The organism is Nocardia implantans (assembly GCF_035544775.1).
GTDB classification, from domain to species: Bacteria; Actinomycetota; Actinomycetes; order Mycobacteriales; family Mycobacteriaceae; genus Nocardia; species Nocardia implantans.
The window spans coordinates 518,133-575,103 of the sequence record NZ_JAYKYQ010000003.1 but is presented as its reverse complement, the minus strand read 5'-3'; the positions used below and the strand labels follow the sequence as shown (position 1 = coordinate 575,103).

Sequence of the window (56,971 nt, the reverse complement as noted above, 5' to 3'; positions counted from 1 at the left end):
AACGACAGCCCTTCGAAGGCGAACGGCAGGCCGAGCACGTCACCGTAGCGGCCCATCAGCCCCGGCCACAGCAGGCCCATCTCGAAGCTGAGCACCGTCCCGGAGACCGCGCCGATGGCGAACAGGATCGCCGATACCGTCGCCCACCGCTTGGCCAGCGCCGAGGCGACCGGGTCGGTGCGGACGATGCCGCGGCGATGCACGACGTAGATCATGGCGGGAAAGGCCACCCCGAAACAGGCGAGCACGATGTGCCAGCCCAGCGAGAACGCCATCTGCTGGCGCGCGGGAAGCAGACCGGGTGGCCCCTCCGCCGACGCCTGGGACAGCGCCGCGAGCGTGCTCGACACCATGGCAGCCCCTTCCTGCGGTCTCGGGAGCCGCATGCCTGCGCCGCACGTCGGCTCTCGAGCGGGGTATCCCCTTTGCGCCGCGCCAACCAGGGCGCCACCGGCGCTGCCGCCGCGGCGGAGCTGTCATGCGCCCGGACACGTGGGTGCCGGTCTCAGCCCGACGGGCGAAAGCGTGTCGAGTTCGCTCGTTCCGGTCACCTCACCAGGTGAGCACCGGTTTGACGACCGTGCCCGCCCGCTGCTCCGCGAGCGCGGCATTGATCTCGGTATGCGGATACCTCGTGATCAGCCGGTCGATGGGGAATCGTCCGGCGGCATGCAGCTCCAGCAGCTGGGGGATGAAAGTCGCGGGCACCGCGTCGCCTTCGAGGCAGCCGCGAATCGCTTTGCCGCCCAGGACGATATCCCGCAGATCGATCTCGGGGACCCCGGCACCCAGACCGACCGCGACCACGGTGCCTCCGATCGCCGATGCGGCGGCCGCGGTGGCGAGCACACGCGACGATCCCGTGGTGTCGATGGCGTGGGTGGCCCCGCCGTCGGTCAGCTTCCGGATCGCGGGCACGATGTCGTCTGCCGCGGGATCGAGGGCCGCGGTGGCGCCCAGTTCCAGCGCCAGTGCCCGTCGCGCCGGTGACGGTTCCACCACGACCAGCTCGGCGACCTCGCGCACCAGTGCCGCCAGCACACCCGCCATGCCGACCGCGCCCGCGCCGTAGACCGCCACGCGGGCGTCCCGGTCCGGCCGCAGCACATTGAGCACCGCCCCGGCTCCGGTGAGGAAACCGCAGCCCAGTGGGGCGAGGACGGCCGGATCGACCTCGGTGTCGACGACCACCGTGTTGTCGGCGGTGGTCAAGGCGTACGCGGCGAAGCTGGACTGACCGAAGAAACCGTCCCGCACCGGAGTGCCCGCGACGGTGACCCGAGCCGATCCGTCGGCCCGAGCGCCGAACTGATTGAGTTTCGCCGCTCGCAGGCAATACGCCGGGCGCTCCGCCCGGCAGTTGCGGCATGTTCCGCAGTGCCGGAAGGTCAACACCACCCGATCGCCTGGCCGCACGCCGGTCACCGCCGCGCCGACAACCTCCACCACGCCGGCGCCCTCGTGCCCGAGCAGGACCGGACGATCGGCGGCGCCCGCCGCCCGGGTGACCAGATCGGTGTGGCAGATGCCGGTGGCCTGGACCCGGACCAGGATCTCATCCGCACGCGGGCCGTCGATCTCGACCGCTTCGACGGTGAACGCAGCGGCGGGGTCGCGCGACAGCACGGCGGTGGTGGTCACCATCGCTCAGCTCCGCTCGAGCAGGAAATAGAAGTACTCGCCATCTGCCAGCACCAGTTCCGGCCTGCCGTTCATGATGCCCATCAGCGTGTTCTCATCGAGCCATTTGAAGTGGTCGAAGACCGGTCGCTTGTCGTAGACCATGGTGGCGGTCACCTCACCGCGGAACTCGATGTTCCACAGCGTCGCTTCCCCGCCGCCGCCGAGTTCGACGTTGGAGAACAGCGATCCGTCCTCGGCGCGGCAGATCAACGGCTTGGCGTCCAGCACGCTGTGGAACGTCTTGCCGTGCCAGCGGCTCGCCGACAGCGCTTTGCGCAGCGGATGCCGGGTGGGGAACGCCGCGCCCTTCCATTCGCCCAGGATGTCCTCGGCGCGCGCCACGGGCAGACCGGCCCACAGCGCATCCAGCTCCGCCGCCGTCACCCCGCCTTCCCGTGCGAGGAATTCTCGCCAGCCAGTCCCCACAGCGCCCATGACCATCCTCGTTTCCGATGCGGTTTCCAGAACCTTTTGGTTCGGCAACTGTATATCCGAACCAAAAGGTTCGGCAAGATAGGATGCCGGCCATGCGCGCAGCAGGTCAGGCCACCCGCGAACGAATACTCGTCGCGGCCAAAGCGGAGTTCGCCAGGTACGGCATCGCGGGAGCGCGCATCAATCGCATCGCCGACGCGGCCAAGGCCAGTAAGGACCGGCTATACGCGTATTTCGCGGGCAAGGACGAGTTGTACGCCGCGGTCACCGAGGAGTGGGTCGCCCAGACCACGGAGGAGACCGCCCTCGACGCCGCGGACCTGCCCGGTTACGTGGGCAGGCTCTTCGACCACTACATCGCCCATCCCGACAACGCCCGGTTGCAGGCGTGGGCCGAGATCGAGCAGACCCACATCGCCGCCGCCGAGGACGCCATCCGCCGGATCATCGCGGGGAAGCTCGCCGAGATCCGCCGCGGCCAGGAGCAGGGATTGATCACCGAGGCGTTCGCGCCCATCACCCTGATCGTCATGCTGACCGACCTCGCCCGCACCGCGGCCATGCACGCCACCCGCACCACCCAGCACAACATCACCGAACGCCGCGCCGCGACCGTTCTGGCCGCCCGGCGGCTGGTCAGCCCGGAGGCGTCCGCCGCCGAAGCCGGTCGTTAGCTCGCAGGGCTTGCCGAGCCGGCCCACCAGGTGGTGGGCTGGTGGCAGCGTTGCATCTCACGCCTCGATACCGCGCACAGTGTTCCCCCGAAGAAAGGCGGCGCAGCAGGTACTCGCCGGTGCACGGCCACCGGCCGGTAAGCCCCGAGACGACGACGGAGAAACGCATGGACGAGATCGATTGCACGCCGCGGCTCACGGCCTTCCCGCGCATCGACGATTACGGGTTCATCTCCGATTGCGAGGTCACCGCTCTGATCGCGCCCAGCGGAGCCATCGAGTGGATGTGCCTGCCGCGCATGGACTCCCCCAGCGTCTTCGCCGCGATACTCGATCGCTCCGCGGGTTCGTTCCGGTTCGCTCCCGCCGACTTCGTGGTGCCTACCGATCGCCGCTACATCCCGGGCACGATGGTCATGGAGACGAGCTGGCGCAGCGGCGAGGGCTGGGCGACGGTCCGTGACGTGCTGCTGGTCGGGCCGTGGCGGCACCAGAAACCCGGCCGCAGCGCGCACCGGCGGACGCCGACGGACTACGACGCCGAGCACATCCTGCTGCGCACGGTGCACTGCGAGACCGGCCAGATCCAGTTCGGGCTCGATTGCCAACCGGCCTTCGACTACGGCAGGCATCGCGCGCGATGGGAGTACCTCGGCAGTTATCACCTCGCGCAGGCCTGCGCCGACGGGATCGATCTGCAACTGACCTTGAGCACGGACATGCGCTTGGGGCTGGAGGGCACGCACGCGGTCGCCCGGACCCTGCTGAAGAAGGGCGACACCCGGTTCTGCGCGCTGGCCTGGGGCAGTCGGGACGCGCCCGGCGACGTCGCGGAGGCCGAAGAGCGACTGCTGCGCACGATCCACCACTGGCGGCACTGGCTGGCCGGCGGGCGATTCCCGGACCATCCGTGGACCGCGGAACTCACCCGCAGCGCCCTCACCCTCAAGGGATTGACCTTCGCCCCCACCGGCGCCGTCGCTGCCGCCGCCACCACCTCGCTACCGGAAACCCCTGGCGGGGAGCGCAATTGGGACTATCGCTATTCGTGGATCCGCGACTCCGCCTTCGCCCTGTGGGGCCTGTACACGCTGGGGTTCACCTGGGAGGCGAACGACTTCTTCTCCTACATCCTCGACCTGACCGAGGAAGCCGGGGACATGCAGATCGTCTACGGCATCGGCGGCGAGACCGACCTCGCCGAACAGACCCTTCCCCACCTGCGCGGCTACGACAACGCGGGCCCGGTGCGCATCGGTAACGAGGCGTACCGGCAGCGGCAGCACGATGTCTGGGGCGCGGCGCTGGACGCGGTCTATCTCTACGGCCGTCATCAAGATCAGATCGATGCGCGGGCATGGCCGCTGCTCGGCCGTGCGGTCAAGAGCGCCCTGACCTACTGGCGCGAGCCCGACCACGGCATCTGGGAGGTGCGCGGGCAGCCCCGGCACTTCACCTCGAGCAAGGTGATGTGCTGGGTCGCCGCCGACCGCGGCGCCCGGCTGGCCCGTATCCACCAGGACTTCGCCCGCGCGCACCGGTGGCAACAGGCCGCCGACGAGATCCACGCCGACATCTGCGCACACGCGGTCGATTCCCGGCGGGTGTTCACCCAGTACTACGGCAGCACGTCGCTGGACGCTTCGACCCTGCTCATCCCGCTCGTGCGTTTCCTGCCACCCGACGACGACCGGGTACGCAACACCGTGCTGGCCATCGCAGAGGAACTGACCGAAGACGGCCTCGTCTTGCGGTACCGCGTCGCGGAGACCGACGACGGATGCGCTGGTGAGGAAGGCGCTTTCACGATCTGCTCGTTCTGGCTGGTGTCGGCGCTGTCGGAGATCGGCGAGAAGAAGAAGGCCAAACAGTTGTGCGAGAAACTTCTCGGCTACGCCAGCCCGCTCGGCCTCTACGCCGAGGAGATCGATCCCCGCACCGGCAGGCACTGGGGCAACTATCCGCAGGCGTTCACCCACCTCGCCTTGATCAATGCCGTCATGCACGTCATCCAGGACGAGCAAGCGCTCCTGCGGCAGGCACTCGGCGGTGAATCGATCGCACCGCGGCTCGACGACGCACCGCTCACTCGCGGGTACATCCACCGCTGACCCGGCCGGTGAAATCCACTGCACCCCAATGGTGGGCGCCCTTTCGTGCCGCCGCGGAGGCGGACTCAGTACTATCGCCTTCGACTGTTAACAGGACTAAGGATTTCATTGAAGGGCTCGACGATGGCGATGCTCGGCATCGCCGCGACCGCGGCATTCGGCCTGACGGCCGCCCCCGCGACCGCTGATCCGGTGGCAGACAAGTCTCGCGTGGTCGACACCGAGGACGGCTGGCAGTTGCGGATCAGCAAGACCGCCGAAGACGTGCAGCGCGTGCCCAATCTGGCCGCGACGCCGTTCACCAGGGAAGGGTTCGTCACGCTGTCGGCGGCGGCCGACATCGCCGGCGAGGGCCGGGAGGCGGTGAACTCGGGGACGCTGCAGCTGGGATACCAGATCGGCTGCCAGGTGGACGTTTCCAACGGCCTGACCATGGGCCTGTCCGCCGCCATCGGCCCGAACGCCATGGTGACCGTCGCCCCGTCGCCCGGCCTCGCCGTCGGCGGCAGCGCGCTGGCCCTGCCGAGCATGTCGACGACCATCAAGCCGGGCACCATCAACAGCATCACGCTGGGGACCAAACCGCTTGCCGGGCCGCACGGCTCGATCTCCGTCGATCAGATCCAGATCAAGATCGATGCGTGTGCGGGCGCGGTGAGCCTGCGCTCGTTCGCGATCGTATCGATATCCACCGCGACGGCCGACAATTCCGTCGCGGTCTACGGTGATCCGATATGGCTGTGATCCCCGCGCCTGCGCTGCGACGCTGGCTGGCGCCGATCGGGGTGTCGGCCGCACTGATCATCGCCGCCCCCACCACCTGCGCCGAGCCGATCGTGCCGGTCGGACCGAGCTGCGGCGAGATACCCTCCCCCGCAACGGCTTGCGGCGACGACAAGCCCGCGACGCGCGGCGCGCCCGCCGCGCCACCTGCACTGCCGTTGCAAGTGCTCGCGCCCCCGCCCGGGAGGTCGGCTCCCAATACCGGCACACCCGCCGGTGCACTGGTTCCTCCCGCGCCGGGACCGGGCTCCGGCAAGCCGATCGTGCCGATCCGATAACGATCAGTCGGGGGCCGCTCGCCCCGCGAGCGGCCCATCGATTCCAGCGCGAGCAGTGATCGCCTCGGCGCGTGTGCTCGCATCAGCTCCTATCGTTCGCTTCCTCGCGCAGCGGCGCGATTCCACTGCCTGCGGCCCGCGACGGGAAGTCTCGGCCTCTAAGTCCACCCGCGCACCGGTATCGCGACAGGCGCATCGGCCGTCGCTGGAATCTGGATGAATTTATGTCTCATCACAGCGCATCACCGCAGTTCAGGGCCGGTTCCTCAGGGTGAATGGCGCGGGCGGCGAAGGACTTACGGCACCGGGTGCGGTCGATAATTTCGGTGCCCGACGGCTGGCCGACCCGCCAGCCGGGTGATTCGCCCGTTGATCACGCCCACCGAACAGGATTCAGCGCCGATGAGTTCCGAATTCCTTTGGTACATCCCGAATCAGGTCACGCCTGGACATCGCGGTGACACCGTCGTGGCCGATCACAACAGCCTGGACACCCTGACCGCCCAGGCGAAGGCACTCGAGGAACACGGCTGGCAGGGCGCTCTGCTCGGCACCGGGTGGGGCCGCCCGGACACCCTCACCGTCGCCACGGCTCTCGCCGCGAGGACCACGACGTTCGAGCCGCTGGTCGCCATCAGGCCGGGCTACTGGCGTCCGGCGAACTTCGCATCGGCGGCGGCGACCCTCGACCACCTCTCCGGCGGCCGGGTGCGGGTGAACATCGTGTCGGGCAAGGACGATCTCGCGGCCTATGGCGAGACCGAGAGCGATCAGGCCGAGCGTTACGCCCGCACCAAAGAGTTCCTGCAACTCGTCCGCCGGCTGTGGACGGAGGAGAACGTCACCTATCGGGGCCAGTACTACCAGGTCATCGATTCCACCGCGCTGCCGAGGATCGTCGCGCGCGGCGAGCGCCGCCATCCGAAGCTCTACTTCGGCGGTGCCTCGGAGGCCGCGGAGCGGGTGGCGGCGACCGAGGCCGATGTCCAGCTCTTCTGGGGCGAGCCCCTGTCGGGCGTCAGGGAACGGATCGAGCGCCTGCGGTCGCTGAGTGAGGAACTCGGCCGCGAGCACCCGCCACTGGAGTTCGGCCTGCGGGTCACCACCTTCGTCCGGGACACCACCGAGCAGGCCTGGGCGGAGGCGGAGGCGAAGGTCGCGGCGATGGCCGACCACCACCACGCGCCCGTGCCGAACCCGCATCGCCGAACGGCGGTGGGCCAGCAGCGATTGCTGGAGCTGGCCGCGCAGGGCGAGGTGCTCGACGACAACCTGTACACCACGCCGGGGAAGTTCGGCGGCGGTGGGGCAGGGACGACCTGGCTGGTCGGCTCCCCCGACGACGTCGCCAAATCGCTGCGCAAGTATCAGGACCTGGGCATCACGCATTTCGTGCTGTCCGACACCCCGTATCTGACCGAGATCGAGCGTCAAGGCAAGCAGCTGCTGCCGTTGCTGCGGGATTGAGACGGGCAGCGCGTGCGCTGCCCCTCCCGATCCGCGTGGCGCGGGCTCAGAGTTTCAGGCCGGTCCCGTGCACGCCGTGCTCGTCGATGAGGGCGAGTTCGTCGTCGGTGAGGGCGGGGAAGCTCAGCGCCGCGATGTTGTGATCGAGCTGCGCGGTGGAACTCGCGCCGATCAGCGCCGAGGTGACCTCCTGGCGCCGCAGCACCCATTGCAGCGCCAGCTGCGCGAGCGACTGGCCGCGCGCCTCGGCGATCTTGTTCAGCGCGGCGGTGCGCTGCCGGTAGGTCTCGTCGATGACATCCGGCGACAGAAAGCTGCTGTTCTGCGCCCGCGCCCCGTCGGGAATCGTCTCCAGGTACTTGTCGGTCAGCAGGCCCTGCGCCAGCGGCGAGTAGACGATCACGCCGAAGCCGTCCTCGCGGGCGGTCTCCAGCAGGCCGCCGCGCTCGGGGCTGCGGTCGTAGATCGAGTAGCGGGCCTGGTGGATCAACAGCGGAACGCCCGCCTGCCGGAGCAGCTCGGCGGCCTCGTGAGTGCGGTCGGGCGCGTAATTGGACAGGCCGATGTAGAGCGCCTTGCCCTGTTGCACGGCGCTGACCAGCGCGCCGACCGTCTCCTCCAACGGCGTGCTCGGATCCGGGCTGTGATGGTAGAAGATATCGACGTAGTCGGTGCCGAGGTCGCGCAGGCTGTGCTCGAGCGAGGTGAGGATCGACTTGCGCGAACCGCCCCGGAGATAGGGGCTCGGCCCGATGGGGTTGCCCGCCTTGGTCGAGAGGATGAGTTCGTCACGGTAGGGAGCGAGGTCCTTGCCGAGCACCGCGCCGAAGTTCTTCTGGGCGGCGCGATGCGGCGGTCCGTAGCGGTCGGCGTTATCGAAGTGCGTGATGCCGAGATCGAAAGCGCGCAGGATGATCTCGCGTTGCGTCGCGAACGGGTAATCGGTGCCGAACTTCTGCCACAAGCCGAACGAGAAGGCAGGAAGGTCGAGGCCGGAGTTACCGGTGCGGCGGTACGGGACTTTTTCGTACCGGTCCGCCGCGGCAGCATAGGTCGGATCGAAGGGGCCATAACTCATCTGTGCGTGTCTTCCTTTCGCTGCGTGATCACCGAGAGTGCACCACTTCGGCCCCTCCGGTGCGACCGGTCGGCTCACGCTGATCGAAACCCGTCGTGCCATGCCGACCCCCGCGTGCCGCGCCTCCCGCCGGACCGATCAGCCTCGGCTCTCCGCGCTCGAAGCTGTCGCACTCACCGGGGGCCGATCGTCCTTCCGTGCCGCCACGATGACAAGCGCCCCGGAAACGATTCCGACGAAGAATGGCGACGGCACGAGCAGGACACCGCCCAGCAAGCACCATGCCGCGAGGCCCCAGCCGATTACAGCGGGCACGGCCACCCCGCGTCCGGCGAGGTGCCAGATCAGCAGACCCAACAGCATCAACGGCACGGCGAAGCTGCCCGGGCCGGCCCAGAACGTCAGCTTGTTCTCCAAGGACTCCGCCGTCTGCACGATGTCTTCATCTCCGAGCGTGAGCGGGACGGCCGCCCATATACCGCGCTCGGCCCAGCCGGTGATGTTTCCCCAGGAGGAGAGTGCCAGCAGGATCAGGTGCCCTGCGCCCAGCACGAGCAGGATCGCACCGGACCAGCGGAGCAATCGCTTTCTGTCCTTCATCTCGTGACCTTTCCTGTTCCGACGAAGTTCCGGCGTCGTCACGGTTCCGCCGGGGCCCCTCACGCTGGGGTCGACGATCGCGAGGTCGACTTCCCGTATCGCGGCGCGACATTCGCTTTTATACGATTCCGTACAATTGATCTATACGGTAACGTACAGAATCAGTCCGATCAATGGAGGTGGCCAGATTCCTGCCGTGCCCCGCACCACCCGCGACCGCTGGATCGAGGCGGGTCTGGAAGCACTCGCCCGCGGTGGACCCGATGCCGTCCGCGTGGAGACGCTCGCCGCCCAGCTCGGCGTGACGAAGGGCGGGTTCTACGGCTACTTCGACGGCCGTCCCGCGCTGCTCACGGAAATGCTGGACGAGTGGGAACGCCGCTGCACGACAGCCGTCCTCGCCCAGGCCGAAGCCGAAGGCGGCGACGCCGCCGACCGGATCCGGCGCGCCGGACGATTGACCTTCACCGAGGACCTGCACCGCATCGATCTCGCGGTGCGCGCTTGGGCCCGCCACGACGAATCGGTGGCCACGCGCCTGCGGCGCATCGACAACGAGCGGATGACTTTCCTGCGCAAAATGTTCGGGGCCTTCATCACCGACCCCGACGAGGTCGAGGCACGCAGCACCCTGACCTTCGCCCTCGCGATCGGCCGTCACTTCATCGTCGCCGACCACCCCGGCTACACCACTCGCGAAGCCGTCGAACTCGCCGGAGAATACCTTCTGCGTCCGCCGCGCTGAACGCTGCGCACGTTCGGCAGGCCGGGCTTTCGCGTGAGAGCTCGGCCCCGTTCCGGGCCGCAGCACACCGGTCGCGCCGCCGTATTTCCCATCGATCGAGCTGATCTGAATCGTTGACACTCCGCGTGCGATGGCTAGCGTGTGCGCACATTCTCCGCCGTGGCCACGCGTTATTCCTTCCCGGTCCGTCGAGCCCGGTGACACAGCCCGTCTTCGGCCGTGCTCGCAGCCCCCGTTCGGTCCGTCGCAGAGCGGTTTCGGGCGTTGCACCGCACGATATTCGCGCATGGAGAGAAACGGGAGACGATGGCACCGAACCCACTGCATATCGGCGTCGCGCTCGACGGGGCGGGCTGGCATCCGGCCGCGTGGCGGGAGCCCAACTCCCGTCCTGCCGAACTGTTCGGCCCCGGCTACTGGACCGACCTGATCCGGACCGCGGAGCGGGCACTGCTCGATTTCGTGAGCATCGAAGACAGTCTGCGGATCCCCGGTGGAGGGCACGCACCGTCCGACGACGCCGTCGATCAGGTCAGGGCCAGGATCGACGCGCATCTGATCGCCGCACGGATCGCCCCGGTCACCCGGCGTATCGGTCTCATTCCGACCGTGACGACCACGCACACCGAGCCGTTCCACGTCTCCAAGTCGATCGCCACCCTCGACTACACCTCGGGTGGCCGGGCGGGTTGGCAAGCGCGGGTGTCCGGTACCGCCGAGGAGGCCGCCCACTTCGGACGCCGTGGGGTGCACGACCTGACTCCCGCCGAACTCGCCGAAGCCCTCGCCTCCGGCGTCTTCCCCGACCGGGTGCGCGATCTCTTCGACGAAGCCGCCGACGCCGTCGAGGTGGTGCGGCGGCTATGGGACAGCTGGGAGGACGACGCGGAGATCCGCGATGTGGCCACTCGCCGGTTCATCGATCGCGACAAACTGCACTACATCGACTTCGAGGGCCGCTTCTTCAGCGTCCGCGGGCCATCGATCACGCCGCGTCCGCCGCAAGGGCAGCCGGTGGTGGCGGCTCTTGCGCACGGCCCCTTGATCTACGAATTCACCGCCCGCGGTGCCGATCTGGTCTTCGTCACGCCCACCCGCGACGAGGGCCCCGGCCCGATCCTGAAACAAGTCGCGTCCGCCGCGGCGCGGGTGGGACGCGCCGGTGAGCCGCTGCGAGTCTATGCCGACATCACCGTTTTCCTCGATACCGACGAGCAGTCCGGTCCGCAGCGTCTGTCCCGGCTGAGCGAACTCGCGGGTGCCGAATTCGGTTCCGACGCCGCCGTCTTCGCGGGAAGCGCCGACGAGCTCGCCGATCTGCTCACCGACTGGAGCGAGCAGGGGGTCGACGGGTTCCGATTGCGGCCCGGCGTCGCGGTCGACGACTTGGCGGCAGTGGCCGACCGGCTCGTCCCCGCGCTGCAACGCCGCGGTGTGTTCCGCGCCGGCTACCCGGACGGCTCGCTGCGCGCGCTGCTCGGCCTGCCCACCGACGTCCCCAACCGCTACGCGACTGCCTGAGCGAGGTCACCATGAGCACCCCCCGTAAGCAGGTCATCCTTGGCGCCTACCTCGGCGGCGTCAACCATCACACCGCCTGGTGGCATCCCGAGGCGGGCAGCCAGATCGATTTCAGCAGTTTCGAGCACACCGCCCGCACCGCCGAACGCGGCAAGTTCGATTTCTTCTTCCTCGCCGAAGGGCTCGTCCTGCGCGAACGCGCGGGCCGGATCTTCGATCAGGACATCATCGGCCGCCCCGACACCTTCACCGTGCTGGCCTCGATCGCCGCGGTCACCGAGCATCTCGGGCTCGCGGGCACCATCAACGCCACCTTCAACGAGCCCTACGAACTGGCCAGGCAGTTCGCCAGCCTGGACCATCTCTCCGGCGGCCGCGCCGCGTGGAACGTCGTGACCTCGTTCGACGCCTTCACCGGCCAGAACTTCCGGCGCGGCGGATTCCTCGATCCCGCCGACCGCTATGCGCGCGCCGAGGAGACGCTGAACGCCGTTCGGGCGCTGTGGGATTCCTGGGACGCGGCCGACATCGTCGCCGACAAGGACTCCGGGCGGTTTCTGGCCAGGCCGGACGCCGGCGCTTTCGCCTTCCACGGCAGCCAGTTCGACATCTCCGGTCGCTTCACCGTGCCGCGCAGCCCTCAGGGCAGGCCGGTGATCCTCCAGGCGGGCGTGTCACCACAGGGACGCGCCTTCGCCGCGGCCAACGCCGATGCCATCTTCTCCCCGTACGGCAAATTGCCGGAGGCCGCGGACTTCTACCGCGACATCAAGTCGCGCGCTGTGGCGGCGGGGCGGGCCGCCGAGGACATCAAGATCCTGCCGTCGGCCAGTTTCGTGCTCGGCGACACCGAGGCCGAGGCGATCGAGAAATACCACGCCATCCGCGACGAGCAGGTCACCGGGCAGACCGCGCTGATTCTGCTGGAACAGATCTGGAACCGCGACCTGTCCGGCTACGACCCGGAAGGGCCGGTCCCCGACATCGATCCCGACCCCGACGCGCCGCCGATCATCCAGGGTCGCGCCTTCGTCCACCAGGACCGCTTCGCCACCGCCGAACGGCTGCGCCAGGTCGCGGAGACGAAGAAGCTCTCGCTGCGCGAGGTGGTGATCGACCAGTTCGAACGCGGCCCCCTGGTCGGAACCCCCGCGCAGGTCGCGGAGCAGATCGACGCTTTCGTGCAGAACGACGGCTCCGACGGTTTCATCCTCGGTTCCCACCTGGTGCCGTGGGGCCTGGACGAATTCGTCGACAAGGTGGTGCCGCTGTTACAGGATCGCGGTGCGCTGCGCACCGAGTACGCGGGGACCACCCTGCGCGACAATCTCGGCCTGCCGGATGTGCGCTCGGCGAAGGCGGTGCCGGCCGACGCCTGAGTTCGGCCGCGGTCGTCCGCACGTCCTATCGACCGGCGTCCGCTGCCGGGCCCACTGGCCCTCCCGGCAGCGGATGCCGGTCGATGCCTGTGTGGCGGGCGGCCGGGTGGCCTTGTTGTCGAGACGAGTCCGGCCGCGAAGCCGGGATCAGACAGGGCCGGAGATGAGTTCGAGCAGGGTCGCGAGAGCGTTCTCGAGGGTGGTGACGTAGGGGACCTCGGGCGGCAGCGCAACGGCGGACCAGCCCGGCCCGGCCACCAGCACCCGCACCGTCGGCTGCCGCACGGCCCGAAGGGTTTCCGGCGTGGCGCTCGGCGGCAACTGCGACCAGAGCACGAGCGAGCAATGCTCGTCGTAATGCGCCAAGGCGTCGCTCAGCGCCGGGTCGGGCACCGCCGCACCCAGCAGCACGGCGACGACGCCCTGCTCGGCCAGCGCGGCCCGCAACACCTCCAGGGGAAGCACATGGTTCTCCCCCGCCGTGCACGCCAGGAGGATCGGCGGCTGGCCGCGCGGCCGCCGGACCGGCGGGAACATCCGGTGCAACCCCGCGATCACCGCCCAGGACAACAGGTGTTCCACTTCGACCAGGCCGCCGCCATCGGCCTGCTCCGCGACGACGGTCGCGAAGGCCGGTCGGCACAAACCGTTCCACGTCGCCACCACACCGTCGCGCGCGAGCCGCGCCATGATCAGCGTGAGCGCGACATCGGGTTCGAGCCGGTCGGCGGCGACCAAGAGCGCGCTGCGGCCTTCCGACGCGCGCGCAGCCTGGGCGAGCGCCTGGCGCGCGGCTCCCGCCGGCGCCGCGCCCGCCGCGATGAAGTCGATCATGCGCCGCAGAGTCGCGATGTCGGATTCGCTGTAGCGGCGGTGCGCACCCCGCTGCCGGCGCGGCGGGCCGATCCCGTAGCGCTGGTTCCAGCTGCGCAGCGTGGCGACCGGAATGCCGAGCCGCCTCGCCACCGCGCCCACCGGGTATCGGCCGGACTCCTCGTCAACCATCGTCGGACCGCATCCGGCACACGAGTTCCACTCCTTCGAAAAAGTTCGAGCTGATGCATCGATTTTGCATCATTACTGGCGTAGCGTGAAGCCTGACAAGCCGAACTTCCCGAGGAGGACGCGCCATGAACGGACGCACTTTCACCCGATCACTCGGGCTGACGACCACCGTCGGCGCGGCATGGCTGGGCATGTGGTTCACCGCACCAGCCGCCACCGCCGCTCCGGCGGCGTGCCCCGCACCCGGCCCCGCCGCCACCCAGAGCGCCGACGGCACGGCATCGTGCGCGGCGCGCAGCGACACGGGAGGCGCTGCGGCCGCCTACGGCATCGAGGCGGCAGCCAGCGCAGACGCAGCTCCGAGCAGCCTTTCCCTGGCGATCGCGCAGGGCGGCGGCGTCGCCACCTCGAACTCGACGTTCCTGTCGGGTCCGGCCGCGGTAGCCGTCGGACCCGACGCGAGAGTCACGACCAGCGGCGTGCGCCCGGGACTGTCGATCGGCATCGCCGGCCCTGGCGCGACGGTCGCGGTCACCGGCGTCACCGCGCCGACCTGCGGCGGCGGATTCGGGTTCGCGGGCGATTTCCAGACAGGCCAGGCCTGCTTCTCGCCTCGATAATGCATCGTTATGTGCAGCATGTCAGACGTGCGGGTGGTTGCCCGAGGCGTGGAAGGAAAGCGCGAATGAACATCGTGTGGTCGGAATCGATAGTGCGCGAACCGGCCGGTGACCTGCCGGCCCTCGCGACCACCCCCATCTCGCTGTGGCGGGAGACGGTGCGGAAGGCGGTGCTCGCCGAGTTGGGCGATTTCGTCCCGCGAGCCTGCCCCGCGCCGCTTCGCCGCCTGGGCGCGGAGGACATTCTGCGGCAATACGCCATGGGCGGGAAGTGCCTGCGATCGACGTTCATGTACCTGGGCTGGCGGTGCGGCGCGCCGGACGACCCGGCGGCGCTGCGCGCGGCAGCCGGCCTGGAACTGCTGCACGCGTTCGCGCTGCTCCAAGACGACGTCATGGACCGGTCCGCGACGCGCCGCGGCGCACCGGCGGCGCATGTCCGGTTCGCCAGGGCCCACCGCGACATCGGGGCGCCCGGCTCCGCCGCCAGGTACGGCGAGTCCGCCGCGATCCTGCTCGGGGACATGTGTCTGGTGTGGGCCGAGCAGATGCTCCGGGAGAGCGGGCTCGCCGAATCCGCGCTCGCGCGGGCGTGGCCGCGCTACGACACCATGCGGGTGGAACTGGCGACCGGCCAATTCGCGGATCTGCTCAACGACGCGCGCACCGAGCCCGCGCTGGCCTCGGTGCTGGCGATCGCGCGGGTCAAGTCCGGCAACTACACGGTGCGATGCCCCTTGGAGATGGGGGCCGCGATGGCAGGCTGTCCCGCGACCGTCCTGGACGCGCTGGGCCGGTACGGCGCCGCGGTGGGCGAGGCCTTCCAGTTGCGGGACGACATACTCGGCATCTTCGGGTCGCAGGCCGTGACCGGCAAGCCCGCCGACGGCGACCTCGCGGAACGTACCGCGACCAGCGTGGTGGTCCTCGCGCGGGAGATGGCGACCCACTCGGCGCGGGCCGAATTGTCCTTCCTGCTGCATCGCCCCCGGCTGCGCCCCGTGGAGATCGACCGCGCCAGAACCCTGATCATCGAGTCCGGGGCGCCCGAGCGGATCGAGACGATGATCGCCGACTTGGTCGCCCGCGCGGTGGACGCCCTGAGCACCGCCGATCTCACCGCACCGCTGCGCGCCGCCTTGGCGCACATGGCCTTCGCCTGCACCGGACGCGTCGCATGACCAGGAGGTTGCACATGCGCATCGTCGAAGGAGCGACCGACCGGGTGGTGGTGGTCGGAGCCGGACTCGCGGGGTTGTCCGCGGCCGCGCATCTGGCGGGCCGCTCTCGCGAAGTGATCGTCGTGGAACGCGAAGCGGTACCGGGCGGCCGAGCCGGGTACGCCGATCCGGCGGGCTATCGCCTCGACACCGGCCCGACGGTTTTGACCATGCCCGAGATCGTCGACGATGTCTTCGCGGCCGCGGGCGCACGCACCGCCGACCACTTGCGGCTCGAGCCGGTGGAACCGGCGTATCGGGCGCATTTCGCCGGCGGGCGCACGCTCGAGGTGCACGCCGATGCCGAGCGCATGGAAGAGGAGATCCGCCGGTTCTGCGGCCCTGAGCAGGCGGACGGCTATCGCCGCCTGCGGCATTGGCTGACGCGCTTGTACCGAGTGGAGATGGACCGGTTCATCGCCGCGAATTTCGACTCACCGCTGTCCATGGTGACGCCGGCGCTCGCCCGGCTGATCGCCCTCGGTGGTTTCGGGCGATGGGATCGCGCCGTCGCGCGCTACATTCGCGACCCCGAACTGCGGCGGGTCTTCACGTTTCAATCGCTGTACGCGGGTGTGGCGCCCAGCCGGGCGCTCGCCGCCTATGCGGTCATCGCCTACATGGACACCATCGGCGGTGTGTTCTTCCCGCGCGGTGGGATGCGCGCGCTCCCGGCAGCGCTGGCCGACGCGGCGACCGGGGCCGGTGTCCGATTCCGCTACGGCGCCGCCGTGACCGCGCTGGAGCGCGCCGGTTCGCGGATCACCGCGGTGCACACCACGGACGGCGATCGCATCCCGTGCGACACGGTGGTGCTGACGACGGAGCTACACGAGACCTATCGCCTGGTCACGCGCACACCCCGGCGTCCGGCGCCGCTGACCGCCGCGCCGTCGGCGGTGATCGCCCATCTCGGCTGCGCGCCGACGATCGAGATGTCGCATCACAGCCTGCTGTTCGGCGGCGCGTGGGAGGAGTCGTTCCGCGACATCATCGTCCGCGGCCAGGTGATGCGCGATCCCTCGCTGCTGGTCACCCGGCCCACGGCTACCGACCCGTCGCTGGCGCCGGCGGGACGGGACCTGCTGTCCGTGCTCGCGCCGGCGCCGAACCTCGAGCGCGGCCGCATCGATTGGGATCGGTCGGGAACCGGCTATGCCGCGCGGATGCTGGAGGTCGCTCAGGATCGTCTCGGCGCACGATTCGGCGAAGTCGAGATCCTGCGCGTGGACACACCCGCCGACTGGGCGCGCCGGGGCATGCTCGCCGGGAGCCCGTTCGCGCTGGCGCACACGTTCTCCCAAACCGGTCCGTTCCGACCGGCCAACATGATTCGCGGCATCGACAATGTGGTCTTGGCCGGTGGCTCCACCGTGCCGGGAGTGGGAATCCCCCCGGTGCTGATCTCCGGCCGATTGGCCGCGGATCGCGTCACCGGCCCGCGCCCCGCGCGCCCGCGCCGCATCGTCTCCGCGCTCGCCACCAGCCGCATCGATGAACGACTGTGATGGGAATCCAGATGACCCGCACCGACCTCGACACCACGCGGCCCGGCGACGAGCGATTGCACCGGTCCTACCGGTACTGCCGCCGGCTCAACGCCAGCCACGGGAAGACCTTCTTCCTGGCGACCCGCCTGCTCGCGCCGGATCAGCGCCCCGCGGTACACGCCCTGTACGGATTCGCCCGCCGCGCCGACGACATCCTCGACGAGTTCGACCCGGGTCGCGATGTCACCGAACGCTCCCTGCGACTGGAGGCGCTCGCCGGGCATTTCCGCGACCGCGCCGCCGACGCCGACGCCGTTCTCCCCGCGGTGCTGGACACCGCCGATCGCTATCGCATACCCGCGGTGCTGTTCGACGCGTTCCTCGCATCGATGCGAATGGACCTGACCGTGACCGACTATCCCGATCGCGCCGCGCTCGACATTTACGTCTACGGGTCGGCCGAAGTGATCGGACTGCAATTGCTGCCGATCCTGGGCGCCGCTCGCGCCGAGGAGGCCGCGCCGTACGCCGCCGCGCTCGGCAAAGCGTTCCAACTGACCAACTTCCTGCGGGACATCGGCGAAGACCTGCTGCGCGACCGGGTGTATCTGCCCGCCGACGAACTCGCCGCCTTCGACGTCGACCGCGATCTCCTGCGCTGGTGCGCGGCCCGACGGCGCACCGAGCCCAGGGTACGCAGAGCCCTGGCAGCGCAAATCGCCCGCACCCGCGACATCTACCGCTTCGCGGACGCGGGAATCGCGCTGCTGCAACGCCGTTCGCGACCGTGCGTCACGACGGCGAAGACACTGTACTCGGAGATCCTCGACCGCATCGAGGCCAGCGACTACGCCGTCTTCGATCACCGCGCGACCGTGCCGAACCGGCGGCGAGCACGGGTCGGCGCGGCCGGACTGGTCCAGGCGTGGCGGGCGCGCCGACCGGATCGGTGATCGTCACGGCGACAGTGCCGCATCCCGCGCCGGAGGTCCGATGCCCAGCGCACCGCCCCTGCGCCGCAGGCGGATTCGTCATCCCGGGCGGCGCGGCTCGTCGTCAGTATCCTGATGTCGTGATTACGCTCAGAAAAGAAGACGGTGCCGCGGACCTCGCCGGTATCACGAAATTGAGTGTCGGAGTGAGCTGGGATCCGTCGTCCGGAACGAGCGGCGGCGCGCTCGGCTGGGCACGCCGCAAACGCGGTGTCGACCTCGATCTGATCGCCGTCCTCATGCAGGGCAACGATCCCGTGCGCTTCGCGGGACTCGATTCGCTCGACCCGTTGGGCAACGGCGCGGTCGCGCACACCGGCGACGAACAGACCGGCGCCGCCTCCGGCGACGACGAGACCATCCACGTCACCTTCGCCGACGTCCCCACCGCGATCGACGCCATCATCTTCGTGGCGGCCGCTTTCAAGAAGGGCTCCTCTTTCGACAAGGCGAACAACATCTCCTTCAAGATCTACGACGCCACCGGCGGAAACAGCCAGCAAGTCGCCGACATCTGGCCATCGCTGCTCGGCACCGACAACGCCAACGCGGTCGCTCGCGCCTTCCGCAACGGCGCTCAGTGGCAACTGGAAGTGCTCAATCGCCAAGGCAAGATCAAGCAGGGCGACATGCAAGCGCTGCTGCGCTTCGCCATGCAGTAGCGCCCGCTGTGCCACCCGACGCGGCCTGCGTCGGCCGACCGCGCACTCGCGTCTTCGAATCGCTGCGATACGCGGATTCCGGTCATCGGCGCAGGGCCCCCGGTTACTCTGGGCCAATGCGATCTCGGTTCCGTCGGTCCGTCCTGGCCGCGCTCGCCGCCGCGGCAACCACGCTGCTGCTCGCCGCGCAATCCGCGGCCACCCCGCAGATACAGCCGGTCGCGGGCCTACCTGCGCTGGGCGGCGACTTCCTGTGGGGCGTATCGACCTCCGGCTTCCAGTCCGAAGGCCATGCGCCCGACAGCAATTGGACGCGATACGTCGGCTCCACCCCCGGCTACGACGGGCTCGGCGATTCGGTCGACTTCTACGGCCGCTACGCTTCCGACATCCAGCTCGCGGCGGACCTCGGTGTCCAGGTGTTCCGGATCGGGATCGAGTGGGCCCGAGTGCAACCCGCGCCTGGGGTGTGGGACGAGGGCGCGTTCCGTTTCTACGACGCGGTCGTCTCCAGCGTCGAACAGGCCGGCATGCGACCGATGATCACGCTCGACCACTGGGTGTACCCCGGCTGGGCCGTCGACCGCGGGGGCTGGCGCAATCCGCGCATGGTCGACGATTGGCTGACCAATATGCGCGCCGTCGTCGACCGCTACGCGGCGCGCAACCCGTTGTGGGTCACCGTGAACGAGCCCGTCGCCTACATCATGCACGAGGTCCGCCGGGGCGCCGCGGACGCGGGCGAGATGCTCGACCGGGTCGCGCAGGCGCACAACGCCATCTACGACTACATCCACCAGAAGCAGCCGGGCGCACAGGTGACCAGCAACATGGGTTACGTCGCCGGTTCGGAGGCGCAGGTCAACGGCCCGCTGATGGACCGCATCGCCGATCGGCTCGACTACGTGGGCGTCGACTACTACTTCGCCTTCGACCCGGCGCAGTCGCTGCTCGAGTCGATCGTGCGCGCCAGCGGCTCGGCGATGCCGACACTGCCCGGGCCGCGCATCTGGGAACTGCCGTTGCGCACCGAGGGCATCTACTATGCGCTGCAGTATTATTCGCGCCGGTTGCCCGGTAAGCCGCTCTACGTCGTCGAGAACGGGATGCCGACCGAGGACGGCCGTCCGCGCGCCGACGGCTATCTGCGCGGTGATCACCTGCGCGACACCGTCTATTGGCTCCAGCGCGCCAAGGCCGACGGCATGAACGTCATGGGCTACAACTACTGGAGCCTCACCGACAACTACGAATGGGGAAGCTACACGCCCCGGTTCGGCCTCTACACCGTGGACGTCCGCACCGACCCCTCGCTCACCCGCCGCCCCACCGACGCCGTCGGCGCCTACACGCAGATCATCGCCGCGGGCGGAGTGCCCGACGGCTACCGTCCCACCCGCGGCCCGGCCCTGTGCGTGTTCGTCGATCCACCGGCCAGCTGCCTGACTCCGGTGTCGGAACGGTAGGCGCTGCCCGCGCCGGCCTGGTCACGGCGTGCGCCATTTCTCGTCGGTCAGCAGGGTGCTGGCCTGCGGGCCCATCAGGAGCATGCCGCCGTCCACCAGGTACGACGCCCCGGTGACATAGCCAGCCTCCGGCGAGGCGAGGAACGCGACCACGGCGGCGACTTCCTTCGCGTGCCCCGTTCGACCCAGCGGCACCCCGGGACGGGACTGCTCACGGGGATCGACGTCTTCCTGCCCGGTCATCGGCGTGGAGATCTCGCCCGGCGCCACCGAATTCACGGTGATGTCGTGTTCGGCGAGTTCCAGCGCCAGCACTTTCGTCAGTGCGCCGAGCCCCGCCTTTGCCGCGCAGTACGGTGCGGCGCCCACCCGGGGAACGTGCTCGTGCACGCTGGTGATGTTGATGATCCTGCCACCGGCACCGGCTGCGATCATGTGCGCCGCGGCGCGCTGGGAGCAGACGAACGCCCCGTCCAAGTCCACCGACAGCACGTGCCGCCAGGTGTCGAAGTCCATGTCCATCGCCTTCTGCGCCGAGCCGGTTCCGGCGCAGTTCACCAGCACGTCGAGGCCACCGAGTTCGCCGGCGAGTTCATCGATCACCGGACCGGCGGACGACGGGTCCGCCAAGTCGAGACGGCGCACCGCGGCGGTCCTGCCCTGGTCGCGTACCTGCGCGGCGGTGTCCTCCGCACCGCTGCGGTCGCTGTGGAACGTCAGCCCGACATCGGCGCCGCCCGCGGCGAGGGTGACGGCGATCGCGGCGCCGATACCGGAGTCTCCCCCGGTCACCACGGCTCGGCGCGGAGTTCCCGCTCGTTCTTCCGGAAGTGGAGCTGTAGTAGCCATGTCCCGCGACTACCCGGGCGGCCCCGGACCACACCCCGCTCATTGCCGCCCCGGACGTGACCATTTGCCCCACCTTCGCATCGCCGATCCGGCGTTACGCACTCGACCAGCCCGAACCCACATTCTTTCCCGGTGCGGGGGTACTCGCGCCGTGGGAAGGAGGTGGCCATGCCCGACGTACGCGACGACGATTCGGCGGTGCCGACGGCCGAGCAGTTCGCGCGGGCCGTCCTGCGCGCCGCCGCGAAGCCCGAACGCATCGCCTCGGTGGTGGAACTGGTCGTGGGCGACCGCATCGAGGCGGGACCGATCAGGGTGGGTCCGGCGCGGCTCGCGGTCGCGGCCGTGGAGGGACGTCCCGGGATCGTGCGTGCCGCCCCCTGCGAAGCCGACGGCTGGGATGTCGGCGTGGAGGTGCCGGTCATGCTCCGGCTGCGGATCAGCATGATCGGTGTCGTCGCCCGTTTCGCGGGCGCCGTCGCCGTTCGCCTGCGTTTCGCCTTGCTGCCGGAGGACGCGTGCACGCTGCTGGTGTACACCGAGGACGTGGGAACCGAACACGTCGACGTGGAGATTCTTCCGCTGGACCGGGCCGCCAAGGTGATCGATCGCTTCGGCGACGTCCGCGCCGTGGTGGCCGACCACATCGTCGCGTACCTGCGTGAGCTGCTCGCCAGCCAGGAGGTGCAACAGATCCGGCGCATCGACGTCGGCGAACTGATCGAGCGCGCGTGGGACAGCGGCCTGCTCATCCCGCCGCCCCTCTCCGGTCGCGACGGAACCGAGCGGCGCGGCGCATGAAGGTGGTGATCACCGGCGCGAGCGGCAACGTCGGGACGGCGTTGTTGCGGGCACTGCGTGCAGACGACTGCGAACTCGTCGGCATCGCCCGTCGCACACCGGACCGGACCAGGGAACCCTACGCGGGGGTCCGGTGGGTGTCCTGCGATATCGGCGCCGCCGACGCGGTCGAGACCCTGCGGGCCGCCTGTACGGGCGCCGACGTGCTCGTGCATCTGGCGTGGGCGATCCATCCGCGCCGCGGTGACCCGCCGATGCGCAGGACCAACCTGCTCGGCACCGAGAACGTGCTGCGCGCCGCGGCGCGGTCGGCGGTGCCCCAGCTCATCGCCGCCTCCTCCTGCGCCGCCTACACCCCCGCGGAGCGATGGCGGCGGGTATCGGAGGAATGGCGGCTGTCCGGCGTGCCCGGTAGCGCGTACAGCTCGGGCAAGGCGGAGCTGGAAGCACAGCTGGACACCTTCGCGGCGGGCCACCCGGAAATCCGCACGGCGCGAATCCGTCCGTGCGGCATCGCGCAAGCCGAGGCCGCGGCGGAACTGGCGGACTGGATCCTGCCGCCGTGGCTGCCGCGACGGCTGGTCGGCGGACGCCTGGCCCCCGTGCCGTTGTGGCGCGAGTTGCGGCTGCAACTGGTGCACAGCGCGGATGTGGCTGCGGCGATCCGGCGGATCGCGCACCAGCGTGCGACCGGGGCGTTCAATCTCGCCGCCGAACCGTGCCTGGGCGCGGACGCGCTCGCGGGAATGTTCGGCGGCTTCCGTCTGCCCGCGCCTCGGCGCGCGCTTCATGCCGCCGCATGGACCGGATGGCGCGCCGGGCTGCTGCCGTTGCATCCGGCGTGGCTGACCCTGGCCGACCGAGCGTGCCTGATCGACTCGTCCAAAGCCCGTCGCGAACTCGGCTGGGCGCCTCGCTTCGCCGCGCACGAGACCGGCGCGGAGCTGGTCTCCGCCATGCGCGCCGCCAGGACCGGTTACAGCCCGCCGCTGGCCCCCGACCGGAAGATACGGCTCGGGCGTCCTTCCCACCAGGATCAGCGGCCCGGTGGCGAGCACCGGCGCTGACCGCCGGAAACCGGGGATGACAAGGGGTTATCGCCTCTGGCCGCAGCTCGTGTCGCTGCGAGCGACCGGTGATGCGAACCCGTATCGTCGCCAGCGAACAAGCAACGCGTCTCTTGCTCGTCATGCGCTGGGTTAGGCAGTGAAAGCCATTTCGGACAGCCGACCATATTGGTAAGGAGAGCGATGTTCACCCATAACAAGGATCTCCAGTTCGAAGTCCGCGTGGACCGTCCGGATCCGCGCTTCGCGACCCTGTTGCAGGAACAATTCGGCGGCGCCAACGGGGAATTGAAGGCCGCCATGCAGTATTTCAACCAGGCGTTCATGCTGCGTGGCAAACATCCGAAAACCTACGACCTGTTCATGGACATCGCCACCGAGGAACTCAGCCATCTCGAGATCGTCGGCGCGATGATCACCATGCTGCTCGACGGGCTCAACGACGATCTGAAGCAGGCCAACGAGCGGTGCGACTGGATGCCGATGGTGTCGAGCTCCGCTGGACGCGATCAGGTCATCCACCAGGTCGCGGTGAACCCGCTGTATTTCTCGCTCAGCGGCGGCGGCCCCGTGGTGAAGGACTCCGCGGGCGTGCCGTGGTCGGGCAACTACGTCGACGCCAACGGTGAGCCTTCGGTCGATCTGCGCAGCAATCTCGCGGCGGAGTCACGAGCCAAGATCGTCTACGAATATCTCAAGCAGTTCACCGACGATCCCGGTGTGCAGGACACGCTTTCGTTCTTGATGACCCGCGAGGTCGCCCACTTCCAGCAGTTCACCGCCGCGCTGAACGAATTGCCGGTCAATTTCCCGCCCGGTGTGCTGCCCGGCGACGATCGGTTCCAGAACGTGGCGTTCAACATGTCCAACGGCGCGGCGAGCGCCCGCGGTCCCTGGAACGAAGGGCAGGGCCCGTGGCCGTCGGGCACGGAGTGGCGCTATATCGACAATCCGGTCACCGAATGGCTCGACTCCGACGAGCGCGTCAATCACGGCGCGGAGACCAACCCGCAAGGCGAGCCCGCGGTTCAGGGCACCAAACCGTTCACCCACGAGTCGCACATCCCGGACTGACCTCTCCAGCGCCTGCGGCCGCGGCGAACCGGCGGCCGCTCGGACGCACAGCGACGCGGCGCGCGGCAACTGATGCCGCGCGCCGCGCTCACTGTCCGGATCAATGCCGCGGCTTGCTGATCATGTCTTTGGCGCGATCCATCATCGCGGCGAACGGACCGACGAGGACATTCGCGGTGGCCGATTCCACGCCGGGATGCGGCCGGGTCGGCGCCATCGTCTCGGCCAGCTCGACGGTTCTGCGCAACCTCTGCAGGGTCTCGTCGTCGAGTTCCGCGCGCAGCCGGTTGAATTCCTCCCGTTCTTCGTGGTCGGCGTGCGCCAGCACCGCTTCGCGCAGTTCGGCCGACCTGGAATTCCACCGAGCTGATGTCCAGCGACTCCATCTCGGCGAGCTGCTTTTTCGCCTTGTTCTCCTCTTCCAGCCGCGCATCCGCGATGGACGCGCCGTCCCAAGCTCACGCCGGGCGCGCGGGTGGATGATCTCTTCCTCGGCGGTCTCGTGCACCGCGAGCAGGCGCCGCAACTCGAAGAACTTGCTTTCGCGTTCGACGGGGTCGGAGGTGTCGGCGGTCTCGGCGAACAATTGCCGGATCCGGCCGGACGCGAAACCGCCCGGCAGGCCGGTTACGTGCTCACCCTGCCCGCGATGGGAGCCGGATATATCGAGGTCGGCACGCTGTGCCGCCAGGGGCGGTGAATCTCCGAACCCGGCAGGGAAGCCAGTTCCGGAATCCAGCGCCGCACGTAGTTGCCCTCGGGGTCGTAGCGTTCCGCGGTGCCGACGGCTCCCGGGTCGAGACGTCCCGCCTGCTGCCAGGTGAAGCGGTCGCTCGCCGCGTCGTCGAGCAGCCACCGGCGGAAGTGTTCGGCCCCGACCCGCCAGTCCACCCGCAGCGTCGTGGTGAGGAAACCAGCGGCGATCACCCGCGCGCGCTCCGGCATCCATCCCTGCGCGGCCAGCTGCCGCATCCCCGCGTCGACGATCGGGTATCCGGTGCGTCCGTCGCGCCAGGCGCCCACCACGACCGGATCGTGCGCCTGCCGCTCGCCGGGACCTTCACCGGACCGTGCGATGTCGGCCCGCGCGACGAGGAACTGCAGATGGAAGTCGCGCCGAGCGAGCTGGCGAAGGAAAGCGCGCCCGTCCGTGGTCGCCATGTCGGTGTGGTACACCATCTCGGCGGCGGACAGGCACCCGAAATACAGATACGGCGACAGTCGGTCGCAGCCCTCCCGCGTGAGCTCACCGGTGGCCCGGCCGCGTGGTTGCCGCCGGTCGGCGACGCAGCCCCGCCACAGCGCACGGCCGGTGATCTCGCCACCGACCGCCAGCTGCGGTGAGATGGCCGCGTCGCCGAGTTCGTCGAATCTCGGCACGGGATCGCTGTCGATGCGGGGAACGATCAGCTCCGTCGGCTCGGCCAGCGGCCGCCGCTTCGGCGCTGACAACCATCGGCGGAAGTAGGTCGCGAAATCCGGAACCTCGTCGTCGGGCCGGTACGGGCCGCAGTCGGCGGGATCCACGGCGGTCAGGGTGGCCGGATGGGTGTGCAGCAGGCAACTGCGCCGCGCCAGCCGTTCGCTCAGTGCCCGTAGGCGGCATCGGCCGTACCAGGTGGCGTCCTCGGCGATGTGGACGCTGTCGGCGTGCACCTGTGCCGCCACCCGGTCCACCGCTTCGACGTAATCACCGTGGCGAACCACCAGTTGGCCACCGGCACAGCGAAGTTCGGCGTCGAGTTCGGCGAGCGCGGCGGATAGGAAACGGAGTTTGTTCCCAGCGGGCTTCGCGCTGCCGACGAGACGGTCGTCGACGACGTAGAGCGGAACCACCGCCGCGCCCTCGCGTACCGCGGCCACCAGGGCCGGGTTGTCGTGGACGCGAAGGTCACGGGTGAAGAGTGCGATTGTTACGGCCATTCGGAATTCTCGACGACAGGCCTCCGTCGCGTGGATCGGCGACGGCGGTATCGGACATTCGGCGGCGTGCCACGCCGATTCGGAGCGGTATCGGAGTAAGGGGCTTTACGCCAATGCTGCGCGACCGGGGCTGTCATGTCAAGTTGCGCCCGCGGTCACGTACCGGAACGGCGCTGGCGGAACAGATCGGTGAGCCAGGGCTCCAGGTCGGCGCTCAACGCGGTCAGATCCGGCTCCTGTGACTCGTCGAGCGCGTCGGCGGTCAGTTGCCGCACGGCGTAGACGACGCCCATGTACGCGGCGACCGAGAGCAGTGGCTGCCGATCGGCGGTCGCCTTCTGCACCAGAGCGCGGATGTACTCGGCGAACAAGCGGATCGACTTTCGCCTGCGCCGCCGGGCGGCAGGCCCGAGCCCGTCGATCTCCACCTGGTAGGCACGGGCCACGACCAGGTCGTTCTGCAGGGAGCCGAGGTACTGGCCGAGCGCGTCGGCGACGATGGATCTGCGGTCTCGGCCCTTGATGTCCGCGCCCGTCAGCTGCGTCAGCAGCACCTGGATGAAGCGGTCGTAACCGGCGAAGATGCACTCGTCCTTGTTGGCGAAGGCGTCGTAGAAGGCCGCCAGCGAGACGCCGGCGCGCTTGGCGACATCGGTGGGGCCGAATCCGGCGTAACCGCGGGCCGCGAGCAATTCGGTCGCGGCGACCAGCAGCCGTTCCCGCTGTGCGGCCATCACCTGCTCACGCCCCAGATTGTGCCGCCCCCGCGGCAGCGCGGCGGGAAGTGTGAAGAACACTCCGTCTCGCACCGGAACGATCGGTGCGTCGGCGTCGGCGGGCGCGGCGGACACTCCTGCAGACTACCGAGCCGCCCATCCGGGTATGGGCGCGGCCGCAGTGGGTAGCCGCAGCACATGACCGACAGACCACTCGCCCTAGTCACCGGAGCATCCAGCGGTATCGGTTTCGAACTGGCCAGGCAGTTCATCGCACACGGCTACGACGTCGTGATCGCGGCGGAAGACGAGGCCGTCAAGACCGCCGCGGCCTCGCTGCACGACCCGCGGTACGACGTGCGGCCGGTGCAGGTCGACCTGCGTACCGCCGACGGTGTGGAACAGCTCTATCGGGCGGCCACCGAGAACGACCGGATGCCGGACGCCGTGGCCCTCAACGCCGGAATCGGGCGCGGGGGCGCCTTCGTGGAGACCGACCTCGACGACGAACTGGCCGTCATCGACCTCGATATCCGCTCGACCGTTCATCTGACCAAGCTCGTCCTGCGCGACATGGTCGAACGCAACGACGGCAAACTGCTGTTCACCTCCTCCATCGCCGCCACGATGCCGGGCGCCCGCCAAGCGGTGTACAACGCGTCGAAATCCTTCATCCAGTCGTTCGCGAAGGCGCTGCGCGAAGAACTGCGCGACACGGAGGTCACTGTGACGGCCCTGCTGCCCGGCCCGACCGACACCGACTTCTTCCGTCGCGCCGGAATGCTCGCCACTCGCATCGGCCGGTTGCCCAAGGACGATCCCGCCGATGTGGCGCGCCAAGGCGTCGATGCCCTGCTCAGCGGGCGACAGCAGGTCTTCGCCGCCTCGCTGCTGACCAAGGCCTTCGGCCTCGCCAACCACGTGCTGCCCGACGCGGTCAAGGCCAAAGCCAACCGCATCATCTCCGAACCGGCCCGGTCCGGCACGCGGTGAACTCGGTTGGGCATCACCGTTCTCGACCACGGCGTGGCCCGGCCCGGTCGCCGGTTCCGGGCCACGCGCGGGAATCAGCCGAGCGGTAGCTCCAGGCGGGACGGGGCGCCGTCCGGCGCGCTGATGGTGATCGTCGAACCCACCTTGTTGGCGCTGGAATACAGCGGATCCATGCCGTCGACCACCAGCATCAGCCGATGGCCGTCCGGCACGTCGTAGGCGGCCGCCTGCAGCTCCCACGAAACGGTGGCGGGCAGGGCCGACTCGGTGGTCTTCGGTTCGTGCGTGATGATCCGGGCGGCGCCGTTCTCGTCGACGTCGAGCAGATAGGCGATCACCGTCGCGGACTCGTCGCTGCTGTCGATGGTCACCTGCACCCGGGGAATGCCGCGGATCTGCCTGGCGACGCCGCCGCGCGCCGCGAGCAGCGGCCCCGTCGACCAGACGAGGGCATGGCCGCGGTCGATCTCATCGATCCGATAGATCTTGGGATTGCCGGACCACTCCTGCTGCCCCGTCGTCATGAGCCTGTCCATCGCGACGACCTCCGGCTGCTCGCCCACCGTGAAACTGCGCTCCCATCCGGTCGCGGGATCGGAAGTCAGCGCGCCGTCGCCGCCCTCGCGCACATCGGTCAAGGTCAGCACTTCGGTGCCGGTGGTGACGTCGGCCCACGACGCCTTCTCCTCGCGCCGCGCCGGTTCGACGATCACGTTCTGGCCGTCCCCGGCTCCGGGCGTGGTCACGTAGGTGAACATGACCTGGTTGCTGATCTCCGGCCACGCGTCGACGCCGTTGTCCTCGCCCTTGAGGTGGTAATCGAGCCAGGCGTACGCTTCGCGCAGCGGCTGGTTGGGTCCCGCACCCGGCATGGGCGGCGCGATCAAGCCGGGGCCCTCCGGGGCCGCGTGATCGCCGATCCACATGTTCAGCCGTTTCGGCCGAGGCAGCTTCTCGAAGGTCTCCAGCACCTGGTTCACCGGGAAAAGGCCCTCGTGCCAGGTATTGGAGAAGAAGGTGGGGATCTCGCGGGAGCCGACATAGCTCTCCGGCGCCCGTTCGGTGCCCCAGTCGACGACCGGGTCCATGTCCACGCCCTCGTCGAACTTGGCCAGAATCTCCAGCGCCGCTTCGTCGAACTTCTCCGCCTGCTCGCCGCCGGTCAAGCCGATCAGTCCCTCGACGGCCTTCATATGGCGAGTGCCGTTGTCGTACAAGCTGGTGGCAAGGTTGCCCCAGGTGCTGAGGGCGACGACGACGTCGACCCGCTCGTCGTGCGCGGCCACGAGCTGGCTGATGCCCGAGCCGTAGGACTCACCCATGAAGGCGATGCCGCTGGGATCGAGCGCGTCCAGCGCGTAGTCGAGCACCTTCTTGCCATCGGCCCGGTCACATGGACCGGCGACGTCGACGGTGCCTTCGGACGTGCCGAACCACGGCATGTCCGTTCCCGGTATGGCGGTCCACCCGATTCCGCGCGGCGTGTAGGCCAGCACGTGGTAGCCCTTCGACGCGAGGGTGAGATAGGCGTACTCGAACAACGGCCACCCGACGGGTGTCCACCCGGCGGGGAAGACCACCAGCGGGCACGGCCGGGTGGTGGTCTGCCGCAGCAGGTGCGCCGACAGCCCGACCCCGCCCGCCCCTTCGATGCGCGGGAACGTCGGCACGGCGACGTTCAGCGCCCGGTCCACGAGATCGGCCACCTCGCCGGGCACCAGCCCCCTGCCGCTGCGCTTCTGCACGGCGCTGACCAAGTTCGACGCGAACTGCACTGCTTCCGGGCGCACCTGCCCCTCGGCGTCCCATGGCCCCTGGAGCGCGATCCTCGCGAGCTGCTCGGACGTGGTCCCGACGATCGGATCTGCTTGCGACATCGGCGTCATCGATCCTTCCTGCCAGTTGCTGCGGAACTGCGGACCGCAGCAGCCTGACACGGCACGCACCGCGATCCGTCCGGATCCGACGATGCGTATCCCGTTCGCAATAGTTCGTTGACCAGCGCAAACGTTGCAAGATTCGACTATCCGCCCCGAGCATCGCCGACCTCAGGGCGACCTCAGCGCATAGTCGCGAGCCAGGCGAACGTGCGTCGAGTGCGCACCGGGCGGGCCGAACCCGCCCAGCGAGCGGCGACTGAGCTGCGGTGACGAAGCCTGCGAGCGCCGCCCGCCGCGTCGGTGACCCTCACTGTTTTTCCGAGCCCAGTTTCACCGGAATCGACAGCGGGCCGACGGTGAAGAACGACGGCGAGTACGGGATGTTCGCCGGGTCGATGGCGAGTTCGAGGTTCGGCAGCCGGCGGTAGAGCGAGGCGAGCGCGAGACGACCCTCCAAGCGCGCCAAGCCCGCGCCGATGCAGTACCGCGGCCCGTGACCGAAGCCGAGATGTCCGCCGCGCTGCTCCCTGGTGATATCGAACTCGTTCGCGGTCTCGCCGTACTCGGCCGGGTCGATACCGCAGGCCTGGTAGGCGACGCCCACCGCTTGCCCCTTGGGGATGGCGACTCCGGCCACGGTCACGTCTGTCAGGGTGAATCGCCAGCTCGTCATCATCACCGAATGGCGGTACCGGACGGTCTCTTCGACCACGTCGGCCCACCGGTCTTCCGCCTTGGCGAGCGCGAGCTGCTCGGGATGTTGCGACAGCGCCAGGATGGCGTAGCCGAGCAGGTGCACCGTGGTCTCGTGGCCTGCCACCAGCATGATCCACAGAACGGCGACCAGTTCGTCGGCGGTGAGCTTGTCGTCCTGGTCACGAGCTTGGACCAAGCCGGTGGTGAGGTCGTCGCCGGGCTGCTCCTGTTTCCGGTCCGCCAGTTCGTACAGGTACGTCATCAGCGAGTTCTGCGTCGCGAACGCCTCCTGCGGCGGTGTGGTGTGCGCCAGGAGGGTGGCGGTCCAGCGGCGCAGCCGTTCCCGGTCCGGCTCCGGCACCCCGAACAGTTCGCAGATCACCGCCATGGGCAGCGCCTCGGTGAAGGTGGGCACCAGATCGACGCCGTCACCCGCGGCCACGACCTCGTCCAGCAATCGGTCGATGATCGCCTGGACGCGCGGCTCCAGCGCCTGCACCCGGCCCGGGGTGAAGGCCTTGCTGATCAGGCCGCGCAGCCGCCGGTGGTCGTCGCCGTCCTTGGTGGACAGGTGATCGCCCTGCACCACGGCACGCAGCGGCCAGTCCGCCGGGATCGAACCGTCGTGCAGCGCGGGCCAGTGCTTCGGATCCCGGGCGAAGGTCTTGTTGTCCCCGGCGAGGATCTCGCGCACCGCCTCGTGCGTCAGGGCCAGGTAGGCGGGCACGCCGCCGGGGAACTCCACCTCGACCACCGGCGCGATCTCCCGGAGCCGGATGCAGGTGTCCAGCAGATCCTCGTTCGCCGCGGGGAATGCGGGCAGGCTGGTTGTCATCGGTTTCCCTTCTGCGCGTTTGCCCTCCGACCGCCGTGACGACGGTCGTGCACGAGTATCGAGGCGAGACCGCCCGCGCCACCGCCCGATCGGCGATTCGTGCCTCCAACCCGAAACTCGGCGGCGCAAAACGAAAATCCGGTGACCGTGCCCGGCCCAGCGCCGCGGGCGCGCGGCCCCGGCAGGCGTTAGGGTGGCGGTGTTCGATGTCCGTGGGCGGCCGGGAGGAAATGGTGGAACCGAAGACGGTGCTGGGGCGTGGCGTGCGCGCAGTGAACGCCGGGGTGGTCGCCCTGCTGAGCGCGCCGGTGCTCGGCAGCCTGCTGGGCAGGGGATTCGTGGTGATCACCTATGTAGGCCGCCGGTCCGGGCGGACGTTCAGCACACCGGTCAACTACCGGCGAAAGGGAGACGAACTCGTCATCGGCGTCGCTATGCCGGACAAGAAGTCCTGGTGGCGTAACTTCCTCGGTGCGGGCGGCCCGATCACCCTGCACCTGAACGGCGCCGACCGGCACGGGCATGCGGTGGCGCAGCGCGACGAGCGCGGCCGCGTCCTGGTCACAGTGCGGCTCGACGACGCGAGCTGATCCGCCTCTTCCCTTCTCGCGTCGGCGCGCCGAAAGCGACGGAGGCGCTGTCACCTTCCGAGCACGCGGCGACGTGGGGGCGCCTGATCGAACACCCCGTCCCTCGAAGGCCGAGCGCCGCCGCTGATGCGAATTCCGAGGCGGGCTCGTAAGGGCGAGTCTCGACAGCGGATTTCGGCGGGAAGCCTTAGACGCTCGCCGACGGCTTCATCTGGGCGACGATCGCGGCCCCCATCCACCGGCGTAGATACCGACGCAAATCGTCTTCCCCGCGCGGTGGATTCCCCGGGGAGACGAAGAACGACTGCATCGTGCGTAGGACGTATTCGACCAGCTCGTGCAGCGACTCGTCGTCGTATCCGTAACGCTCCCAATCGACGTCGAAGCGCTTGATCATCGTCATGCCGAAGGCCTGCGCCTCTTCGGAGGTCAGGCTCTCGGGATGGACGTTCGAGTACGTGCTCGACAGCAGAATGCCGAGATGAGGCGTGCGGCGAACCTCGGCGAGGGTGTACACCACTGCCTCGGTCATCGCTTCCACGGCGTCCTCGATCCCGCTGACGTGCTCGGTCAGCCGGTCCAGGAACCCGTCGACCGACGCTATCGCCGCCGCGGTCATCAGCGCGTCGGCACTGGGAAAGTACCGGTAGACCGTCTGCCGGATGACGCCGAGCGATTCCGCGACGTCGGCGATGCTGATCTCCGAACCCGTCCGCCCGATCAGTTCGACCGCGGCGGCGACGATGCGACGCGAGGCTTCCTCGTCGTCCTTCGGCGGGCTCCCGCCCCACCCACGCCTTCCTGCCACTGCCCGCTTCCTCGACTCGAAGCCTGTCGCTTGCGAACCCCTGACGGAGAGCCTGCCGACTATCCAGGTCAGGGGCTCGACCGTATCACAACGTTGCCTGTTCTCGGTTCCAGCGCCGATTCTGATCATACACTTGGACAGTTGTGTGTATGATCGCTGCGACATGGCCCGGTGCGCCGGAATGCGTTGCCGGACCGGTTCGTTTCGGAAAGTCGAGGTTCAGCCCAGTGACCGATCTTCAAGTCCGGAAGATGCGCTTCGCATTCGCCGACTACGACGTGCCCTTCTTGTGGAACGAGGAGAATCCGGCCTTCTCCTCGATGGCCAACGCGGTGTCCTTCCTGGCGATCGGCTTCGAGAAGATGATCGTCAACATGATCCGCGAGGCCATGCCCTTGATCACCGATCCCGCGGTGGCCGAGGAGGCCGACGCGTTCGTGCGCCAGGAGGGGCAGCATTCCACCGCCCACCGCCAGCACGCCAACGCCCTGATCCGGCGCTACCCGGGGTTGCAAGAAACGCTCAACGAAGTGATCGCGGAATTCGACCGCCTCACCGTGCATACTCCGGTCGAATACCGGCTGGCCTACACCGCCGATCTCGAGGCGACGTTCACCCCGGTGTTCAAACTGATGCTCGACAACGACTCGACCTTGTTCCGGCCGGGCGACGACCGGGTGGCGTCGCTGTTCATCTGGCACTTCGTCGAAGAGGTCGAGCATCGCAGCTCCGCGCTGATCATTTTCGACTCCGTCGTGGGCAGCGATGTGTACCGGATGCGCATGGCGCCGTCGATCTTTCGTCACGTGATGAAGGTGATCCGGCTGGCCTGCGCGGGCTTCAACGAGCATGTCCCGCTGGAGGAGCGGAAGATCGACGCGCTGTCGATGTTCGCGAATCACCGGCGCAGGCAGAAACTGCGCAAGTGGTTGCCGTTCCTGCACGCCGAGGACAACGGCCCGATGCCCCGCGCGTTCGACCACCTGCCGCTCCGTGAGCAGCTCGTCGCGCTCGTGGGCGTCGTCCGCAGTCAGTTGCCCAAGCACAATCCGGACCACGAGAAGCTGCCCGCGCTGGCCGATGTGTGGTTCGAGCGCTACGAGGCCGGCTACGACGTCTCGCACTGGTACACCGCCGAGACGGCCGCACGTTAGGAGCCGGACCGATGGCTGATCATTGCGCCCCCACCTTCGACCGGCTCGCGACGGCGCTCGGCTTCTCGTGCGAGGAGGCAGGCGGACCGGTCGAAGTACGGAACCCTTTCGCGTTGGAGAACTGGACGCTGCCCGTCCTCGAGTGCACGATCGTCCTCGGCGCGGTGCTCGCCTTGGTCTACGCGATCGTGCGGCTGCGCCGGCACGGCGACCCCACCAACCTGGTGGTCTGGTTCGGGGCGACCGCGTACCTGTTCATCATCGAACCCCCGCTGTACTTCCCTGCGGCGTTCGGCATCGACGCGCACGTCGACACGATGTTCGCGCACAACCTGTTCACCGTGGAATTCCTCTGGGGCCGATTACCGCTCTACATCGTCGCGATCTACCCGTTCATGGCCACGCTCGCGTTCGAAATGGTCAGGATTCTCGGCGTGTTCCGGCAATACGGGGTTCTTGCCGGATCGGCGTGCGTCGGCTTCGTCCACCACGCCTTCTACGAGATCTTCGACCATCTCGGCCCGCAGCTGCGGTGGTGGGAATGGTCGGTGGACAACCCGATCAATCAGCCGATGTTCGATTCGGTGCCGCTGCCGAGCGTGGTGGTCTTCGCCGCGCTGTGGCCGATGTCCCTCGCGTTCTGCGTCCAACTGTTCGTCGGCCGCCACGTCGCCCAGGGGCGGACCTTCTCCGGATGGCAACTGGCCGGGCGCACGATCCTCGTCGGCGTACTCGCGTCGCTGGGCACCGCCGTGCTGCCCATCCCCGCGACGGTCTTCGGCATGGGCAGCACCACGGTGCGCGGCGTGCTCTACGCCGCCGAACTGGTCGTCGTCTCTGTCGCCGCGGTGCTGATCCTCACCCGCCAGTGGTCGCGGCTGCGGCGCGGCGACTCGGCTGCGCCTTACACCAACGACTTCGTCCGCGTTTACGGCGGGGTGTATCTGGGGGTGATGGCGTTGCTCTGGGCGACCGCGTTGCCCGATTACTTCGGCGCCGTCGACGGCGTGACCAGCGCAGGCGACCCCATCGGGAATCTCTGGTACGCGATCGCGTGCTTCGTTGTCGCGATCTTGTGCCTGGTCGCCGTGTGGACGGTACCCCGGAGGAAAGCGACGGTAAGCGCTACCTCTCCGGCGCCGGAATCGACGGTGAACTCCACGGCCTAGCGGCACGCCGAGCGCTTTCGCCAGCGCAGGGCGGCGGCTGCCGGCCGGGGTGTGACGCCCCGCTCGCTCGGGACTTTCCGGGCCGGTGTCCGGGTTGTACGAGGGGCCGATATGAGGAGGTCATGTGGCACGGGAGTACAACCGGAATCCCGCGGCGATCGCCGCCCTGTCGCCTGAGCAGTACCACGTCACTCAGGAGAACGGGACCGAGCGGGCGTTCACCGACGGTCCCCGCGCGGCGGGCGGCCTGCGGTACTGCATCAATTCGAAGGCGCTGCGGTTCATCCACCTCGACGACCTCGATGCGGAAGGCTATGGGCAGTACAAGACTCTCTTCGTGAAGGAGGAGGCGTGACCGACACGCGCAAGGCGATTCTGGCCGGTGGATGCTTCTGGGGCATGCAGGACCTGATCCGCAAGCAGCCGGGGGTGGTGTCGACCCGCGTCGGCTACACCGGTGGACGCAACGACCACCCCACCTACCGCAACCACCCTGGCCACGCGGAGGCGATCGAGATCGTCTACGACCCGGCCCGGACGGACTACCGGCAGCTGCTGGAATTCTTCTTCCAGATCCACGATCCGACCACGAAGGACCGCCAGGGCAACGACATCGGAACCAGCTACCGTTCGGCGATCTTCTACCTCGATGACGACCAGAAGCGCGTCGCCTTGGACACCATCGCCGATGTGGACGCCTCCGGTCTGTGGCCGGGCAAGGTGGTCACCGAGGTGACCCCGGCGAGCGCCTTCTGGGAGGCCGAGCCGGAGCATCAGGACTACTTGCTGCGTTACCCGGACGGGTACACCTGCCACTTCCCCCGGCCGGGTTGGAAGCTGCCGAAGCGGCAGACCACCGCTCAGTAGCAGCCGCCGAGTTCGGCGGGGTCGCGTTCCGGCCCCGCCGAGCCGAGGCAACACACACGACTGCGCCGCCGCACCCGGGTGGCGCAGTCGTCGCGTTTCCACGACCTCCCACCGTCGTTGCCGGTCGTCCAGCCGGGGCCGCCTGCGACTCCGTACGCAAACTGCATGCGGCAGAGACCAATTCGGCCCGTTTCCGGCCACCGGGGACTCCCCGTCGTGGGGAGAACGCGTGATCGAGCGCCTATATGATCGTCGACGCTTGGAGCTCCTGGCCGGTCGACCCGAGGTAGGCAGATGACGCGCTACGGCACGAAGGTTCTGGACGTGGTGGGCAGCCGCCGGATGGCGGTGGCGACGCTGGCCACCATCACCGGCTTCTACTACCTGTTCGTCGCGTTCACCAATTGCGTCGACACCGACACCAACCGCAACGGTGTGGCCGCGGTGCTGTCGATGAAGGCGACGATCCACAATCCGGGCACGGACTGGCGCGCGATCACCAATGGCAATGTCGCGCTCGTCGCCTACATCCTCGTGGTGATCTGGGAATTCCTCATCGCCTTCGTGCTGCTCGCCGCGGGAGCCGCGTGGGGCAGGGTGCTGACCGGACGGCCGCGCGGGCTGCGATCCGGGCCGGAGTTGGCCGTGAAACTGTCCAGCCTGGGCTGGACCATGGCGGTGCTGCTGTTCGCGGGCGGGTTCCTGACCATCGGCGGCGAATGGTTCCGCATGTGGGCCAACGACGACGTGAACGCTTCGTCGGCCGCGTTGCAGAACTTCCTGATCGCGGGCGTCGGCCTGATTCTCGTCCACCTGCCGGACCCGCAGCGTGATTTCGGCACCGAGAATTCCGCGGCGGAATCGAGCTAGGCGCAGCCGCGAGCGTCAGCGACCGGTGCGATCGAGTTCGCTCAGCTGCTTCTGCAGACGTTCCAGCGCCGCGCGGATCTCGTCGATCTGCGCGTTGAGTTCGGCGATCTTGGCTTGATCCACCGGCGGCGCCTGCGCCGGTGGTTGCGCGGCCGGCGGCGCGGTGGGCTGCTGGCCCGGCGGCAGCGGAGCGCCGGGACCGCCGCCTGGCGGCGTGGCGAGTCTGCCGGTGGCCGCGCCGAACACCTGCTCGAGCGCTTCGGCGAGGGTCGGCGCGTAGCCGACCAGGACACCACCGGTGCCGGGATCGCGGTAACTGACCAGCACCCGCGCCAACTGCGGGAACGTCGAGGAGTTCGGCGCCGTCGAGATCCGTTCGGTGAACAGCGGTTCGGCGTAGAGCACGCCGCCGTCGGCGATCGGCAGGGTGAGGAGATTCCCGTATTGGATCCGGTTCGAGCGCTCGAGCAAGGTCCGCTCGGAGGCCACTCTGGTGTCGGAGATCATCGAGTTCTGGATCTGCTGCGGCCCCTGGGTGAGGGTGTCGGTGGGCAGCTGCGAGACGGTGATCTTGCCGTAGCCCTCCGGGTCGGAGCGGGCGGAGACGTAAGCGGAGAGGAATTCCCTGTTGTAGCCGACCATGGCGCTCGCGAGCCGGAACGATGGTTCGGCGCTGGTCTGGTCGCCGACCAGGACGTAGAACGGGGGCTGATGCGGATTGGCTTCCACGGTGGGGTCGCTGGGCACCGACCAGAAAGCGTTGGTGGTGAAGAATTCGCGCGGTTCGTCGACGTGGTATTTGGCCAGCATCTCGCGCTGGATCGTGAACAGGTCCTCGGGGTACCGGAAGTGGGCCCGCAACTCCGGGGTGATCGACTCCTCGGGGCGCACCGTGCCGGGAAAGACCTTCATCCAGGCCGCCAGGACCGGGTCCTGCCGGTCGACCTGGTAGAGGGTGACCGTGCCGTCGTACGCGTCGACGGTGGCTTTGATGGAGTTGCGCACGTAGGAGATCTCCCGGGGCGATCCACGCTCGGTGTCCTCGCCCGGAGCGAGGGCTTCCAGCGAGCTGCGCTTGGCGTAGGGGTAGCCGTCGATCGAGGTGTACGCGTCGACGATCCAGACGATGCGGCCGTTCACGACCGCGGGATAGGGGTCGTTGTCGGTGGTCAACCACGGTGCGACGAGTTCGACGCGATGGCGGGGATCGCGGTTGAAGATGATCTTCGACTCGGCGCCGATCGCTTTGGAGAAGACGATGTTGCGCTCGGTGTAGGTCACCGCGAAGGCCAAGCGGTTGAGCCAGTTGCCGATCGGGACGCCGCCCGCGCCGGTGTAGGTGTATGTGGTGGTGTCGGTGTCGTACTCGCGCGGCTGGGGGCCGCCGCCGACGATGGCGTAGTCCGGGCTCGCATGGGCGATCACTTCGCCGAAGTAGACGCGCGGCTGATCCACTCGGATCACCTGGTGGCCGGATGCCTGGGAGGCGATGTCGCCGACCGCGTAGATCGGATATCCGCTGTTGCTGCTCGCGGCGTCGCCCGCCGCTTCGCGGACCGCCGCGTTCACCCGGTTGGCCGGCGCCGCCACGAACCCGTTGCCGTGCGTGTAGACGGTGTGCCGGTTGACCCAATGGCGCTGGTTGCCGCTCAGCGCGCTCGGGGTCAGCTCGCGCGCCGCCACCACGTAGTCGCGCAATTGCCCACCGACGCGGTAGCGATCGAGGTCCAGATGCGGTGGGAAACTGTAGAAATTCTTCAGCTGTTGCTGCTGGGTGAACGTCCGCGACAGCACGTTCGGATCGAGCAGGCGGACGTCGGCGATCGTGGTGACGTCGGCGGGGACCTCGGGCGGCGGCTTGGTGCCGACGCCGGAATACGGCTGGTACTCGACCCGGTCGCTGCCGATCCCGTACGCCTGCCGGGTGGCCGCGATGTTGCGCTGGATGTAGACCCGCTCCATGTCGGCGGCGTTCGGACGGACGGAGAACTGCTCGACGGCCAACGGCCAGACGGCCCCGACGAGAATCGACGACAACAGCAGCAGCGCCGCCGCCATCGCCGGAATCCGCAGATCGCGCACGACGACGGCGGCGAAGACCGCCACGGCGCAGATCAGGGCGATCGCGAAGAGAATGAGGCGGGCGGGAAGCACCGCGTTGATGTCGGTATAGCCGGGGCCCGCGAACGTGGGCTCCTTGCTGTCACTCGACAGCAAGGAATATCGGTCGAGCCAATAGGCGGCGGCCTTCAGGAGGATGAACGCCCCGGCCAGTATCGCGAGCTGGACGCGGGCCGCGTGCGTCAGGCCGCCCGCCTTTCTGGACAGCCGCAGCCCGCCGAGCAGGTAGTGCGTGGCCAGGTTCGCGAGGAAGGCGAGGACCACCGCGATGAACAGCCAGTTGAGGACGGAACGGTAGAAGGGCAGGTCGAAGACGAAGAACCCGACGTCGTGCCCGAACTGCGGATCGGCCACGCCGAAGGATCCGCCGTGGAGGAACAGTTGGACCGTCATCCAGTTCGACTGCGCGGCGAGGCCGCAGACCAGCCCCACCACGGTGGCGACGCCGAGACCGAACCGCACCGGATGCCGCAGCACCGCCGTCCGATACGGCCGGAGGCTGTCTTCTTCCTCGGACTCGGGAAAGAAGAGCGGACGGAACCTGAAGGCCAGCCACATCACGGCGAGAAGTACGCCACCGATGATCAGCGCGATCGCGGCGAACAGCGTGAGCCGGGTGAACAGCACGGTCAGCCAGACACCGCGGAACCCGACCTCACCGAACCACAGCCAGCTGACATAACCCCTGACCAGCCGGGGCACGATCAGCAACGACACGACGAATACCGTGGCGGCGACCACCAGCACCCGGGTGCTGCGATGCAACCGCCGCGGGCCGGGGCCGACGCGCGCGCTCATCTTGCACTCCCGTGGCTGCCGCCCGGCACAACGGTGGACGGCCGAGGCGCAACCAAGCTCGATACTACCGGGGTTGGTCGACGCGCCGAGGAGCGCTCGATCGGCTCCCGCGGCTACGGTGGGCCGCCTGCGTCCACAGGCCGTCGAAGCGGCCGGGCTCGGTGAGCGGGCCAGCATACTGTGTGCGGTAACGGTCCCCACCCGAGGAGCCTCGATGACGAGCACGCCCGACCTCACCGATCTGGCACCGCAGCAGCGCGCCGCCCTCGGCAGCGGCGCCGACTTCTGGACCACCAAGGCGATCGGTTCGGTCACCGCTGTGACCATGACCGACGGCCCGCACGGGGTGCGCAGGCAGGCGGGGGCCACCGACCACCTGGGCTCGGCCGAGAGCCTGCCCGCCACCTGCTTCCCGCCCGCGGTCGGGCTCGCGCAGAGCTGGGACGTCGATCTGGTCCGCCGCGTGGGCGAGGCGCTGGGCCGGGAGGCGCGCGCGCTGGGCGTGGACGTGTTGCTCGGGCCGGGAGTCAACATCAAGCGGGATCCGCGCGGCGGCCGCAATTTCGAGTACTACTCGGAGGACCCGTCACTCACCGGTCTGCTCGGCGCGGCATGGGTGACGGGTGTGCAGAGCACCGGAGTGGGGGCTTCGCTCAAACATTTCGCCGCCAACAACGCCGAGCACGACCGGATGCGGTCGAGTTCCGACGTCGACACCCGTCCGCTGCGGGAGATCTACCTGCGCGCGTTCGCCCATATCGTGCGCACCGCCCGGCCGTGGACGGTGATGTGTTCCTACAACCGGATCAACGGCGTGCACGCCGCGCAGAATCGCTGGCTGCTGACCGACGTGCTGCGCGGCGAATGGGGTTTCGACGGCGCGGTGATCTCCGACTGGGGCGCCGTGGCCGACCGGCCCGCCTCCGTGACGGCCGGACTGGATCTGGAGATGCCGGGCGGCAGCGGCATCTCCGACGCACAGGTACTGGCGGCCATGGCCGCGGGCACGCTGGATCCGGCGGACGTCGACCGCGCCGCCAGGAACGTGGCGACGCTGGCGGCGAAGGTCGTCGCCGGACGCGAACTCGGTCGTGCCGTCGACACCACCGACGAGCACCATCGCCTGGCCCGCGCGGTGGCCGCGCGGTGCGTCGTCCTGTTGCGCAACGACCGCGGCCTGCTGCCGCTCACGCCCGGGCGCTCGCTGGCGGTGATCGGTGAATTCGCGGCCGAGCCGCGCTACCAGGGCGGGGGCAGTTCGCACGTCAACCCGACCCGCCTCGATGTGCCGCTGGAGGAGATCCGCGCGCTCGCCGGCGCCGCGCCGGTCTCCTACAGCCGAGGGTTCGCCACGGCCGATACCGGCGTCGGCGCGGACGCGTTGCGCGCCGAGGCCGTCGCCGCCGCACGCCACGCGGACGTGGCCGTGGTGTTCCTCGGCTCGGCCGCCGCGCAGGAATCCGAGGGCTTCGACCGTCAGCACATCGAGTTGCCCGCCGAGCAGGTGGAGTTGCTGGCGGCGGTGGTGCGGGCGCAACCGGAGACGGTGGTGGTGCTCGCGCACGGCGGCGTGGTGCGGCTGGCCCCGGTGGCCGCCCTGGCCCCCGCGATTCTGGACGGCGGGCTGCTCGGCCAAGCCGGGGGCGGCGCGCTCGCCGACGTGCTGTTCGGTGTCGTGAACCCGTCCGGGCGACTGGCGGAGACAGTGCCGGTCCGGTTGCAGGACACCCCGGCCTATCTCGGCTTCCCCGGCGAGAATTCGCATGTGCGCTATGGCGAGGGCCTGTATGTGGGCTACCGCTGGTACGACAGTCGGGATATGGACGTCACCTACCCGTTCGGACACGGCTTGTCCTACACCACCTTCGAATACTCCGATCTGGCGCTCGCGGCCGAACCGGCGGGCATCGCGGTGCGAGTCCGCGTCACCAACACCGGTTCCCGCGTGGGCCGGGAGGTGGTGCAGGTGTACACGGCGCTGCCCGGCTCCGCTGTCTCACGTCCCGTTCGTGAGCTGAAGGCGGTCGCGGTCACCGCCGAACTGGAACCCGGTGCGAGCGAAGAAGTCTCGCTGCTGCTCCGGCGCGACGACCTGGCCTACTGGGAGACGCGGGTCGATCGCTGGATCGTGGAGGGCGGCGCCTACCAGGTGTGGGCAGGTGCTTCGAGCCGGGATCTGCGCATCGGCGGGCAGGTTCAGCTCGCCGGAGACGACCTGCGCATCCCGATCACGGCGGAATCGACCCTCGGCGAAGCCATGGCCGATCCGGCGGCGGCGGCCGCGCTCGCGGAGGTGTTCGGCGGCATGTCCGAGAGCATGGGCGACGCGACGGCACTCGGCGTGGACATGATGCGGATGATCGCCTCCATCCCGCTCAACCGCCTCACCGGTTTCGGCGTCGACCCGGAGAAGCTGGACGCGCTACTGGCCCGAGGAGACGACTGATCGGCATCCGGCGGTTGCGCTGGCGCGACGGCGGCTTCAGCGAGCTACGGCGGGCATCCCGATGACCGACGCGTTCTCGGTGGGAGCCGACGCCCGGTGCAGGCCGCGGCGGTCATAGGCGTAAGTCGCGGTCGCCCCGAGCAGCAGGCCGATGCCGAGGCCGAGCACCGTCATCCACAAGCCGTGGGCGAAACCCGCTTCGGCGTGGGCGTCGAAGAACAGGATGGCGCGCACGGCGAGGTAGATCTGGTGCATCGGTTCGAAGGCGGCCAGATTCGCGATGTAGGCGGGCGTCGCCTCCAGCGGCACCGTCGCGGCCGACGAGGGCAGGCCGAGGACGACGAACAGGATCAGATTGACCAGCAGCCCCGCGGTGCCGAAGGTGGCGAGCACGGCGAGAGCGGTCACACCGACCGCGACGATGGCCAAAGTGCCGTAGAGCCACAACAGCAGCGGGCTGCCCAGCGGGACGCTCAACGCCGTGGCGACGGCGAGGAAGATGCCCGACAGCACCGGAGCCGCGGTGACGACGACCGCCCATTTCACCAGTAGCGTGCGGAAGCGAGAGATCCCGGTGGCCGGCGGGTGCACGAACCACGGGCCGTATTCGGTCGGCGTGAAACCGAGCACCGAGTCGACGAGCGTGTGGATGATCATCGCGCCGGTGAAGCCGGCCAGCAGCAGGATCAAGGTGTAGAAGAAGGCGACGAGGCCCTGTCCGGCGCCGTCGTCCATCGGCCGGTAGGGCGCGGTGACGATCTGCACCGGATCGGTGAGCATCAACCGGGCCGCGCCGCTCGGCTCGACCGGCGCGCCGGGCCCGGCGGCCAGGGCGGCGTTCACCTGATCGGTCAGGCTCTTGCCGACGGTCTCGTCCACTTGGCGCAAGGCGCGGTCGGCGATGCGCTGCATGATGCCGGTGGTGTAGGGGCCGATCCGCGGGTTGGTGTGGATCGTGATGACCGGGCGCTCGACCGCGCCGGGCACCACGGCGGCGGCGCCGAGTATCGCGAGCCGCTTGGTGAAGTCGGACGGGATGACGATCGCGCCGTAGACCTCGCCGTCCTGCAACTGCTTGCGCGCTTCGCCGATGCCGACGACGCGCAGGTCGATCTTCTCCGCGGGCATACCGGCCATCAGCGCGTCGGTGACCTGGGCGCCGATATCGGCGGGCTTGCCGCCGATCGTGTCGCCGACGTCCTGATTCACCAGAGCGATCGGGAAGTCGTGCAGATTCTTCTCGGTATTGCTGGCGTAGCCGAGGTACATGGTGGCGAGCAGCGCCGCGAACACCGTGAGCACTGCGATCGGGGCGGTGAAGGTCCGAACCGTCATGCGAGTCAATGTAGTCACCGCCTACAAAGTAGGCAACGCCTACATTTTGTTATCCTGCATACACCATGCCGATCACCAGAAGCCGGTCCTATCACCACGGCGACCTGCGCGCCGAGTTGCTCCAGCGCGCCGAGGCGACGCTGCGGGAGTCCGGGGTCGACGGCTTGTCGCTACGCGGGCTTGCCCGTGACGCCGGAGTCAGTCACGCCGCTCCGACCCGGCATTTCAAGGACAAACAGGCACTGCTGGACGCCATCGCGGTATCCGGATTCCAGCGTCTGGCCGCAGCCCTGGAGCAGACCGCGGCCGCGGACTCGGCCCACGGGCACATCCGAGCCTTGGCGCGGACCTATCTCCGTTTCGCGACCGAGAACTCGGCGCTCGTCGCGCTCATGTTCGCGCGCAGGCACAGCCCCGCCGCGGGCGATGCGATGTCACAGGCCGTGGACGCGGCGTTCGCGACGCCGGTCGCGCTGATCGCGGAAGCACAGCGACAGGGAGAAGTGATCGACGGCGATCCGCGGCGCATCGCGCTGTCCGCGGTCGCGGCGCTGCAAGGCCTGGCCACCTTCGTCGGCTCGGGCGTGATCGCCGCCGAGGCAGCCGACGAATTGCTGGACGAGACGACCACGCACATGATCGAAGGCCTGCGCCCGAGACCGTGATCTACGGCAGGCCGTCGGTCAGTAAGCGATGAACAGGATCTCGTCGCGAGAGTAGTCGTGGCCGGGATGCTTCTCGGCCAGATGGGCTTGCGTCTTCGCCACGAGATCGTCCTCGTCGGTTCCGACGATGAATTCTCCGCAGGGGCAGTTCAGCTTTCGCTTCATCGGCGTTCTTCCTCCTCGATCCGACAGTCTATGCACAGCGCGGGGATCGAGCGCGGGTCCGCCGCGATCACGGGCTCCACCGGATCGGCCACGTGACCATTCGTGGCCCCAGTAGCTGTGGGCGGTGATCTCCTCCGCGCTGTAGGTGGATTCGTCCACCAGCACACCCCTCGGCAAGATCGGCATCGTCGAGAACTTCGTTGTGCCGCATCCGCACCTGCCCGGACACGACCCGGCAGGTGCAGGCGCTGCGGGCGCCCTCGCGGCAGGAATAGGGCGCTTCCAGCCCGTTGGCCAGCAGCACGTCGAGCAGAACCTGGCCGCGTGGCCACCGAAGGGCGCGCTTCTGGCGGGCGACGCGGCGGCTCGGGCCCGATCCACTGTCGCGTCTTTTCTTCGATCCTCGACGGCCGTCACGTTCGCGCTCACGGCACGTCTCCATCCCGGGTGCTGACCTCGACGAGTCCGTCCGCGACCGCGGCATCGATGCTTTCGCGCAACGCGGCGCAGGTCCGCACCCGCGCGCCGTCCGCCCCGGCGAACTCGGCGCACGCCGCGACCGCGCCCGCGTTCCACTGGACGCTGGTGTGCTGCGGACTGAACTTCTCGACCAGCACGCACGTCCCGCAGGTACGGCAGGTGACCCGCTCCATCCGCTCAGGCTCCGGCGCCGGCGCGCTGCCCGGCGAGGTTCTCCGCGACCTCCGCCTCCCACGCCGTGACCGCCCTGGTGGTGTCCACTTCGAACTCGAAGCGATCGGTCATCTTCGGGTCGATGTCGGCCACGTCGGTGTAGAACTGCTCGTACCAGCGGCGCAGCTGGTAGACGGGCCCGTCCTCCTCGCACAGCAGCGGATTGTCGATGCGGGTCTTGCGCCGCCAGATCGCGGCGTCCTGTTCGAAGCCGCGACCGAGGCCACCGGCGAACTTCGCCGCGATCTCCTCGGCCTGCTCCGCGGGCACGCCGTGCGGCTTCTTCACGATCGCGCCGTACTGCAGCACGAACTTCGTGGGTGACACCGGGTAGTGGCAGTTGACGAGGATGCCCTCGACCGTCAGGCCCGCGCTCTCGCTGCGCAGGTGATCGATCATGTAGGAAGGGCCGTAGTAGGACGCGTCGGAGTGCAGGATGTTCTTGCCGCCCAACGCCTTCGCGGTCTCCCCCATCATGTCCTCGCGCGATACCGAGGTCATGTACTGGCTGGCGACGTGACCTTCGAACACGTTCTTGAAGTAGGTCGGGAATCCGAAGTGCACGTAGAAGAAGTGCGCCATGTCCACCACGTTGTCGATGACCTCGCGGCAATTCGCGCCGTCGATCGTCATGGTGTTCCAGGTCCAGTCGGTCCACTCGTCGCTGAACGCCCCGTCGATGCGCGGGATGGTGATCTCTTCCGGGGGCGGATTGCCCTCCGGGTCGTTCCACACGAACAGCTGTTTGTTCTGCTCAAACGTCGGCCACGAGTGGGTGCGCGCCCGGGGTGGTACACGTCGGCCGTAAGGAATGCCGGTGCAGCGGCCGTTGCCGCCCCAACGCCAGTCGTGGAAGGGGCAGGCGATGGAGTCGCCCTTGATCCGGCCGTCACCCAGGTTCCCGCCCATGTGCCTGCAGTAGGCGTCGAGCACGTGCAACTGCCCGTCGGCACCGGCGAACACCACCAGTTCCGTGCCGAAGATCTCGACGGTGTGCGGCTTGCCGTCCCGGAAGTCCCGCGCCAGGCCCAGGCAGTGCCAGCCGCGCGCGTAGCGGGCCGGCGGAGCGCCCGCGTCGATCACTCGGACCTCGGTGTCGGTAGTCATCGGTTCCTCCACAATTCGCGCACGTTTGTCACCTCGATATTTCGGTTCGGCATCCCGGCGCGGAAATGTGCAGTCCCACTGGCCGGGAGGCGCTCAGGCCTCATCGAGCCGTCCGAACGCGGAGCGGTAGAACAGCAGCGGCGCCGCCTCGCGATGCTCCGACAGCGCGGTGACGCGCGCGATGACGATGGTGTGGTCACCGCCGTCGACCTCCTGCTCGACCTCGCAGTCGAGCCAGGCCATGCTTCCGGCCAGCCGAGGCGAGCCGTTGGGCGACGGCTCCCAGTCCACCCCCGCGAACTTGTCCGCGTCGCTGCGCGCGAGACGACGGCAGAGGTCCTGCTGGTCGTGGGCCAGGATGTTGACACAGAGCCGGCCGACCGCGCGGATGCGCGGCCACGACGTGGACGTGCGCGCCGGGCAGAAGCAGACGGCGGGCGGCTCCAGTGACAGCGCCGAGAACGACTGGCAGGTGAAACCGACCGGCCCGTCCTCCCCCAGCGCGGTGATCACCGTGACCCCGGTGCAGAAGCGACCGAGCACCGCTTTGAAATCGCGCACGTCCAGGGGCGATCCGTCCGTCTCGAGCACCGGTTCCATCGAGCCTCCGATTTCCATCAGGCATATACCTGACAGCTATGACAGCAGCCATCGCCCGATGGGCGTCAAGATCGGAGTCCGGTCACCGAGATGCGGATCCGTAGAAGCTACGTAGTTCTCCCGATTCCTCCCGTCCGCCGACGCGTCAGTGTGATGGGAGACACAAGCGATCGAGCGCGTAATGCCTGGTCGACGTAGACCGACTGTGACCGACGGAGGTTCGCATGACCGTCACCCTGCTGCCCGATACCGAGCCGCGCGCCGACCGGGGCCCGCACCGCACCCGCGCCAAGGGGGCGGAAGCCGACGTGCCGGTATCGATGATCGAGCGGATGACCCTCATCCTGGACGCGTTCGATGCCGCCACCCCGACGCTGACACTGCTGGGCCTGGTAGAGCGCACCGGCCTGCCGCGCTCGACGGTGCACCGGATCCTCGATCAGATGATCCGGCTGCGCTGGCTGGCCCACGCCTCGGGCGGATATCGGCTCGGCATGCGCACCTTGGAACTGGGCGGGCTCACCGCCGACCACAACGAGATCCGCGACGCGGTCAGCCCGCTGCTGCACGAGTTGTGCCAGCGCACCGGCATGGTCGGACACCTCGCGGTGCTCGACGGACGCGAGATCGTGTATCTGGACAAGGCGGGTGGCCGCCTGGCCGCGATGCTGCCGACCCGCCTCGGCGGCCGCATGCCCGCGCACTGCACCGCGCTCGGCAAGGCGATGCTCGCCACGCTCGAGCCGAGCATCGCCGAAGCCGCGTTCCATTCCCGGCTGCCGCGGCGGACCCCGCACACCATCACCGAACCCGACGCGCTGCACCGGGCCTTGGCCCAGATCCGGCTGCGCCAAGGGGTTGCGGTGGACCGTGAGGAGTCCATGGACGGAATCGCCTGCGTGGCAGCGCCTTTGCGGGGCCGAGGCACCGCACCCGCGGCACTGTCGCTGTCCGGGCGGGCTGAGGCGATGAGCTTCGACAAGCTGGCGCGGGTGCTGCTCGAGATCTCCCACGAGGCCGGGCGGTCGCTGTTCGGACGCCGGGCGCGCTGGCGCTAGTGCCGAATCCGACTATGCCTGGACGGTACAGTCCGGCCATGACCGATGGCGTCACACCCGCGGTGCCCGACCTGCCGACCACCGCGTGGGCCGTACTCGGCATGCTCTCGCACGCCGACGAACTCTCCGGCTACGACCTGAAGAAATGGGCCGACTGGAGTCTGCAGTTCTTCTACTGGAGTCCGTCGTTCAGCCAGATCTACGCCGAACTCAAACGCCTGGAGAAGCACGGCTACGCCAGCTCCCGCGCGGTCGTGCACGAGGACGGCGTGCGCGGCAAGCGGATGTACGCCATCACGCCGGAAGGTCGTGCGGCGGCGGCGAACTGGGTCAATCACGCGCCGGTGGAGGCGCCGGTGCTCAAGCACAGCGTGATGCTGCGGGCGTGGCTTGGCAACCTCGCCGAACCGGACCGGATGCGCGGCATACTCACCGAGCACATCGAGTACGCCGAGAAGATGCGCAGGCGCGCCGAGGCCGACGCGCAGGGCGCGGAGGCGAACCCGGACTGGGCCTATCCCGAGTTGGTGCTGCGCTGGTGCGTGCGGCACTACGAGGCGGAGCGCGATTTCGCCAGGGAGCTGCTGGCGGATATCGAACGCCTCACTGAGTGAGACGCCACCTGGTTCTTCCGGTCCCGCCATATTTCGATTAGGCATATGGAGGTGGCCGACGATGACCGGTGAACTGGATACGGTGCCCGCCGCGGTGGCGGCGATCGCGAACGGCGGCATGGCGCTCGTCGTGGACGACGAGGACCGGGAGAACGAAGGCGATCTGGTGCTGGCCGCGGAGAAGGCGACCGCGGCGAACATCGGGTTCCTGGTGCGGCACACCAGCGGCGTGCTGTGCGTGCCCATGACGGGCGATGACCTGGATCGGCTGGAGCTGCCGCCGATGACCGCGGTCAACCAGGACCCGAAAGCCACCGCCTACACCGTCTCGGTGGACGCGGCGGCGGGCATCGGCACCGGCATATCGGCCGCCGACCGCGCGCACACCATGCGCTTGCTCGCCGATCCCGGCGCCACGCCCCGGGATTTCACCCGCCCCGGGCACGTGTTCCCGCTGCGGGCGCACCCGCGTGGCGTGCTGGGGCGGCAAGGGCATACCGAGGCCGCGGTCGATCTGGTGCGGATGGCGGGCCTGCGCCCCGCCGGAGTCATCGCGGAGGTGGTGCGCGACGACGGGTCGATGGCCCGGCTTCCCGACCTGCTGACCATGGCCAGGGTGCACGGGATCCCGATCATCTCCATCGCCGAGCTGATCGCGCACCGACGCAGGCTGGAGCCGGGCGTCGTGCGCGTCGTCGAGACCCGGCTGCCCACCCGCTTCGGCGAGTTCCGGCTCATCGGCTATCGGGATCCGAACGACCGGGCCGAACATCTCGCGCTGGTGCTCGGTGCGCCGGGCGAACGGGACGTGCTCACCCGGGTGCACTCGGAATGTCTCACCGGCGACGCGTTCGGCTCGCTGCGCTGCGACTGCGGCGAGCAACTCGACGCCGCCCTACGGGCCGTGGCCGCCGAGGGCCGCGGGGTCGTGGTCTACCTGCGCGGACAAGAGGGCCGCGGCATCGGACTGCTGAACAAACTGCGCGCCTACGAGCTCCAGGACGGGGGCGCCGACACCGTCGACGCGAATCTGCGACTCGGGCTGCCCGTCGACGCCCGGCACTACGGCGCCGCGGCGCGGATCCTGGACGATCTGGGCGTGCGGTCGGTCCGGTTGCTCAGCAACAATCCGGCCAAGCAGGCGGGCTTGACCGAACACGGCATCGCGGTCGAACGGCGGATTCCGCTGCAGACCAGTCCCACCGAGCACAACGTGCGCTATCTGCGCGCCAAGCGCGACCGGATGCGCCATCAGCTCAGCGAGGTCGACGCCGCCGCCCTCGCTCGATGAGCGGCGCCGGTTCGGTCCGCCCGCGGTCGGCGCGACGCCGCGGGCACGGTCATCGGAGTTGAATTTGTCCAGAACGCTCTTCCGCGCCCCGCGCGGTACCTAGGGTTGACACCCATGGCGCGGCGTCCCATCGGCAACCTCCCTGCCGAGGTCACCAGTTTCGTCGGGCGCCGGGAGGAACTCGCCGCGGCGAAGCGGCTGCTGCCCACCACGCGGGTGCTGACCCTGCTCGGCCCCGGCGGCGTCGGCAAGACCCGGCTGTCCCGCCAGGTCGGCGTGGCGGTGGCGCGCGCGTTCCCGGACGGGGTGTGGCTGGTCGAACTGGCCGACGTCCGCGACCCCGATCTGGTCACGGTGACCGTCGCGGAGGCCATGGCGTTGCGCGACGACACCGCGACGCCCTTGCGGCGGCTCACCGAGTTCCTCGCGGACAAACGGTTGCTGTTGATCTTGGACAACTGCGAGCACCTGATCGACGCCTGCGCGCGGCTGGTGGGCCGCATCGTGGCCACCACCGCGCAGGTCCGGGTGCTGGCGACCAGCAGGGAGGTGCTGGGCGTGCCGGGGGAACAGGTCATGCCGGTCGCGCCCTTGCCGCTGCCGGACGCAGCGACCACCGACAGCGACGCGATGCGCCTGCTCGCCGAACGAGCGAGCGCCGCCAACCCCGGCTTCGCGGCCACCCCCGCGAATCGGGACGCGTTGGCCGCGATCTGCCGCAGGCTGGACGGTATTCCGCTCGCGCTGGAACTGGCCGCGTTGCGGTTCCGCGTGTTCACTCCCGAACAGATCCTCGCCCGGCTCGACGACACCATGGCCCTGCTGAGCGCGGGACCGCGCATCGCGCCGGAACGGCAGCAGACCATCGAGGGCGCGATCCGCTGGAGCTACGACCTGTGCACGCCGGCCGAACAGCGCCTGTGGGAACAACTGTCGGTGTTCTCCGGCGGCTTCGACATCGACGCCGCCGAAGCCGTGTGCCTGCCCGCTCCCAACGGGCGGATCGTGATGGACGCGCTGACCGGGCTGGTCGACAAGTCGGTGCTGAGCCTGCGCTACGACGGCGATGTCGGGCGGTACTCGATGCTGGAGCCGATCCGGCGGTTCGCCCACGACCGGCTGGCCGAGCGGGGCGACGAGCCCGAGGCGCGTGCGCGCCACCGCGAGCACTACCGGCGGCTGGCGCTGCGCGGCCGCACCGCGTATTGGAGTTCCGACGACGTCGCCTGGTTCCGCGAACTCAACCGCGAGCACGCGAATCTGCGCGCGGCGCTGCAGTCCGGCCTCACCGACGCACCCGAGTCGGCGCTCGAGATGGCGGCGGTGCTGCGGCCGTTCTGGGAGCACAACCGGTTCCTCACCGAGGGCTATCGCTGGCTGACCGATGCGCTGGCGAAGGCGGGCCGACCGACCGAGCTGCGCGCACGCGGACTGTCCGCGGCCGCCTCGCTGGCGGCGTTGCTGTCCGATCGCGGGCCCGCGCACCAGTTGGTGGACGAATGCGTCGCCCTGGCACGCAAGGTCAATGCTCCCGACATCCTCGCGGAGGCCATGCTCGACTCGGCGCTGCTGGCCTTCAACGACGGCGACACCGCCCGAGCGCTCGAATTGGCGGAGACCGCAACGCATCTGGCGGCCGAATGCGGCCATCACGCCATGGAGATGGACAGTCTCGCCTTCGCGTTCGTGTGCGCCCTCGTGCTCGCCGACGAACGCTGCACCGCGTTCGCCGAGCGGCTGCTCGAGGTCACCACCGAACGCGGGCCCTCTCTGCTCGGCGGGCTGGCGCAGTGGTGCATGGGACTGGATCACTGGCGGTGCGGCGATCAGGACGGCGCGACCGCGTATCTCGCCAGCGCCGTCGAGATGTTCGCCCTGTTCGACCGCTGCGTCTGGCTCGCCTCCGCGTTCGAAGGGCTGGCGTGGACGGCGGTCGCGCGCGCCGATTTCGAGCGAGCCGCCCGCCTGCTCGGCGCCGCGGAGATCCTGGCGCGCAGCACGGTGCGCCTGGCCCACGCCATCACCGGCGTGCTCGGCGACCGGATGCGCGGCCGAGTGCGGGAGGCTTTGGGCGAGCGGAAGTTCCAGGAGGCCTTCGACAGCGGCGCGACGCTGTCGCTGAGCGAGGCGATCGATTACGCGCTGGGACGCGCGCCCGCCGCGCCGCGGCCACCGCAGCCCGCCGCGGATGCGTCTCGGGCCGCGGATGTCCTCACTCGCCGGGAGAAGGACGTCGCCCGGTTGGTGGCGGCGGGTCACAGCAACAAACGCATCGCCGCCGATCTGGTGATCTCGGTGCGTACCGCCGAGACCCACGTCGAGCACATCCTCACCAAGCTCGGTTTCACCTCCCGGACCCAGATCGCGGGGTGGGTGCGTGATCACGAGGTGTGATGGACGTGATTGGCGGCGTTCAGAGACGGTCGTCGCGCCCGCACAGGATCTGCGTCTCGGCGCGCAGGCCGCGCAGTCGTGCCCACAGCGGAACCACCGCTGGGCGGCCGCTGGCGCCGAAGCCGGGCTGATCCACGATCAGGCAGCGCAAACGCTCGGCCGGCACCGGCGGGTTGGCGCCGAAGTCGGCCCGTCCGGAGACGCCGGGCCCGAAGCCGTGCAACAGCACCGGCGGCGCGCCCGAGCCCGCCTCGTGATATCGCAGCCGCAGCCCCCGGTCGTGCTCCAACGCGTGGTGTTCTCCGCGGTGAGCGTCATCAGATCATCCGATCGGTGACCGGAAGGCCGAAGGCGTCGCGGCCGTACAGGACGAGCGCGCGCTCGACGTCGTTGATGACGTGCACGCTTCCGGCGTGCGCGTCGCGCCAGTGCCGTTCGATCGGATTGGGTTTGCGGATGGCGTGGCCGCCGGAGTTGTCGAACAGCAGGTCGATGGCCTCGATGGCGCGTTCGGTGCCGCGCACCTGGTCGCGGCGGCTGCGTACCCGCAGTTCCAGGGGGATCTCCTCGCCCGCCTCGGCGTAGCGCAGTTGCTCGCCGATGTTGCGCTCCATCTGGAGGATGGCGGCGTCGATCTCGGAGGCGGCGCGCGCGACCCGAACATGCGCGAACGGGTCCTCGGCGGCCTTCTGCCCGCCGTAGGAGATCCGCACTCGTTCGCGCATGCGCTCGATGTGCGCTTCGTAGGCGCCTTGGGCGGCGCCGATGATGGGTGCGGTGATGGTGTTGGAGAACACCGCGCCGAACGAGATCCGGTAGAGCGCGGCGGTATTGACCTCTTGGCCGGGTCCGCGCAGCTCGGCCTGTTCGCTCGCGCTGTAGGTCCGGTGGGCGGGGACGAACGCCTTCTCGATGACGATGTCGTTGCTGCCGGTGCCGGACAGCCCCGACACGTGCCAGACGTCCTCGATGCGGTAGTCGGCGCGCGGCACCAGGACGGTGAGGTAGTCCGCTCCCCCTTCGTCGTTCGGCACGACCGCGCCGAGGAAGGCCCAGCGGGCGTGATCACAACCGGAAGAAAAACTCCACCGGCCGCTGATCTCGAAACCGCCGTCGACGGGCGTCAGCTTGCCGGTCGGCGCGTACGACGACGAGACCAGCGTGTCCGGATCGGCGCCCCATACGTCCTCCTGCGCCCGCGGCGGGAACAGCGCCAGCTGCCATGGGTGCGCGCCGAGCACCGACGACACCCACGCCGTGGACGGGCATGCGGTCGCGATGGCGCGGATGACCTCGTAGAACGCGACCGGCGAGGATTCGTCGCCACCGAAGCGGGACGGCTGCAGCATGCGGAACACCCCGGCCTCGGTCAGCTCCCTGATGCTCTGATCGGGCACTCTGCGCTGCAGTTCGGCGTCGGCGGCTCGCGCCCGGATCGCGGGCAGCAGATCCCGTACCCGATCGAGCACCTTGTTGTTCATATGCGGTAATCCTCCTGGTAGTGCCGTCTTTCGACGCTAGGCCGGTGCGGCGCCGTCCGGTCCGATCCATCCCGATGACCGGAACCCGCCGCCGGGTCAGCTGGTGCGGGCCGCGGCGGCGCCGGCACGGCGGCCGAAGAAGGTGCCGTCGCCGAGCGAAGTGCCGCTGATATAGCCCTCGCCGTGCACGTTGCTCGCGGCACGGCCTGCGGCGAACAGTCCGGGGATCGGGGCGCCGTCGATGTCGAGCACGGCGCCGTCGAGCGAGGTGTGCAGACCGCCGAGGGTGAACACGGAGGCGCCGGTGCCGCGGCGGTCACCGGACTCCGACGGCGGCCGCACCCCCGCCCGCACGTCGATCGCGGCGAGCGGCGGCGTGAGCGGCCGCACCCAGCGCGGCGCCTTCTCGAACTCGGGATCGTCACCGTCGGAGGCGAAGTGGTTGTAGCGGCGGACGGTGTCGGCCAGCGCGGCCGCGGGCACGCCCATGAGGTCGGCGAGTTCTTCGGCGGTCTCCGCCACGTGGGTCGGGCGCACACCCCACCGCTGTTGTTCCGGCACCTCGTCGAACGCTGGTTCGTCGAGCACGACCCAGGTCCGCATGTCCTGGCGGAACAGCGCCGCCTGGCCGATCCGGCCGGGATAGGTGTCCTCGTTGACGAATCGCTGCCCGTGGCCGTTCACCACGATGCCGCGCGCGGCCAGACCTGGAACGAGCGAGATGCCGACCTGGCCGGTGGACATGTGCCGCACCGCCGCGCCGAGCGCCTGCGCCATCCGGATCCCGCTTCCGTCGTCGGTGCCCGCGCTGACCTTGGTGTGCCCCAGCAGTCGCGGCGCGTGGGCGGCGAGCATGGCGTCGTTGTCGACGAAACCACCGGTGGTCAGCACGACGCCGCGGCGCGCCCGGATGGTCAGCTGCGTGCCGTATCGCCGAGCCACCGCGCCGACGACCGTGCCGTCGGCGGCGACGATCAGGCGAGCCGCCCTGGTGTCGAAAAGCGCTCTCGCCCCGGCGGACCGAGCGGCCCCGGCGAGGCGATCCATGAGCAGCTTGCCGCCGAAGTCGGGGGCGGCGGGGCGATGCCCGCGCGGCGCGGGCGTGGCGAGACCGGAGAACGGCATGCTGTTCTCCCCCAGCCACATCAACCCGTCGTCCGTCGGCGGCACCCAGGCCGGAGCGTCCCACAGCGTGGGTTGGAACGGCACGCCGCGGTCGGACAGCCAGTGGAAGTGCGCGACGCTGTCCTCGCTGTAGCGAGCGATCTTGTCCGGGTCGGCGCCCGGACCCAGCGCGGCGGACAGGAACGCGGCCATCGCCGCGGGGTCGTCGTCGAAGCCGCAGGCCCGCTGGATCGGTGTGCCGCCGCCGAGATAGATCTCGCCACCCGACAGAGCGGACGCGCCGCCCGGGCCGCTCATCCGATCCAGCACGAGCACCCGCGCGCCGGTCACCGCGGCCTCGAAGGCCGCCGCCGCTCCGGCGCATCCGTAACCGACCACCAGCACATCGGTCTCGAGGTCGTAGGCGCCCACTGCGGCGGCCTCCCGAGGCGCGACCGAATCCCGATCACTCATGGAGTCGACCTTCCCGCCCGGCTCCCGAGAAGCCGGCGCCGGTCTTGGTGAGCGACCCGCCGGTCCCGTTCATCGGGACTGCGGTCGGTCGCCGGGTCGCCGCGTGGCGATGGTGTGTGAACGGCGTCACGTCCGCTTGGGCGCCAGCGAGGAGGAAGATTTCATGCGGGTCCTGGTCACCGGGGTTTCCGATCCGACCGGTCGCGCGGTGGCGCGCATGCTGCTGGCCACCGGACACGACGTGGCCGGGTTGGACCGGGCACGGCACCGGTACGTCGACCCCCGGGTCGAGGTGATCACCGGCGACCCGGCGGAGCCCGCGTTGTGCGCACAGGCCGTCGCCGGGTGCGCGGCGGTGGTGTATCTGGGCGGCGCGCTCGCCCCGATCGCGTCGGCGGCCCGAACGGCCGGGGCGCGGATCGTGGTTCCGGTGGTCGCCGGTTCGGATGCCGTCGCCGAGGACGTCGTGCGCTCCAGCGGGGCGGCGGCCTTGATCGTGCGCACCGCGCCGGTCGCGGGCAGGCGCGTCGATGGCGAGAGTTGGCGCGTCCTGCGCCGGCTGCTGGGCTCTCGCCGGGCGGGCGGATTCCAGGTGTTGCACACCGACGACTTCGAACGCTTCCTGGTGCTGGCCGCGGGGTCCGCCCGCACCGGCGCGGTCGAACTCGCCGCGCCCGGCGTGATCTCCGGCGCGGACGCGGACCGCATCCGTGCGGCGGCGGGGACGCGGAAGTGGCGACGGACGTCCGGCACGCCACCGCGAATGGATACCACTGCGACGCAGAGCGAATGGGGGTTCCACTACGGGTGGACCGCGTCCGAGGTCGCGGCGGACATCGTGCGCGGACTGGCCGGTCGCAAGCTGGACGGCGACGGGTTCGTCGCCCGGCCGGGGGCGATCCCGCTGCCCGGCTACGTGATACCCGCCCGCGCGGCGACTTCGGACGGCCACGCCCTGGTGTCGGTCGCACCGGACGGTCTCGAGGGCGAGTTCGACGATCGCGTCGACCCGGCCTACCCGGTGCACACCGCGACCAATACGTCCGAGGCGCTACCCGGACCGCTCACCCCGCTGACCGTGGATCTGCAGGCGGGCGCTATCCGGCTGGCCAATGCCGCGATGGGCCGGATGATCGCGCTGGACGGCATCGCGCTGGAGCACTGGACCAGCCGGGTCACCACGGTGCTCGGGCACCACATCTACATCAACGCCTCCATCGGGGTGCTGGCCGCGGAGAACATGCCCGGCTGGGACGAGCAGAGCATCCGCCGTGACGTCTACGGCAACATCCCGGCCGAGATCTCCCTCACCCCGCACGGCAAGCCGCCGACGCCGACCGGATTCGCCAGCACCCGCGCCACGTGGCGCGCGGCGGGCCGCGTGCTGCGCACCGCGCTGCGCTATCGCGAGACCACCGACGGCATCAACGCCGCCGCCCATCAGGAAGCCCTCGGCGCCGCGGCGATTCGCGAGCTCACCGATGAACAACTGCACGCCCGCGTCCTGCTGTGGCGGGACCGGCTGAACCAGTCCTGGGCGGCGGCGTCCATCGGCGTGATGATGACCGGTGCGGCCACGGCCATCCACTCCCGCGGCAAGGAAGCGGCGACCGTGCCCATCGATCCGGAGCGGTTGGAGTCGGCCAGGACCATGCTCGCGGTGGAACGGCTCGCCGCACTGTGCCGGACCGACCCCGCGTTGCACGACGCGGCGCACGCGGGCGACGTCACCGCCGCGCGGGCGCTCTCCCCCGCCTTCTCCGCCGCCCTGGACGAGGAGCTGCGGCGGATCGGGCATCGCGGACCGGGTGAGTGCGAACTGCTCAATCCGACCTTCGGCGACCGCCCGGAGCTGCTGATGACCGCCGCCGCGCGTGCCGCGCAGATGCCCGCGCCCAAACGGGAACCGGTCGGCCCCGCGCCGAGTCGCACCGCGCGGATGGCGGCGGGGGCGACGATGGCGCGCGAACGCGTCCGCGACGCCGTGGTCCGCTACACCCACTGCCTGCGCCTCGCCGTGCGGGAGCGGGCGGAGCGGCTGATCCGGCAAGGGCTGCTGCAGCAGGCCGATGATGCCTGCTTCCTGACGCTCGACGAAATCCTCTGGGCGCCTGCCGATCTGGC

General features: G+C 69.3%; 53 protein-coding genes and 1 pseudogene (2 of these 54 only partly in view). 31 read left to right on the top strand and 23 right to left on the bottom strand.

Translation table 11 applies throughout. The annotated features are described in order from the left end of the window. The 3 genes from U3653_RS10450 to U3653_RS10440 form a co-directional block, all read right to left on the bottom strand. A protein-coding gene (locus tag U3653_RS10450) for a cytochrome ubiquinol oxidase subunit I (RefSeq protein ID WP_195079399.1) crosses the window boundary here: on the bottom strand, positions 1-353 show its 5' portion. The gene continues 1,069 nt to the left of window position 1, outside the view; only the first 353 of its 1,422 coding nucleotides appear in the window; it begins with the start codon at positions 351-353; its stop codon lies beyond the left edge, outside the window. Positions 354-552: 199 nt separating this feature from the next. Further along, a complete protein-coding gene (locus U3653_RS10445; protein WP_195079470.1) occupies positions 553-1,641 on the bottom strand; it encodes an NAD(P)-dependent alcohol dehydrogenase in 1,089 nt (362 codons plus the stop codon). 6 nt (positions 1,642-1,647) lie between these two features. Continuing rightward, a complete protein-coding gene (locus tag U3653_RS10440) occupies positions 1,648-2,118 on the bottom strand; it encodes a DUF4334 domain-containing protein (RefSeq protein WP_195079398.1) in 471 nt (156 codons plus the stop codon). A gap of 92 nt (positions 2,119-2,210) precedes the next feature. Here U3653_RS10440 and U3653_RS10435 point away from each other — a divergent pair, with 92 nt between their 5' ends. The 5 genes from U3653_RS10435 (at position 2,211) to U3653_RS10415 (ending at position 7,431) form a co-directional block, all read left to right on the top strand. Continuing rightward, on the top strand, positions 2,211-2,792 hold the full coding sequence (locus U3653_RS10435; protein WP_195079397.1) for a TetR family transcriptional regulator: 582 nt from the start codon (positions 2,211-2,213) through the stop codon (positions 2,790-2,792). Between the two features lie 167 nt (positions 2,793-2,959). Beyond that, positions 2,960-4,903 carry a glycoside hydrolase family 15 protein gene (locus U3653_RS10430; protein WP_195079396.1) on the top strand — a complete coding sequence of 648 codons (1,944 nt, stop codon included), beginning with the start codon at positions 2,960-2,962 and terminating at the stop codon, positions 4,901-4,903. Between the two features lie 108 nt (positions 4,904-5,011). Beyond that, entirely contained in the window at positions 5,012-5,647 is a 636-nt protein-coding gene (locus U3653_RS10425; protein ID WP_323124040.1) for an MspA family porin, read from the top strand. Beyond that, positions 5,638-5,964, top strand: a complete 327-nt coding sequence (locus U3653_RS10420) for a hypothetical protein (RefSeq protein WP_195079395.1) — start codon at positions 5,638-5,640, stop codon at positions 5,962-5,964. The genes U3653_RS10425 and U3653_RS10420 overlap by 10 nt, the downstream gene beginning before the upstream one ends. 402 nt (positions 5,965-6,366) lie before the next feature. Beyond that, positions 6,367-7,431, top strand: coding sequence for an LLM class flavin-dependent oxidoreductase (locus tag U3653_RS10415; RefSeq protein WP_195079394.1), 1,065 nt, complete (start codon positions 6,367-6,369; stop codon positions 7,429-7,431). 46 nt (positions 7,432-7,477) lie between these two features. Here U3653_RS10415 and U3653_RS10410 read toward each other — a convergent pair whose 3' ends face one another. Then, positions 7,478-8,509, bottom strand: a complete 1,032-nt coding sequence (locus U3653_RS10410; RefSeq protein WP_195079393.1) for an aldo/keto reductase — start codon at positions 8,507-8,509, stop codon at positions 7,478-7,480. Positions 8,510-8,647: 138 nt separating this feature from the next. Beyond that, positions 8,648-9,109 (bottom strand): DUF6463 family protein, encoded by a 462-nt coding sequence (locus U3653_RS10405; protein ID WP_195079392.1) that lies wholly within the window; start codon positions 9,107-9,109, stop codon positions 8,648-8,650. Between the two features lie 160 nt (positions 9,110-9,269). Here U3653_RS10405 and U3653_RS10400 point away from each other — a divergent pair, with 160 nt between their 5' ends. The 3 genes from U3653_RS10400 (at position 9,270) to U3653_RS10390 (ending at position 12,754) form a co-directional block, all read left to right on the top strand. After that, a complete protein-coding gene (locus tag U3653_RS10400) occupies positions 9,270-9,854 on the top strand; it encodes a TetR/AcrR family transcriptional regulator (RefSeq protein WP_195079468.1) in 585 nt (194 codons plus the stop codon). Positions 9,855-10,160: 306 nt separating this feature from the next. Next, positions 10,161-11,375, top strand: a complete 1,215-nt coding sequence (locus tag U3653_RS10395) for an LLM class flavin-dependent oxidoreductase (RefSeq protein ID WP_195079391.1) — start codon at positions 10,161-10,163, stop codon at positions 11,373-11,375. A gap of 11 nt (positions 11,376-11,386) precedes the next feature. After that, entirely contained in the window at positions 11,387-12,754 is a 1,368-nt protein-coding gene (locus tag U3653_RS10390) for an NtaA/DmoA family FMN-dependent monooxygenase (protein ID WP_195079390.1), read from the top strand. 147 nt (positions 12,755-12,901) lie between these two features. Here the strand turns inward: U3653_RS10390 and U3653_RS10385 are convergent, their stop codons facing one another. Next, positions 12,902-13,759 carry a MerR family transcriptional regulator gene (locus tag U3653_RS10385; RefSeq protein ID WP_195079389.1) on the bottom strand — a complete coding sequence of 286 codons (858 nt, stop codon included), beginning with the start codon at positions 13,757-13,759 and terminating at the stop codon, positions 12,902-12,904. Positions 13,760-13,884: 125 nt separating this feature from the next. On the opposite strand from U3653_RS10385, the gene U3653_RS10380 reads away from it, so the two are divergent. The 6 genes from U3653_RS10380 (at position 13,885) to U3653_RS10355 (ending at position 20,209) form a co-directional block, all read left to right on the top strand. Next, a complete protein-coding gene (locus U3653_RS10380) occupies positions 13,885-14,379 on the top strand; it encodes a DUF6764 family protein (RefSeq protein WP_195079388.1) in 495 nt (164 codons plus the stop codon). A gap of 65 nt (positions 14,380-14,444) precedes the next feature. Next, positions 14,445-15,560 carry a polyprenyl synthetase family protein gene (locus U3653_RS10375; protein ID WP_195079387.1) on the top strand — a complete coding sequence of 372 codons (1,116 nt, stop codon included), beginning with the start codon at positions 14,445-14,447 and terminating at the stop codon, positions 15,558-15,560. A 14-nt stretch (positions 15,561-15,574) separates the two neighbouring features. After that, the gene (crtI, locus tag U3653_RS10370) at positions 15,575-17,107 is read left to right on the top strand and encodes a phytoene desaturase family protein (protein WP_323124041.1); all 1,533 of its coding nucleotides are present in this window, start codon (positions 15,575-15,577) and stop codon (positions 17,105-17,107) included. 11 nt (positions 17,108-17,118) lie between these two features. Then, positions 17,119-18,042: a phytoene/squalene synthase family protein gene (locus tag U3653_RS10365; RefSeq protein WP_195079385.1), complete on the top strand. Its 924-nt coding sequence runs from the start codon at positions 17,119-17,121 to the stop codon at positions 18,040-18,042. Then, complete coding sequence (locus U3653_RS10360) at positions 18,039-18,743, top strand: TerD family protein (RefSeq protein WP_324722360.1); 705 nt, start codon at positions 18,039-18,041, stop codon at positions 18,741-18,743. Before U3653_RS10365 ends, U3653_RS10360 begins: the two co-directional genes overlap by 4 nt. Positions 18,744-18,859: 116 nt before the next feature. Then, positions 18,860-20,209, top strand: a complete 1,350-nt coding sequence (locus U3653_RS10355) for a family 1 glycosylhydrolase (RefSeq protein ID WP_195079384.1) — start codon at positions 18,860-18,862, stop codon at positions 20,207-20,209. A gap of 21 nt (positions 20,210-20,230) precedes the next feature. Here the strand turns inward: U3653_RS10355 and U3653_RS10350 are convergent, their stop codons facing one another. Beyond that, positions 20,231-21,058 carry an SDR family oxidoreductase gene (locus tag U3653_RS10350; protein WP_195079383.1) on the bottom strand — a complete coding sequence of 276 codons (828 nt, stop codon included), beginning with the start codon at positions 21,056-21,058 and terminating at the stop codon, positions 20,231-20,233. Positions 21,059-21,226: 168 nt separating this feature from the next. Here U3653_RS10350 and U3653_RS10345 point away from each other — a divergent pair, with 168 nt between their 5' ends. The 3 genes from U3653_RS10345 to U3653_RS10335 all read left to right on the top strand — a co-directional run bounded on the left by U3653_RS10345 (position 21,227) and on the right by U3653_RS10335 (position 24,000). After that, complete coding sequence (locus U3653_RS10345) at positions 21,227-21,859, top strand: hypothetical protein (RefSeq protein WP_195079382.1); 633 nt, start codon at positions 21,227-21,229, stop codon at positions 21,857-21,859. Next, entirely contained in the window at positions 21,856-22,926 is a 1,071-nt protein-coding gene (locus tag U3653_RS10340; RefSeq protein ID WP_195079381.1) for an NAD-dependent epimerase/dehydratase family protein, read from the top strand. Before U3653_RS10345 ends, U3653_RS10340 begins: the two co-directional genes overlap by 4 nt. A 183-nt stretch (positions 22,927-23,109) precedes the next feature. Then, positions 23,110-24,000 (top strand): manganese catalase family protein, encoded by an 891-nt coding sequence (locus U3653_RS10335; protein WP_195079380.1) that lies wholly within the window; start codon positions 23,110-23,112, stop codon positions 23,998-24,000. 100 nt (positions 24,001-24,100) lie between these two features. Here U3653_RS10335 and U3653_RS10330 read toward each other — a convergent pair whose 3' ends face one another. From U3653_RS10330 to U3653_RS10320, 3 genes are all read right to left on the bottom strand, one after another. Further along, positions 24,101-24,586 carry a hemerythrin domain-containing protein gene (locus tag U3653_RS10330; protein WP_323124042.1) on the bottom strand — a complete coding sequence of 162 codons (486 nt, stop codon included), beginning with the start codon at positions 24,584-24,586 and terminating at the stop codon, positions 24,101-24,103. Positions 24,587-24,627: 41 nt separating this feature from the next. Then, the gene (locus tag U3653_RS10325; RefSeq protein ID WP_195079379.1) at positions 24,628-25,923 is read right to left on the bottom strand and encodes an FAD-binding domain-containing protein; all 1,296 of its coding nucleotides are present in this window, start codon (positions 25,921-25,923) and stop codon (positions 24,628-24,630) included. A gap of 155 nt (positions 25,924-26,078) precedes the next feature. Beyond that, entirely contained in the window at positions 26,079-26,774 is a 696-nt protein-coding gene (locus tag U3653_RS10320) for a TetR/AcrR family transcriptional regulator (RefSeq protein ID WP_323124043.1), read from the bottom strand. A gap of 63 nt (positions 26,775-26,837) precedes the next feature. On the opposite strand from U3653_RS10320, the gene U3653_RS10315 reads away from it, so the two are divergent. Then, positions 26,838-27,632 carry an SDR family NAD(P)-dependent oxidoreductase gene (locus U3653_RS10315; protein ID WP_195079378.1) on the top strand — a complete coding sequence of 265 codons (795 nt, stop codon included), beginning with the start codon at positions 26,838-26,840 and terminating at the stop codon, positions 27,630-27,632. Positions 27,633-27,706: 74 nt separating this feature from the next. Here the strand turns inward: U3653_RS10315 and U3653_RS10310 are convergent, their stop codons facing one another. After that, positions 27,707-29,509: an alpha/beta fold hydrolase gene (locus tag U3653_RS10310; RefSeq protein WP_323124044.1), complete on the bottom strand. Its 1,803-nt coding sequence runs from the start codon at positions 29,507-29,509 to the stop codon at positions 27,707-27,709. Positions 29,510-29,819: 310 nt separating this feature from the next. Continuing rightward, positions 29,820-31,043 (bottom strand): cytochrome P450 family protein, encoded by a 1,224-nt coding sequence (locus U3653_RS10305; RefSeq protein ID WP_195079376.1) that lies wholly within the window; start codon positions 31,041-31,043, stop codon positions 29,820-29,822. Between the two features lie 206 nt (positions 31,044-31,249). On the opposite strand from U3653_RS10305, the gene U3653_RS10300 reads away from it, so the two are divergent. Then, positions 31,250-31,633 (top strand): nitroreductase/quinone reductase family protein, encoded by a 384-nt coding sequence (locus U3653_RS10300; protein WP_323124045.1) that lies wholly within the window; start codon positions 31,250-31,252, stop codon positions 31,631-31,633. Between the two features lie 187 nt (positions 31,634-31,820). On the opposite strand, the gene U3653_RS10295 is transcribed toward U3653_RS10300, so the two are convergent. Beyond that, positions 31,821-32,441, bottom strand: coding sequence for a TetR/AcrR family transcriptional regulator (locus tag U3653_RS10295; protein WP_195079375.1), 621 nt, complete (start codon positions 32,439-32,441; stop codon positions 31,821-31,823). Positions 32,442-32,668: 227 nt separating this feature from the next. Between U3653_RS10295 and U3653_RS10290 the strand changes: the two genes are divergently transcribed. The 5 genes from U3653_RS10290 to U3653_RS10270 all read left to right on the top strand — a co-directional run bounded on the left by U3653_RS10290 (position 32,669) and on the right by U3653_RS10270 (position 36,501). Then, positions 32,669-33,595, top strand: a complete 927-nt coding sequence (locus U3653_RS10290) for a metal-dependent hydrolase (protein ID WP_195079374.1) — start codon at positions 32,669-32,671, stop codon at positions 33,593-33,595. 11 nt (positions 33,596-33,606) lie between these two features. Next, complete coding sequence (locus tag U3653_RS10285) at positions 33,607-34,764, top strand: DUF7802 domain-containing protein (protein WP_195079373.1); 1,158 nt, start codon at positions 33,607-33,609, stop codon at positions 34,762-34,764. Between the two features lie 124 nt (positions 34,765-34,888). Continuing rightward, positions 34,889-35,119: a hypothetical protein gene (locus tag U3653_RS10280; RefSeq protein ID WP_195079372.1), complete on the top strand. Its 231-nt coding sequence runs from the start codon at positions 34,889-34,891 to the stop codon at positions 35,117-35,119. Between the two features lie 44 nt (positions 35,120-35,163). Then, a complete protein-coding gene (gene msrA, locus U3653_RS10275; protein WP_397070399.1) occupies positions 35,164-35,631 on the top strand; it encodes a peptide-methionine (S)-S-oxide reductase MsrA in 468 nt (155 codons plus the stop codon). A gap of 294 nt (positions 35,632-35,925) precedes the next feature. Further along, positions 35,926-36,501: a DUF2165 domain-containing protein gene (locus U3653_RS10270; RefSeq protein WP_195079370.1), complete on the top strand. Its 576-nt coding sequence runs from the start codon at positions 35,926-35,928 to the stop codon at positions 36,499-36,501. Between the two features lie 15 nt (positions 36,502-36,516). Here U3653_RS10270 and U3653_RS10265 read toward each other — a convergent pair whose 3' ends face one another. Next, the gene (locus U3653_RS10265; RefSeq protein WP_195079369.1) at positions 36,517-39,420 is read right to left on the bottom strand and encodes a UPF0182 family protein; all 2,904 of its coding nucleotides are present in this window, start codon (positions 39,418-39,420) and stop codon (positions 36,517-36,519) included. Positions 39,421-39,634: 214 nt separating this feature from the next. On the opposite strand from U3653_RS10265, the gene U3653_RS10260 reads away from it, so the two are divergent. Then, the gene (locus tag U3653_RS10260) at positions 39,635-41,866 is read left to right on the top strand and encodes a glycoside hydrolase family 3 C-terminal domain-containing protein (protein ID WP_195079368.1); all 2,232 of its coding nucleotides are present in this window, start codon (positions 39,635-39,637) and stop codon (positions 41,864-41,866) included. A gap of 36 nt (positions 41,867-41,902) precedes the next feature. Here U3653_RS10260 and U3653_RS10255 read toward each other — a convergent pair whose 3' ends face one another. Next, on the bottom strand, positions 41,903-43,201 hold the full coding sequence (locus U3653_RS10255; RefSeq protein WP_195079367.1) for a YhgE/Pip domain-containing protein: 1,299 nt from the start codon (positions 43,199-43,201) through the stop codon (positions 41,903-41,905). 65 nt (positions 43,202-43,266) lie between these two features. Between U3653_RS10255 and U3653_RS10250 the strand changes: the two genes are divergently transcribed. Next, positions 43,267-43,866, top strand: coding sequence for a TetR/AcrR family transcriptional regulator (locus U3653_RS10250; RefSeq protein WP_195079366.1), 600 nt, complete (start codon positions 43,267-43,269; stop codon positions 43,864-43,866). Between the two features lie 18 nt (positions 43,867-43,884). Here U3653_RS10250 and U3653_RS10245 read toward each other — a convergent pair whose 3' ends face one another. From U3653_RS10245 to U3653_RS10225, 5 genes and pseudogenes are all read right to left on the bottom strand, one after another. Next, positions 43,885-44,031: a DUF1059 domain-containing protein gene (locus tag U3653_RS10245; RefSeq protein WP_195079365.1), complete on the bottom strand. Its 147-nt coding sequence runs from the start codon at positions 44,029-44,031 to the stop codon at positions 43,885-43,887. Between the two features lie 166 nt (positions 44,032-44,197). Further along, a pseudogene (locus tag U3653_RS33300) lies at positions 44,198-44,368 on the bottom strand (2Fe-2S iron-sulfur cluster-binding protein); the annotation flags it as partial. Positions 44,369-44,456: 88 nt separating this feature from the next. After that, positions 44,457-44,684 carry a hypothetical protein gene (locus U3653_RS10235; RefSeq protein ID WP_195079363.1) on the bottom strand — a complete coding sequence of 76 codons (228 nt, stop codon included), beginning with the start codon at positions 44,682-44,684 and terminating at the stop codon, positions 44,457-44,459. 4 nt (positions 44,685-44,688) lie between these two features. Next, positions 44,689-45,831 (bottom strand): 3-ketosteroid-9-alpha-monooxygenase, oxygenase component, encoded by a 1,143-nt coding sequence (locus U3653_RS10230; RefSeq protein ID WP_195079362.1) that lies wholly within the window; start codon positions 45,829-45,831, stop codon positions 44,689-44,691. Positions 45,832-45,924: 93 nt separating this feature from the next. Continuing rightward, on the bottom strand, positions 45,925-46,431 hold the full coding sequence (locus tag U3653_RS10225; RefSeq protein WP_195079361.1) for a flavin reductase family protein: 507 nt from the start codon (positions 46,429-46,431) through the stop codon (positions 45,925-45,927). A gap of 224 nt (positions 46,432-46,655) precedes the next feature. Here U3653_RS10225 and U3653_RS10220 point away from each other — a divergent pair, with 224 nt between their 5' ends. The 4 genes from U3653_RS10220 (at position 46,656) to U3653_RS10205 (ending at position 51,788) form a co-directional block, all read left to right on the top strand. Further along, a complete protein-coding gene (locus U3653_RS10220) occupies positions 46,656-47,489 on the top strand; it encodes an IclR family transcriptional regulator (RefSeq protein WP_195079360.1) in 834 nt (277 codons plus the stop codon). A gap of 38 nt (positions 47,490-47,527) precedes the next feature. Further along, positions 47,528-48,103: a PadR family transcriptional regulator gene (locus tag U3653_RS10215; RefSeq protein WP_195079359.1), complete on the top strand. Its 576-nt coding sequence runs from the start codon at positions 47,528-47,530 to the stop codon at positions 48,101-48,103. A gap of 61 nt (positions 48,104-48,164) precedes the next feature. After that, positions 48,165-49,394 (top strand): bifunctional 3,4-dihydroxy-2-butanone-4-phosphate synthase/GTP cyclohydrolase II, encoded by a 1,230-nt coding sequence (locus U3653_RS10210; protein WP_195079358.1) that lies wholly within the window; start codon positions 48,165-48,167, stop codon positions 49,392-49,394. Positions 49,395-49,508: 114 nt separating this feature from the next. After that, positions 49,509-51,788, top strand: a complete 2,280-nt coding sequence (locus U3653_RS10205) for a LuxR C-terminal-related transcriptional regulator (protein WP_195079357.1) — start codon at positions 49,509-49,511, stop codon at positions 51,786-51,788. 19 nt (positions 51,789-51,807) lie between these two features. Here U3653_RS10205 and U3653_RS10200 read toward each other — a convergent pair whose 3' ends face one another. From U3653_RS10200 to U3653_RS10190, 3 genes are all read right to left on the bottom strand, one after another. After that, on the bottom strand, positions 51,808-52,077 hold the full coding sequence (locus U3653_RS10200) for an alpha/beta fold hydrolase (protein WP_195079356.1): 270 nt from the start codon (positions 52,075-52,077) through the stop codon (positions 51,808-51,810). Between the two features lie 28 nt (positions 52,078-52,105). After that, positions 52,106-53,269 carry a 3-hydroxy-9,10-secoandrosta-1,3,5(10)-triene-9,17-dione monooxygenase oxygenase subunit gene (gene hsaA, locus U3653_RS10195; RefSeq protein ID WP_195079355.1) on the bottom strand — a complete coding sequence of 388 codons (1,164 nt, stop codon included), beginning with the start codon at positions 53,267-53,269 and terminating at the stop codon, positions 52,106-52,108. A gap of 96 nt (positions 53,270-53,365) precedes the next feature. Next, complete coding sequence (locus U3653_RS10190) at positions 53,366-54,847, bottom strand: FAD-dependent oxidoreductase (protein ID WP_195079354.1); 1,482 nt, start codon at positions 54,845-54,847, stop codon at positions 53,366-53,368. A gap of 163 nt (positions 54,848-55,010) precedes the next feature. On the opposite strand from U3653_RS10190, the gene U3653_RS10185 reads away from it, so the two are divergent. After that, on the top strand, positions 55,011-56,971 hold the 5' portion of the coding sequence (locus tag U3653_RS10185) for a PEP-utilizing enzyme (RefSeq protein ID WP_195079353.1). Its footprint extends 436 nt past the window's final position; 1,961 of the gene's 2,397 nt are visible here — the first part of the coding sequence; its start codon is at positions 55,011-55,013; the stop codon falls past the right edge of the window.

Coding starts and splice junctions, on each gene's coding strand:
- U3653_RS10440 (WP_195079398.1), bottom strand. CDS start 2,118: ATGGGCGCTGTGGGGACTGGCTGGCGAGAATTCCTCGCACGGGAAGGC.
- U3653_RS10435 (WP_195079397.1), top strand. CDS start 2,211: ATGCGCGCAGCAGGTCAGGCCACCCGCGAACGAATACTCGTCGCGGCC.
- U3653_RS10430 (WP_195079396.1), top strand. CDS start 2,960: ATGGACGAGATCGATTGCACGCCGCGGCTCACGGCCTTCCCGCGCATC.
- U3653_RS10420 (WP_195079395.1), top strand. CDS start 5,638: ATGGCTGTGATCCCCGCGCCTGCGCTGCGACGCTGGCTGGCGCCGATC.
- U3653_RS10415 (WP_195079394.1), top strand. CDS start 6,367: ATGAGTTCCGAATTCCTTTGGTACATCCCGAATCAGGTCACGCCTGGA.
- U3653_RS10410 (WP_195079393.1), bottom strand. CDS start 8,509: ATGAGTTATGGCCCCTTCGATCCGACCTATGCTGCCGCGGCGGACCGG.
- U3653_RS10405 (WP_195079392.1), bottom strand. CDS start 9,109: ATGAAGGACAGAAAGCGATTGCTCCGCTGGTCCGGTGCGATCCTGCTC.
- U3653_RS10395 (WP_195079391.1), top strand. CDS start 10,161: ATGGCACCGAACCCACTGCATATCGGCGTCGCGCTCGACGGGGCGGGC.
- U3653_RS10390 (WP_195079390.1), top strand. CDS start 11,387: ATGAGCACCCCCCGTAAGCAGGTCATCCTTGGCGCCTACCTCGGCGGC.
- U3653_RS10385 (WP_195079389.1), bottom strand. CDS start 13,759: ATGGTTGACGAGGAGTCCGGCCGATACCCGGTGGGCGCGGTGGCGAGG.
- U3653_RS10380 (WP_195079388.1), top strand. CDS start 13,885: ATGAACGGACGCACTTTCACCCGATCACTCGGGCTGACGACCACCGTC.
- U3653_RS10375 (WP_195079387.1), top strand. CDS start 14,445: ATGAACATCGTGTGGTCGGAATCGATAGTGCGCGAACCGGCCGGTGAC.
- crtI (WP_323124041.1), top strand. CDS start 15,575: ATGCGCATCGTCGAAGGAGCGACCGACCGGGTGGTGGTGGTCGGAGCC.
- U3653_RS10365 (WP_195079385.1), top strand. CDS start 17,119: ATGACCCGCACCGACCTCGACACCACGCGGCCCGGCGACGAGCGATTG.
- U3653_RS10355 (WP_195079384.1), top strand. CDS start 18,860: ATGCGATCTCGGTTCCGTCGGTCCGTCCTGGCCGCGCTCGCCGCCGCG.
- U3653_RS10350 (WP_195079383.1), bottom strand. CDS start 21,058: ATGGCTACTACAGCTCCACTTCCGGAAGAACGAGCGGGAACTCCGCGC.
- U3653_RS10345 (WP_195079382.1), top strand. CDS start 21,227: ATGCCCGACGTACGCGACGACGATTCGGCGGTGCCGACGGCCGAGCAG.
- U3653_RS10340 (WP_195079381.1), top strand. CDS start 21,856: ATGAAGGTGGTGATCACCGGCGCGAGCGGCAACGTCGGGACGGCGTTG.
- U3653_RS10335 (WP_195079380.1), top strand. CDS start 23,110: ATGTTCACCCATAACAAGGATCTCCAGTTCGAAGTCCGCGTGGACCGT.
- U3653_RS10325 (WP_195079379.1), bottom strand. CDS start 25,923: ATGGCCGTAACAATCGCACTCTTCACCCGTGACCTTCGCGTCCACGAC.
- U3653_RS10315 (WP_195079378.1), top strand. CDS start 26,838: ATGACCGACAGACCACTCGCCCTAGTCACCGGAGCATCCAGCGGTATC.
- U3653_RS10310 (WP_323124044.1), bottom strand. CDS start 29,509: ATGTCGCAAGCAGATCCGATCGTCGGGACCACGTCCGAGCAGCTCGCG.
- U3653_RS10305 (WP_195079376.1), bottom strand. CDS start 31,043: ATGACAACCAGCCTGCCCGCATTCCCCGCGGCGAACGAGGATCTGCTG.
- U3653_RS10300 (WP_323124045.1), top strand. CDS start 31,250: ATGTCCGTGGGCGGCCGGGAGGAAATGGTGGAACCGAAGACGGTGCTG.
- U3653_RS10285 (WP_195079373.1), top strand. CDS start 33,607: ATGGCTGATCATTGCGCCCCCACCTTCGACCGGCTCGCGACGGCGCTC.
- msrA (WP_397070399.1), top strand. CDS start 35,164: ATGCAGGACCTGATCCGCAAGCAGCCGGGGGTGGTGTCGACCCGCGTC.
- U3653_RS10270 (WP_195079370.1), top strand. CDS start 35,926: ATGACGCGCTACGGCACGAAGGTTCTGGACGTGGTGGGCAGCCGCCGG.
- U3653_RS10265 (WP_195079369.1), bottom strand. CDS start 39,420: ATGAGCGCGCGCGTCGGCCCCGGCCCGCGGCGGTTGCATCGCAGCACC.
- U3653_RS10260 (WP_195079368.1), top strand. CDS start 39,635: ATGACGAGCACGCCCGACCTCACCGATCTGGCACCGCAGCAGCGCGCC.
- U3653_RS10255 (WP_195079367.1), bottom strand. CDS start 43,201: ATGACGGTTCGGACCTTCACCGCCCCGATCGCAGTGCTCACGGTGTTC.
- U3653_RS10250 (WP_195079366.1), top strand. CDS start 43,267: ATGCCGATCACCAGAAGCCGGTCCTATCACCACGGCGACCTGCGCGCC.
- U3653_RS10245 (WP_195079365.1), bottom strand. CDS start 44,031: ATGAAGCGAAAGCTGAACTGCCCCTGCGGAGAATTCATCGTCGGAACC.
- U3653_RS10235 (WP_195079363.1), bottom strand. CDS start 44,684: ATGGAGCGGGTCACCTGCCGTACCTGCGGGACGTGCGTGCTGGTCGAG.
- U3653_RS10230 (WP_195079362.1), bottom strand. CDS start 45,831: ATGACTACCGACACCGAGGTCCGAGTGATCGACGCGGGCGCTCCGCCG.
- U3653_RS10225 (WP_195079361.1), bottom strand. CDS start 46,431: ATGGAACCGGTGCTCGAGACGGACGGATCGCCCCTGGACGTGCGCGAT.
- U3653_RS10220 (WP_195079360.1), top strand. CDS start 46,656: ATGACCGTCACCCTGCTGCCCGATACCGAGCCGCGCGCCGACCGGGGC.
- U3653_RS10215 (WP_195079359.1), top strand. CDS start 47,528: ATGACCGATGGCGTCACACCCGCGGTGCCCGACCTGCCGACCACCGCG.
- U3653_RS10210 (WP_195079358.1), top strand. CDS start 48,165: ATGACCGGTGAACTGGATACGGTGCCCGCCGCGGTGGCGGCGATCGCG.
- U3653_RS10205 (WP_195079357.1), top strand. CDS start 49,509: ATGGCGCGGCGTCCCATCGGCAACCTCCCTGCCGAGGTCACCAGTTTC.
- hsaA (WP_195079355.1), bottom strand. CDS start 53,269: ATGAACAACAAGGTGCTCGATCGGGTACGGGATCTGCTGCCCGCGATC.
- U3653_RS10190 (WP_195079354.1), bottom strand. CDS start 54,847: ATGAGTGATCGGGATTCGGTCGCGCCTCGGGAGGCCGCCGCAGTGGGC.